The organism is Alkalibacterium iburiense (assembly GCF_039521845.1).
Classification (GTDB): domain Bacteria; phylum Bacillota; class Bacilli; order Lactobacillales; family Carnobacteriaceae_A; genus Alkalibacterium; species Alkalibacterium iburiense.
The window spans coordinates 1-47,436 of sequence record NZ_BAAACW010000055.1 but is presented as its reverse complement, the minus strand read 5'-3'; the positions used below and the strand labels follow the sequence as shown (position 1 = coordinate 47,436).

51 protein-coding genes and 2 pseudogenes are annotated in these 47,436 nt (G+C 39.7%); 37 read left to right on the top strand and 16 right to left on the bottom strand.

The window, feature by feature from the left end; all coding sequences use genetic code 11:
* The first annotated feature begins 386 nt into the window (after nt 1-386).
* The 3 genes from zwf to ABDZ53_RS04700 all read left to right on the top strand — a co-directional run bounded on the left by zwf (nt 387) and on the right by ABDZ53_RS04700 (nt 2,552).
* The gene (gene zwf / locus ABDZ53_RS04710; protein ID WP_343754433.1) at nt 387-1,817 is read left to right on the top strand and encodes a glucose-6-phosphate dehydrogenase; all 1,431 of its coding nucleotides are present in this window, start codon (nt 387-389) and stop codon (nt 1,815-1,817) included.
* Nucleotides 1,818-1,927: 110 nt separating this feature from the next.
* Nucleotides 1,928-2,239 carry a type II toxin-antitoxin system RelB/DinJ family antitoxin gene (locus tag ABDZ53_RS04705; protein WP_343754432.1) on the top strand — a complete coding sequence of 104 codons (312 nt, stop codon included), beginning with the start codon at nt 1,928-1,930 and terminating at the stop codon, nt 2,237-2,239.
* Nucleotides 2,232-2,552 (top strand): type II toxin-antitoxin system RelE/ParE family toxin, encoded by a 321-nt coding sequence (locus ABDZ53_RS04700; protein WP_343754431.1) that lies wholly within the window; start codon nt 2,232-2,234, stop codon nt 2,550-2,552. Before ABDZ53_RS04705 ends, ABDZ53_RS04700 begins: the two co-directional genes overlap by 8 nt.
* Nucleotides 2,553-2,630: 78 nt before the next feature.
* Here the strand turns inward: ABDZ53_RS04700 and yghU are convergent, their stop codons facing one another.
* Both yghU and ABDZ53_RS04690 read right to left on the bottom strand, forming a co-directional pair.
* A complete protein-coding gene (yghU, locus tag ABDZ53_RS04695; RefSeq protein WP_343754430.1) occupies nt 2,631-3,416 on the bottom strand; it encodes a glutathione-dependent disulfide-bond oxidoreductase in 786 nt (261 codons plus the stop codon).
* Nucleotides 3,417-3,794: 378 nt separating this feature from the next.
* Nucleotides 3,795-3,932 (bottom strand): ribbon-helix-helix domain-containing protein, encoded by a 138-nt coding sequence (locus tag ABDZ53_RS04690; protein WP_176759613.1) that lies wholly within the window; start codon nt 3,930-3,932, stop codon nt 3,795-3,797.
* 76 nt (nt 3,933-4,008) lie between these two features.
* On the opposite strand from ABDZ53_RS04690, the pseudogene tnpB reads away from it, so the two are divergent.
* Nucleotides 4,009-5,088 (top strand): annotated as a pseudogene (tnpB, locus tag ABDZ53_RS04685) (IS200/IS605 family element RNA-guided endonuclease TnpB).
* A gap of 189 nt (nt 5,089-5,277) precedes the next feature.
* On the opposite strand, the gene ABDZ53_RS04680 reads toward tnpB, so the two are convergent.
* Complete coding sequence (locus tag ABDZ53_RS04680; RefSeq protein WP_343754429.1) at nt 5,278-6,138, bottom strand: DNA-3-methyladenine glycosylase family protein; 861 nt, start codon at nt 6,136-6,138, stop codon at nt 5,278-5,280.
* Nucleotides 6,139-6,229: 91 nt separating this feature from the next.
* Between ABDZ53_RS04680 and ABDZ53_RS04675 the strand changes: the two genes are divergently transcribed.
* The 6 genes from ABDZ53_RS04675 (at nt 6,230) to ABDZ53_RS04650 (ending at nt 11,488) form a co-directional block, all read left to right on the top strand.
* Nucleotides 6,230-6,544 carry a MazG nucleotide pyrophosphohydrolase domain-containing protein gene (locus ABDZ53_RS04675; RefSeq protein ID WP_343754428.1) on the top strand — a complete coding sequence of 105 codons (315 nt, stop codon included), beginning with the start codon at nt 6,230-6,232 and terminating at the stop codon, nt 6,542-6,544.
* Between the two features lie 88 nt (nt 6,545-6,632).
* Nucleotides 6,633-7,766, top strand: a complete 1,134-nt coding sequence (locus ABDZ53_RS04670) for a Fic family protein (RefSeq protein ID WP_343754427.1) — start codon at nt 6,633-6,635, stop codon at nt 7,764-7,766.
* A gap of 161 nt (nt 7,767-7,927) precedes the next feature.
* Nucleotides 7,928-8,860: an immunoglobulin-like domain-containing protein gene (locus ABDZ53_RS04665; RefSeq protein WP_343754426.1), complete on the top strand. Its 933-nt coding sequence runs from the start codon at nt 7,928-7,930 to the stop codon at nt 8,858-8,860.
* A gap of 160 nt (nt 8,861-9,020) precedes the next feature.
* Entirely contained in the window at nt 9,021-9,569 is a 549-nt protein-coding gene (locus ABDZ53_RS04660) for a biotin transporter BioY (protein ID WP_343754425.1), read from the top strand.
* A 186-nt stretch (nt 9,570-9,755) separates the two neighbouring features.
* Nucleotides 9,756-10,622: a pyridoxal 5'-phosphate synthase lyase subunit PdxS gene (pdxS, locus tag ABDZ53_RS04655; protein ID WP_343754424.1), complete on the top strand. Its 867-nt coding sequence runs from the start codon at nt 9,756-9,758 to the stop codon at nt 10,620-10,622.
* Nucleotides 10,623-10,693: 71 nt separating this feature from the next.
* Nucleotides 10,694-11,488, top strand: coding sequence for an MBL fold metallo-hydrolase (locus tag ABDZ53_RS04650; protein ID WP_343754423.1), 795 nt, complete (start codon nt 10,694-10,696; stop codon nt 11,486-11,488).
* A gap of 48 nt (nt 11,489-11,536) precedes the next feature.
* On the opposite strand, the gene ABDZ53_RS04645 is transcribed toward ABDZ53_RS04650, so the two are convergent.
* Nucleotides 11,537-12,676 carry a YhfM domain-containing protein gene (locus tag ABDZ53_RS04645; protein ID WP_343754422.1) on the bottom strand — a complete coding sequence of 380 codons (1,140 nt, stop codon included), beginning with the start codon at nt 12,674-12,676 and terminating at the stop codon, nt 11,537-11,539.
* A gap of 24 nt (nt 12,677-12,700) precedes the next feature.
* Here ABDZ53_RS04645 and ABDZ53_RS04640 point away from each other — a divergent pair, with 24 nt between their 5' ends.
* Entirely contained in the window at nt 12,701-12,907 is a 207-nt protein-coding gene (locus tag ABDZ53_RS04640; RefSeq protein ID WP_343754421.1) for a hypothetical protein, read from the top strand.
* Nucleotides 12,908-13,261: 354 nt separating this feature from the next.
* Here the strand turns inward: ABDZ53_RS04640 and ABDZ53_RS04635 are convergent, their stop codons facing one another.
* From ABDZ53_RS04635 to ABDZ53_RS04615, 5 genes are all read right to left on the bottom strand, one after another.
* Nucleotides 13,262-14,188 carry a nuclease-related domain-containing protein gene (locus ABDZ53_RS04635; protein ID WP_343754420.1) on the bottom strand — a complete coding sequence of 309 codons (927 nt, stop codon included), beginning with the start codon at nt 14,186-14,188 and terminating at the stop codon, nt 13,262-13,264.
* Nucleotides 14,189-14,291: 103 nt separating this feature from the next.
* Nucleotides 14,292-14,738, bottom strand: coding sequence for an aminoacyl-tRNA deacylase (locus ABDZ53_RS04630; protein WP_343754419.1), 447 nt, complete (start codon nt 14,736-14,738; stop codon nt 14,292-14,294).
* A gap of 15 nt (nt 14,739-14,753) precedes the next feature.
* Complete coding sequence (locus ABDZ53_RS04625; RefSeq protein WP_343754418.1) at nt 14,754-16,370, bottom strand: hypothetical protein; 1,617 nt, start codon at nt 16,368-16,370, stop codon at nt 14,754-14,756.
* Nucleotides 16,367-17,068, bottom strand: a complete 702-nt coding sequence (locus ABDZ53_RS04620; protein ID WP_343754417.1) for an ABC transporter ATP-binding protein — start codon at nt 17,066-17,068, stop codon at nt 16,367-16,369. The genes ABDZ53_RS04625 and ABDZ53_RS04620 overlap by 4 nt, the downstream gene beginning before the upstream one ends.
* 127 nt (nt 17,069-17,195) lie before the next feature.
* Nucleotides 17,196-17,513, bottom strand: coding sequence for a hypothetical protein (locus ABDZ53_RS04615; RefSeq protein WP_343754416.1), 318 nt, complete (start codon nt 17,511-17,513; stop codon nt 17,196-17,198).
* Nucleotides 17,514-17,702: 189 nt separating this feature from the next.
* Here ABDZ53_RS04615 and ABDZ53_RS04610 point away from each other — a divergent pair, with 189 nt between their 5' ends.
* Nucleotides 17,703-18,686 carry a ring-cleaving dioxygenase gene (locus ABDZ53_RS04610; RefSeq protein WP_343754415.1) on the top strand — a complete coding sequence of 328 codons (984 nt, stop codon included), beginning with the start codon at nt 17,703-17,705 and terminating at the stop codon, nt 18,684-18,686.
* Nucleotides 18,687-18,730: 44 nt separating this feature from the next.
* Here the strand turns inward: ABDZ53_RS04610 and ABDZ53_RS04605 are convergent, their stop codons facing one another.
* Complete coding sequence (locus ABDZ53_RS04605) at nt 18,731-20,059, bottom strand: sodium-dependent transporter (RefSeq protein WP_343754414.1); 1,329 nt, start codon at nt 20,057-20,059, stop codon at nt 18,731-18,733.
* A gap of 423 nt (nt 20,060-20,482) precedes the next feature.
* Between ABDZ53_RS04605 and ABDZ53_RS04600 the strand changes: the two genes are divergently transcribed.
* From ABDZ53_RS04600 to ABDZ53_RS12900, 7 genes and pseudogenes are all read left to right on the top strand, one after another.
* A complete protein-coding gene (locus ABDZ53_RS04600; protein ID WP_343754413.1) occupies nt 20,483-21,313 on the top strand; it encodes a phosphate acyltransferase in 831 nt (276 codons plus the stop codon).
* A gap of 17 nt (nt 21,314-21,330) precedes the next feature.
* Entirely contained in the window at nt 21,331-22,401 is a 1,071-nt protein-coding gene (gene buk, locus ABDZ53_RS04595) for a butyrate kinase (RefSeq protein WP_343754412.1), read from the top strand.
* A gap of 30 nt (nt 22,402-22,431) precedes the next feature.
* Entirely contained in the window at nt 22,432-23,847 is a 1,416-nt protein-coding gene (gene lpdA, locus ABDZ53_RS04590; protein WP_343754411.1) for a dihydrolipoyl dehydrogenase, read from the top strand.
* A 65-nt stretch (nt 23,848-23,912) separates the two neighbouring features.
* Nucleotides 23,913-24,911, top strand: coding sequence for a thiamine pyrophosphate-dependent dehydrogenase E1 component subunit alpha (locus tag ABDZ53_RS04585; protein WP_343754435.1), 999 nt, complete (start codon nt 23,913-23,915; stop codon nt 24,909-24,911).
* Between the two features lie 18 nt (nt 24,912-24,929).
* Complete coding sequence (locus ABDZ53_RS04580) at nt 24,930-25,916, top strand: alpha-ketoacid dehydrogenase subunit beta (RefSeq protein WP_343754410.1); 987 nt, start codon at nt 24,930-24,932, stop codon at nt 25,914-25,916.
* A gap of 14 nt (nt 25,917-25,930) precedes the next feature.
* Nucleotides 25,931-26,462: pseudogene (locus tag ABDZ53_RS12905) on the top strand (biotin/lipoyl-containing protein); the annotation flags it as partial.
* Nucleotides 26,453-27,262 (top strand): dihydrolipoamide acetyltransferase family protein, encoded by an 810-nt coding sequence (locus ABDZ53_RS12900; RefSeq protein WP_425541676.1) that lies wholly within the window; start codon nt 26,453-26,455, stop codon nt 27,260-27,262. The pseudogene ABDZ53_RS12905 and the gene ABDZ53_RS12900, both read left to right, overlap by 10 nt.
* A 5-nt stretch (nt 27,263-27,267) precedes the next feature.
* Here the strand turns inward: ABDZ53_RS12900 and ABDZ53_RS04570 are convergent, their stop codons facing one another.
* Nucleotides 27,268-28,164 (bottom strand): LysR family transcriptional regulator, encoded by an 897-nt coding sequence (locus ABDZ53_RS04570; protein WP_425541675.1) that lies wholly within the window; start codon nt 28,162-28,164, stop codon nt 27,268-27,270.
* Nucleotides 28,165-28,296: 132 nt separating this feature from the next.
* Here ABDZ53_RS04570 and ABDZ53_RS04565 point away from each other — a divergent pair, with 132 nt between their 5' ends.
* The 3 genes from ABDZ53_RS04565 to ABDZ53_RS04555 all read left to right on the top strand — a co-directional run bounded on the left by ABDZ53_RS04565 (nt 28,297) and on the right by ABDZ53_RS04555 (nt 30,971).
* Complete coding sequence (locus ABDZ53_RS04565) at nt 28,297-29,400, top strand: Leu/Phe/Val dehydrogenase (RefSeq protein ID WP_343754408.1); 1,104 nt, start codon at nt 28,297-28,299, stop codon at nt 29,398-29,400.
* 471 nt (nt 29,401-29,871) lie between these two features.
* Nucleotides 29,872-30,417, top strand: a complete 546-nt coding sequence (locus ABDZ53_RS04560; RefSeq protein ID WP_343754407.1) for an STM3941 family protein — start codon at nt 29,872-29,874, stop codon at nt 30,415-30,417.
* Nucleotides 30,417-30,971: an STM3941 family protein gene (locus ABDZ53_RS04555; RefSeq protein WP_343754406.1), complete on the top strand. Its 555-nt coding sequence runs from the start codon at nt 30,417-30,419 to the stop codon at nt 30,969-30,971. Before ABDZ53_RS04560 ends, ABDZ53_RS04555 begins: the two co-directional genes overlap by 1 nt.
* A gap of 47 nt (nt 30,972-31,018) precedes the next feature.
* Here the strand turns inward: ABDZ53_RS04555 and ABDZ53_RS04550 are convergent, their stop codons facing one another.
* Complete coding sequence (locus ABDZ53_RS04550; RefSeq protein WP_343754405.1) at nt 31,019-31,234, bottom strand: helix-turn-helix domain-containing protein; 216 nt, start codon at nt 31,232-31,234, stop codon at nt 31,019-31,021.
* 15 nt (nt 31,235-31,249) lie between these two features.
* Nucleotides 31,250-31,774 carry a hypothetical protein gene (locus ABDZ53_RS04545; RefSeq protein WP_343754404.1) on the bottom strand — a complete coding sequence of 175 codons (525 nt, stop codon included), beginning with the start codon at nt 31,772-31,774 and terminating at the stop codon, nt 31,250-31,252.
* Between the two features lie 166 nt (nt 31,775-31,940).
* Between ABDZ53_RS04545 and ABDZ53_RS04540 the strand changes: the two genes are divergently transcribed.
* Both ABDZ53_RS04540 and ABDZ53_RS04535 read left to right on the top strand, forming a co-directional pair.
* Nucleotides 31,941-32,471, top strand: coding sequence for an RNA polymerase sigma factor (locus ABDZ53_RS04540; protein ID WP_343754403.1), 531 nt, complete (start codon nt 31,941-31,943; stop codon nt 32,469-32,471).
* Entirely contained in the window at nt 32,468-33,769 is a 1,302-nt protein-coding gene (locus tag ABDZ53_RS04535) for a hypothetical protein (RefSeq protein WP_343754402.1), read from the top strand. Before ABDZ53_RS04540 ends, ABDZ53_RS04535 begins: the two co-directional genes overlap by 4 nt.
* Before the next feature lie 14 nt (nt 33,770-33,783).
* Here ABDZ53_RS04535 and ABDZ53_RS04530 read toward each other — a convergent pair whose 3' ends face one another.
* Nucleotides 33,784-34,464, bottom strand: a complete 681-nt coding sequence (locus ABDZ53_RS04530; protein ID WP_343754401.1) for a TetR/AcrR family transcriptional regulator — start codon at nt 34,462-34,464, stop codon at nt 33,784-33,786.
* Between the two features lie 79 nt (nt 34,465-34,543).
* Between ABDZ53_RS04530 and ABDZ53_RS04525 the strand changes: the two genes are divergently transcribed.
* The 9 genes from ABDZ53_RS04525 (at nt 34,544) to ABDZ53_RS04485 (ending at nt 41,947) form a co-directional block, all read left to right on the top strand.
* Complete coding sequence (locus tag ABDZ53_RS04525) at nt 34,544-35,113, top strand: NADPH-dependent FMN reductase (RefSeq protein WP_343754400.1); 570 nt, start codon at nt 34,544-34,546, stop codon at nt 35,111-35,113.
* A gap of 422 nt (nt 35,114-35,535) precedes the next feature.
* Entirely contained in the window at nt 35,536-35,814 is a 279-nt protein-coding gene (locus tag ABDZ53_RS04520; RefSeq protein WP_343754399.1) for a hypothetical protein, read from the top strand.
* 106 nt (nt 35,815-35,920) lie between these two features.
* Nucleotides 35,921-36,367 carry a hypothetical protein gene (locus tag ABDZ53_RS04515; RefSeq protein WP_343754398.1) on the top strand — a complete coding sequence of 149 codons (447 nt, stop codon included), beginning with the start codon at nt 35,921-35,923 and terminating at the stop codon, nt 36,365-36,367.
* 92 nt (nt 36,368-36,459) lie between these two features.
* A complete protein-coding gene (locus ABDZ53_RS04510; protein ID WP_343754397.1) occupies nt 36,460-37,176 on the top strand; it encodes a CBS domain-containing protein in 717 nt (238 codons plus the stop codon).
* A gap of 87 nt (nt 37,177-37,263) precedes the next feature.
* Nucleotides 37,264-38,025: an ion transporter gene (locus ABDZ53_RS04505; RefSeq protein WP_343754396.1), complete on the top strand. Its 762-nt coding sequence runs from the start codon at nt 37,264-37,266 to the stop codon at nt 38,023-38,025.
* Entirely contained in the window at nt 38,022-38,450 is a 429-nt protein-coding gene (locus ABDZ53_RS04500; protein ID WP_343754395.1) for an ester cyclase, read from the top strand. Before ABDZ53_RS04505 ends, ABDZ53_RS04500 begins: the two co-directional genes overlap by 4 nt.
* Nucleotides 38,451-38,466: 16 nt before the next feature.
* On the top strand, nt 38,467-39,189 hold the full coding sequence (gene pgeF, locus ABDZ53_RS04495; RefSeq protein WP_343754394.1) for a peptidoglycan editing factor PgeF: 723 nt from the start codon (nt 38,467-38,469) through the stop codon (nt 39,187-39,189).
* A gap of 150 nt (nt 39,190-39,339) precedes the next feature.
* Nucleotides 39,340-40,329 carry a metallophosphoesterase gene (locus ABDZ53_RS04490; protein ID WP_343754393.1) on the top strand — a complete coding sequence of 330 codons (990 nt, stop codon included), beginning with the start codon at nt 39,340-39,342 and terminating at the stop codon, nt 40,327-40,329.
* Nucleotides 40,330-40,486: 157 nt separating this feature from the next.
* Nucleotides 40,487-41,947, top strand: coding sequence for a sodium/glutamate symporter (locus ABDZ53_RS04485; protein ID WP_343754392.1), 1,461 nt, complete (start codon nt 40,487-40,489; stop codon nt 41,945-41,947).
* A gap of 83 nt (nt 41,948-42,030) precedes the next feature.
* On the opposite strand, the gene ABDZ53_RS04480 is transcribed toward ABDZ53_RS04485, so the two are convergent.
* Entirely contained in the window at nt 42,031-42,654 is a 624-nt protein-coding gene (locus ABDZ53_RS04480; RefSeq protein WP_343754391.1) for a GNAT family N-acetyltransferase, read from the bottom strand.
* Between the two features lie 113 nt (nt 42,655-42,767).
* Between ABDZ53_RS04480 and ABDZ53_RS04475 the strand changes: the two genes are divergently transcribed.
* From ABDZ53_RS04475 to ABDZ53_RS04460, 4 genes are all read left to right on the top strand, one after another.
* On the top strand, nt 42,768-43,337 hold the full coding sequence (locus ABDZ53_RS04475) for a GNAT family N-acetyltransferase (protein WP_343754390.1): 570 nt from the start codon (nt 42,768-42,770) through the stop codon (nt 43,335-43,337).
* A gap of 62 nt (nt 43,338-43,399) precedes the next feature.
* On the top strand, nt 43,400-44,755 hold the full coding sequence (locus tag ABDZ53_RS04470; RefSeq protein ID WP_343754389.1) for an APC family permease: 1,356 nt from the start codon (nt 43,400-43,402) through the stop codon (nt 44,753-44,755).
* Nucleotides 44,756-44,758: 3 nt separating this feature from the next.
* On the top strand, nt 44,759-45,397 hold the full coding sequence (locus ABDZ53_RS04465) for a copper homeostasis protein CutC (RefSeq protein WP_343754388.1): 639 nt from the start codon (nt 44,759-44,761) through the stop codon (nt 45,395-45,397).
* Between the two features lie 160 nt (nt 45,398-45,557).
* Nucleotides 45,558-46,769, top strand: coding sequence for an acetyl-CoA C-acetyltransferase (locus ABDZ53_RS04460; RefSeq protein ID WP_343754387.1), 1,212 nt, complete (start codon nt 45,558-45,560; stop codon nt 46,767-46,769).
* A gap of 86 nt (nt 46,770-46,855) precedes the next feature.
* Here ABDZ53_RS04460 and ABDZ53_RS04455 read toward each other — a convergent pair.
* Nucleotides 46,856-47,436, bottom strand: a 581-nt coding sequence (locus ABDZ53_RS04455) for a hypothetical protein (protein WP_343754386.1), incomplete at its 5' end; no start/stop codon positions are given.

Below are 47,436 nucleotides of genomic sequence, written 5' to 3'. Positions count from 1 at the left end.
CGTGATAAATATACTCTTTGGATAGCCGGGTCAATTCAGCTGCTTGTTCTTTAGTCGGCTTTAATTTTACTTTGAGCACTTTAACACAGGACTTTGTCTGTTCTTTTTTCACTCGCTTCACCTCTATCACAAATACAAACGTGTGTTCTTTTTGTTAACTTTAGTATATCACTCCGTCAACGGAAAGGCTAGAGAAATATACACTTATTTTTAAAAGAAAAAGAAGACAAAACAATCAGACATTTATCTCAATGTACGCTCTCATCCCACGATTAAAACCGTGGGCTTTCACGCTTGATAGTTCTGTAAAAAGTGTATCACTAGCAAATAACCCCCTCATTCCTTAAAATAAAGTTACTATAGAAATTAGGAGAGGAACGTGTACTATGTCTAAAGAACAAACAGGGGGCATCATTGTTTTGTTTGGTGGGACAGGGGATTTGGCAGAATCCATGATATTTCCTGCTCTTCACCAGTTATTTAAACAAGAAAAATTCTCGGATCATTTTGCTTTAGTTGGTGTGTCGCGTAAGGACATGTCGGATCAAGAATACCGAGACTATGCTCGAGAAGCAGTAGTGAATGAAGAGGAAGAGAATAATATAAATGAGGAGTTTTTCAAGCACCTATTCTACCAATCAGCTGATAATACGGAATTGGATGATTTTGAAAAGCTGTCTGAAACGATTCAAAAAGCTGCTGATGAGTTCGATACAGACTCTTCATATATTTACTATTATTCACTTCCACCAAGCTTATATGATGAAACAACCACAAACTTGAAGAAATCTGGCATTTTAGATTTAGAGGGCAGCCACCGAGTAGCCGTAGAAAAACCCTTTGGAGAAAGTTTAGAATCATCAAAAGACTATTATGAACTATTTGAAAAAGCCTTTAAACCAGAAGAAATCTACCTGGTGGACCACTTTTTAGGTATGGATTCTCTACAAAATATTTTAGCGACACGATACTATAATCCCTTTCTTGAAGCGATTTGGAATCGTGACTACATTGAGCATGTTCAAATTTCTTTACCAGAAGACTTTTCGATTGGTGCACGTGGGTCATTTTACGATGAAAATGGAGCATTGTTAGATATGTTCCAAAACCATATTTTACAGATTTTATCCTTCGTAGCAATGGACTTGCCAGATGAAATGGAAGAAGATAAAATAAACAAGAAAAAGTTGGACTTATTCAAACACATCCCTGAATTTAAAGCAGAAGATGTAAAAGAAAAAGTCGCGCGTGGTCAATATGATTCCTACCGGGAAGAGGAAGATGTACCGGAAGACAGTTTAACGGAAAGCTACATTGCTATTGAGCTTGAAATAGATAAAGAACGCTGGCGTGATGTTCCTTTTTATGTGAGAACAGGAAAATCACTTGCTGAAAATCATATGACTGTCGATGTTCTTTTAAAAATGCCTTATGATGTATCAGTCAGTGAACAACCACGGCTCACTTTTTCTATCCAACCGCAAGTTGGCTTATCCATCTTGATGAATCAAAATCATTCCGGTAAAGCTGAAGAAGTAGTGAAAACGGTACTTGGCCCGGATAAAGAGACAATGGAAAGTGTTTATATTCCAGAACCTTACGAGAATGTGTTAGCCGATATTTTGAAAGGAAGTAAGAGACATTTATCTACTTTCGAACAAGTTAAAGAACAGTGGCGCATCACTGACTCTATTAAAAATGGAATGGAAAACCTTCCCGATCCGTCATTTCCAAATTACGAAACTGGTTCTAAAGGACCCAAAGAAGCGGACGAGTTACTCGAGAAAAATAATCACAGCTGGATTTATAGAGAATAACGAACATAAGAGATTAACTGTCAAGAGACAATGGTTTCTATATACAAAAACGTCTAATGGGTGTACAATAGACACATAATAACAAATACTCATTAGATAGGGATGATTATATGTCTAAGATCGAAGAAAAATCAAGAGTTTCTTTTAGAACGGATGCAAAATTGAAAGAAGAAGCGACCAAAGTGTTATCAGATATGCAGCTGGATTTAACAACGGCATTTAACTTATTTTTAGATCAAGTGGTAAAACAAAATAAATTGCCATTTGAAATTACTAATGAAACAGCAGAGGAAATTGAATTAAAAGAAATAAGAGAAAAAATTTTAAAAGGCGTTGCAGATGCAGAAGCAAAAAGAGGAATAGACGCGAGTGATTATTTAAATAAATTATTAAAGAAAAAAGAACGCATTGAAGATGAGTAAGTATCGGGTAATATTAACTCAGAATGTATTAAATGATTTAGAAGATATATCCTCCTATATTGAAAATATACTGCATAGTCCATTAGCTGCTTTGAATTTGAAAATTAAGTTGACGAAAGCAGCTCTTTCCTTAGATGAAAAACCCTATCGAGGGTCAAAATATTCTAATTCTTTAAAATATATAAAAAACAAAGAGATCCGAAAATTGGTAATAGAAAACTATTTGATTTTCTATTATGTGGATGAATATGAAAAGGAAGTAAATGTTGTCACGATACACCATCGATTAAAAGGAAAAGTAGAGAAGCTTTAATATGTTTCTGAAATAATAGACTAAGATAAGAGCCGAGGTAACTGATTATTCAGTCAACTCGGCTCTTTTAGTATTGTCTTATTTAATATCCTTATACTCTACTTCTAAAGCGCGCTTAACAGCTGGTCGTTCGCCGACTCTGTCTGCCCATTCTTTTAAGTGAGTGTACTCTTCAGCTTTTAAGAAGGTCGCTGCATCGCCATATAATTCTCCTTGAACGAGACGCCCGTACCAAGGCCAGATGGCCATATCAGCAATTGTATACTCATCCCCATTAATATAGTCTTTATCAGCTAAATGTCTATCGAGTAAATCGAGTTGACGCTTAGTTTCCATAGTAAAGCGATTGATTGGGTATTCTTGTTTCGTTGGAGCATAACTGTAAAAGTGACCGAACCCACCGCCTACATAGGGAGCTGCTCCCGTTTGCCAAAACAGCCAATTCATCATTTCTGTTTTTTCAGCCAATGTCTTAGGGATGAATGAGTCAAATTTTTCCGCTAGATAAAGCAAGATATTGACGGATTCAAACACTCGGATGGGTTTATCTTTAGAATAGTCCATCATGGCTGGAATTTTAGAGTTTGGATTGATTTTGACAAAGTCGCTTCCGAACTGGTCGCCTTCACCAATATGAATTTTATATAAATCATACTCCGCTGATTTCTTACCAGCTTCCTTTAATTCTTCCAGCATAATCGCTACTTTTTGTCCATTTGGTGTACCTAAGGAATACACCTGTAAAGAGTTTTCCCCGACTGGGAGAGTCTGTTCAAAGCGACTTCCCGCTACAGGCTGGTTGCCAAAAGCATTTTCTTCATCTTTGTTCCATTCCCAAACTTTAGGGACTTCATAGTCTGACATAGTATCCGCTCCTTTAATCTTTATATATTCAGTATACTGTTTATCTGTTTTTAAACAAGAATATCATTTGTTAGAGAATGAAAATGACTATGAGAAAATATAATATTATCTTTAATTGCAGTTGTGGTTTTAGTCACAGACGACAAAAAATAACCGTCCAACTTTAGCAGGGTTGACGGTTATTTTAACGTTAAATTTCTGCTACCGCTTCGACGGCTTGCAAAGAAGTCCTTGTTAGCGCAAGGGCTTCTTTTTCTACTTTCATTAAACCATACTGAATTTAACGTAATTCGGAAAGAAGTCTCCCACTTCTAAACGTATGGGTGCGAAGCACCAGTGAAAGTGGGAGATGAATTTTGGTCAAGCGATAGCTTGAATTTATTTTTCAAGACCTTTTCTTATTAGTTCGAGGATAGCTGCTGTTCTTGTCGGCAGTCCATTTTCTTTTTGATAGGCGTCTACTTTTTCTAAAATGATTTTTGGCATGCGTATTTCTACGCGTTCTTTGTCAGACATATGTTCACCCCCGACATGATTGTACGGTGTTTTTACGGTATAATCAAGTAGAAAACTAAAAGAGGAGGTGACAAATATGTTGAAAGCATACAAGTACAGATTATACCCAACCGAACAACAAAAAGAGTATTTTGCCAACTGCTTCGGCTGTGCCCGCTTCATTTACAACCAAATGCTCAGCGACAAAATCGACCACTACAAAAAAACCAAGCAGATACTCAAAAATACACCAGCTCAGTACAAAAAAGAATTTCCTTTTTTGAAAGAAGTCGACAGTCTAGCCTTGGCGAATGCCCAACAGAATCTGGAAAGAGCCTATAAAAACTTTTACCGAGACAAGTCCGTCGGTTTCCCGAAGTTCAAATCCAAGCACAAGTCGAAATCGAGCTACACCACGAATAATCAAGGTGGAAATATTCGAATCGAAGAGGGAAAAATCAAACTGCCTAAAGTCGGTTTAGTAAAATTGAAGCAACACAGAAAGTTTGATGGAAGCATCAAGTCGTGCACTGTCTCCATGAACTAGTCGGGGAAATATTTTATTTCCATCCTTGTAAAATCAGAAGACAAAGAAGTGAAAGCTACCGAAAGAAAAATCGGGATTGATTTAGGCATTTCTGATTTTGCCATCACGACCAACGATTTAGGTGAGACAGAGAAACACAAAAACCCAGAGCATTTGTATAAAGCAGAAAAGAAACTCAAAAAAGCTCAGCGTTCGTTGTCCCGCAAACAAAAAGGCGGGAAGAACCGGAACAAATCTCGATTGGTGGTTGCGAAGAAACATGAGAAAATCGCCAATCAGCGAAAAGACTTTTTGCACAAACTAACGAAGAAAATTACGGACGAAAACCAAATCATCGTAATCGAAACGTTGTCTAGCAAGAATCTGATGAAGAACCACAAACTGGCAAAAAGTATCGGCGATGCCGGATGGTATGAATTTGTCCGCCAGTTGGAATACAAAGCGGAACAAAAAGGACGTACAATCATCAAAGCGGATAAGTTCTATCCATCTTGCCAGATTTGTTCTGCCTGCGGACACCGAGACGGTAAGAAGCTGCTCAACATTCGGGAGTGGGAATGCCCACACTGTGGGGAATACCTCGACAGAGACATCAATGCCAGCAAGAATCTCTTGGCATTAGCCAAGTAAAAGACAACCAATGAGGCAGGGACTGCCTTTTGAGCCTACCCATATCCGATTCCCCTGTCTGCATGAATTTTGTGCAAACAAGAATGGAGTTCGTAGGAAGCCCCCACTTCAAAATCCAAAGGATTTAAGTGGCGGGTAGTTCACATAATCAAGCAAGATAGTTGCTGCTAAGATTAATCCGAGTGCCCATTACTGATCAAACCAGTAGGCAAGATACTTGTAATCTCCCCATTTATCATAGACACTTTCAAATTCTTTTTTAGAAGGGATTTCGCCACCGAAATACTTTTCCAACACATGCTTTCTATATTCTGAATCTATAGGCAAAGAGTCATATTTTCCAAGCAACATAGAAAGCGTATTAAAGGCATAAGGTCCCACACCTTTAATCGTTTTTAATTCAGTACTATTTTCATGTGACTGTTTAAAGGATTCGAGATCAAAAGTATGATCAAGAGCTTTAGTCGCTGCATCCACTAGATAAGCACTTCTATATCCTACACGTATATGCTCTTTTAAATAGGTTTCTCCAGCTTCTAAAATACAGTCTGGTGTTGGGAAAGTGTTCCAGCTTTTCTGACTGTCTGTTTTAACGGGTTCGCCTAAATGAGTTACCAGATTATGAGACATAGCGATTGTTTGAGACCACCTTGTATTCGTCGTCAGTATCACTTTCACGACATCTTCAAAAAGTGTAGGGGATCGCAGCAAGCGTCCTTTCCGACCTTTTGACAGATGATGAAGTTCTCCAAGCTCTTGGCTCAACGCATAAAAATCGTCAAAGTCTTCTTCCAACCGAAAGATCCACGCTATCTGTTCCTTTATCTCATGCCAGTCTTTTTCATGCAAAGATAAGGTCGTTTCATTTTCTACTATTAAATACTTGTCGGTATAGGACACAGAGACGAGAATGTTTTTTTCATTGCTTAAGTGTAAGGGTCTGTAATAGACTTGGGCTTCTGCATCCCAATAATTAGGAGACAGCATCCACCATCCATGACTTTTGACCGCACTTTCAAAATGAAACGGTTCACGCAGAGGGATCTTCATAGAGCAGGTTCCTTTCATTAAGAATATATACATACAGTATGGCATACCGTACAATGATAAGTAAAATGAATAGAAAATAGGAGGCATAGACTTGAGCGACTTAACAATTAAAGAACTACAGGATTATTTGAAAGGGAAGTATAAAGAAGGGCGAACATCCTCAGGGCTTTTCATAAAACTAGTTGAAGAAATAGGAGAAGTAGCGGAAGTCTTGAATCAGTTAGAAGGACGAAAAAAGCAGACGGACTCCTCATCTTTAGAGAATGAATTAGTGGATGTGCTTCATTATACCTTGGCCATCGCAAGTATCAATAACATAGACTTAACGAGAGCTATCATTGAAAAGGATAAAAAAGCAGCAGTGAAATACAATCAGACACCTACCCTAGAGGAGTTTATATCCTAACCCATAAATTTCATTTGATTATTTTCGTTGTTTATCATCAAATAAAACGATACAATGTATTTAAGAAGAATGACTGGAGGGTAATACAATGGCTGCAATTCAAGGAATAGATTATCTACCACCAAGGGTGACAATTAGTCAAGCATTAGAACTATATAAAAAAGTAGCAAAAATAAAATCCTCAATAGGGAAACTTAATTCAGATTTAGAACACTCTGTCGTTAATGCTCAATTAATACAAATGTTAAGTCTTAAAGAATCCGTACAATCTACTAGAATTGAAGGAACTCAAGTTACCTTTGCAGATATGATTGAAGAAGCAACTAAAAAAAATAAAAGTAACGAAGTAGTTGAAGTGAACAATTACATGGAGGCATTATCTGAGGGTATTGAACTGATAAAGAATGGTATGCCTATATCATCCCGTTTGATTAAAAACCTTCATAAGATATTGATGGGAAAAAATACGCGAGGCACGACTTCATCCTCTGGTGAATATAGATCTATTCAAAATTTTATTGGTCCTACAGACAAATTAGAAGATGCCGTTTATATACCGGTTGGTGCGAACGAAATTGGTGATTATATGTCGAACTTAGAGTATTACATTAATTCTGAGAGGCATCGTTCATTTGAAAAAGATATAAATGATGATAATGACATTCTTCTTGACGAAACATCTGATCCACTAATCAAAACGGCTATAATGCATGCACAATTTGAATCTATTCACCCTTTTCTAGATGGAAATGGTCGAATGGGTAGAATCCTTATAGTTCTGAACTCAATGCAAGATGGATTAATTGACAAACCAGTCTTCTTTGTCAGTGAGGAGTTAGAAAAAGAAAGAATTAGATATTATAATCTTTTAAATGGAGTAAGAGGGAATAAGCCCGATTGGTATTCCTGGATAACCTTTTTCCTGGATGCCTCTCAAAGAATGGTTGAAAACATGTTAGATAAATTAGATAGTATTACTAATCTGGCATCTACCGGTCTAGGTGTAATTGATAATAATAGAAATGTTATAAATCGTATATGGCTGACTACTTTTAATAAACCTTATGTGACAGTCAGTGAAGTGGCTGAAATGTTAAATATAGCCGTATCAACTTCAAGAAATGGATTAAATAAATTAGTAGAGTTGAAATTAATAGATGTGGATAACAGCAAAAGAAAAAATAAAGTATATGTTAATTACGATTTATTAAGGCTTCTATAAAGACATGTCAAGAAGTAGACTTAAAATTACAATAGGCATATTATCACAATATGAAGGGATTAAGTTCTCCTTTTATTCTAAATAACTACCAATTATATCACAGCTCGCAATCGTCATAGTTAATATAAGACATACGTAACGAGTGAAAGGGGTAGGAGACAATGAAAAAACTAGTGACACTGATAGTACTGCCGTTCATTCTTTTAGGATGTGAAGCGCCTGATGACTCAGAGCTAAATGGAGTAGCGCCGGATAACGATGTGGATTCCCCAAGTGGCGCGACAACAGATGTTGCATATGATTCGGAACAGCCTATCTTAAATGCTGATGAAGTGGACTGGTTAGCTATTGACGTGCCGGATGATACGGTTTATACGACTGAAACATCCTTTATGTATCGGCTCACTCTTGAGCAGGAAGATGTACGGAAATTAGCTGATCCCATTATCGAACGACGAGAAGATAACGAATGGATAGATGTTACACCCGAAGAAGGGAACCCTAACTTTGCCTATCATGAAATGGAAACTATGGCGGATGTTGGTATGTCCGTCAGTCTGGTTGGTTTTGGACAGCAAGATGAAGCAGTGGAACATGAAGTGGGAGAGTACCGGGCCATTGAAGTCTTCTTTCATGGCGAGGGAGAAGAACAAGAAATAGTCCAAGTAGCCATTCCTTTCGAAGTTGTTGAAGAGGTCATTCCAGATCAAATCAGTCAACCTGATTTCGTAGAAATAGAACCAAGTGAGCTGACGGTTCCTTCTGAAACAGAATCCGTCACTTTTACCGTCAGGAATCACCATGAGGAGCATGAACTGTTTGGGGGAGAGTACTACCGTTTAGAATTTCGGGACGGTGAAACGTGGGAAGAAATCACTCCGGTAGAAGCCTTTATAGATATCGGATATAGCCTTGAACCAGGGGGCTCTCATGAGTTTACACATCAAACCCTAGCAGAAGATGACCATACGTTAGAAGAAGGCCATTACCGTATTCGAAAAGAATTTTATTTAGTCACTGGCACGGAAAACATCATTAGTGATGATGCGGAACAAGTAGAAATCGCTTTTGAATTTGAAGTGAGAAATGAATAAGGCAAACCTTAAAAGATAAATAACAGGGTAGGCTAAAAAGGCTGGGTTCAAACCTGGCCTTTTTTCATAGGTCAAATTGTGTTGTCATGTTAAAACCTGCTTGCACCATAGCTTGAAGCAGACTATACTTTGAATATCAAAAGTTTATGGAGTGGAAGAGTTGAAACAATTAACTGCAAGAGATATGACTCAAATAAGTATCAGCACAGCCATGCTTTCCTTGTCTGCACTCATCGCGATTCCTATTGGACCAGTCCCTGTGACTTTACAAGTCTTTTTCTTTTTATTAATCCCCGCCTTACTTGGACCGTATAAAGGCACCTTGGCATTGAGCTTATACGTGTTGATTGGTTTAATAGGCTTCCCAGTTTTTGCAGGAGGAAGCGGGGGCTTTCAAAGCTTTCTGTCTCCGTCTTTTGGTTACCTTATAGGCCAAGTGGCTTTAGCTCCATTGGCTGGCTATCTCAGCAGACAAAAGACAGGAACATCTACACATATCTTGACCGCTTATATGGCAGGGATTATTTTATTGTTATATGTTATAGGAATCAGCTACCAGTACTGGATAATGAATACCCTCTTGAATACGTCGATACAACTTCAAACGATTATTAGAGGAAACCTATTTGTATTTTTACCCTTGGATTTGGTCAAAGCCGCAGGTGCAGCTCTCATTTATAATAGGCTGCATGTCATTATTACTGTATAAGATTCAAAATGAGGGGAGATTAAATATAGAAAGCGAAATGTTTTCCTATCACTGGGCATACTGGAAGAAGATGAAGCTATTATTGATTGCAATAATGATTTTGACTCTACTTGTACTGATGATATAAAATAGGTACAATTTAGATGGGGTTAAACAGAAGTAATAAAATAAAAAGGGGTTAAAATAATGGTAAAAGTAGACAAAGAATCAATCTCGAACCAATTTTTAGGTGGAGTAATAATGGATGTTACTACTCCAGAACAAGCTAAATTAGCTGAAGAAGCTGGAGCAGTCGCTGTTATGGCACTCGAACGAATACCAGCAGATATTCGGGTAGCTGGCGGAATCAGTCGAATGAGTGATCCTCAAATGATAAAATCGATCAAAGAAGCGGTCTCTATACCAGTCATGGCCAAAGTTCGTATCGGCCATTTTGTAGAAGCACAAATTTTAGAAGCAATCGACATCGACTTTATTGATGAAAGCGAAGTTTTGTCACCAGCAGATACCATTTACCATATCGACAAAACAAAGTTCAACACGCCATTTGTCTGTGGTGCACGTAACCTAGGAGAGGCGCTTAGACGTATCGAAGAAGGGGCCTCGATGATTAGGACAAAAGGGGAAGCAGGTACTGGTGATGTTGTTCAGGCTGTTAGTCACATGCGTATGATTCAATCAGAGATTCGACGCATTGCTGGTTTGTCTGAAGATGAATGTTTTAATACCGCAAAAGAGTTAGCCGTTTCGTATGATTTAATAAAGACCGTCCGAGATAAAGGAAAACTTCCGGTTGTTAATTTCAGTGCAGGCGGAGTAGCGACTCCTGCAGATGCTGCTTTAATGAGACAGTTAGGAGCAGAAGGCGTCTTTGTAGGTAGTGGCATTTTCGCTTCTGGAAATCCTGAAAAAAGAGCGAAAGCCATTGTTCGTGCAGTGGAGAATTATGATAATCCAGATATTTTGGCTGTAGTCAGTGAAAATTTAGGAGAAGCAATGGTTGGCATTAACGAAAACGAAATTAAAACTATTATGTCAGAACGAGGACACTAGTAGAGAAAAAGTCAGAGCATCCTTATGAAGGAACTCTGACTTTTTCTCCACTTAGGAAAGGAGGAGCATAGGTGCTTCATTTTCAAAAAGAAGGTCTAACCGTCTTTCAGAGTTCGATATACAAGACAACAGCAGCAGTTATTGAAACAGAAAAAGCCATTGTATTATCGGATCCCAATTGGTTACCAGATGAAGTCAAAGAGATTAAAGAGTTCATACTTGAACGAATTAAACATAAACAGCTAATAATTATTTATACCCATAGCGATTTCGATCACATTATAGGAGCAGGCGCTTTTCCGGAAGCAACTGTGATAGCATCAGAAGCATTCAAAGAGAATGCTCAAAAAGATGAGTGTGTTGAACAGTGCAAGTCTTTTGATCAGAAATATTATATCATGCGCGATTACCTCCATACGTATCCATCCGTTGATATAGTGATTCAAAAAGATGGTCAGCAAGTAAAAATAGGTGATTTAACTTTAACTTTTTACCTCTCCCCAGGACATACACCGGACGGTTTATTCACCATTGTCGAACCCTATGGGGTGTTTTTAGCGGGTGATTATTTATCAGATGTCGAGATTCCATTCATTTATAGTGGCTATCAAGACTATCTGAAAACACTTGGTCAAGCGAAGCATTTACTGGAGAATTGTGAGGTCAATGTCTTAGTTCCTGGTCATGGAAATGTGACGATCTCAAAAAATGATATGTGGGAGAGACTAAACTTTTCAATGAAGTATGTAAAGGAACTGCCAGATAATCCTCAGTTAGAAGACGAATGCAGAAAGAAGTTCTCTTTTTATGATGGGATGCATGAGAGTCATGTAGCCAATATAAAGCAGGCGCGGAAGGAAAATTAGAAAAGCAGCACCAAACACTTGAATCTACTCTCGTGTTTGGCGCTGTTTTTATTTTATAAGGTTATTAATTTCCTCTAAAGTTAGATCTTCAAAGGGATCCGTAAGGGGGAAATTTTCAGTTATCAGTTCGAGAGTGATTTCCACTTCCCAGTCATCTTCTAAAGTATGGCTTTCCACTCTATCACTCGTATTAAAATCCGGATTAAAGGGAGAGGCTAAACTTTTTAGAGAGCCGTCTTCCAATACTTCAATCATGGTAGGTTCGGAAAAACGCCAGTATTCGCCGTCTTTATCTTGCATGGAAATAAAGACGATGACTTCTTTTTCAGGATCGGGCCTGGCAATAAAAGGATCTTGCGATTGAATAATGCCCATATCGTCTCCGGTTTCAGGATGTCTGATCCATGTCACGAGATAATCCGGCTGACCGATTAATAGGCTTTCTTCTTCAATGTCTCCTTTTAAAGCGTCCTCTACTTCAAAGGGGAAGTAGGCCATGCTGTCGTCACCCCAGCTCTCAGGCACCTCTGCAGGGTGGGAGTCACTATAGCTTCCTCTGACAATATATTCTGAATAACTTATCCGTGCTTCTATATCGGTATCTACATAAGGTTCTATTCTGTGGGTGATGCCAAATGAGCTGCCCTCTACCCAGTCAGCGTAAACTTGTTCTGTCAAAATGGCCTTGTCAGGCAAGAGAGAAAGATAGCGGTCAATGACTTCTTCATCAAAGTTATAAATGTAATGGGTGTCATAAGTATCCATTATAGTCCCAACTGAGTCACCAGGAGCTAGCCACAGATGAAGCGATTCCGTTGACCCATCGGCGTATTCCAGCATCATGCCATAGTAAGGCTCTGCCATATCCACAATTCCAGGCTGTCTGACTGAACCGGTAATCAGCTCATCCATAATAAATTGGAGGTCATCCTCATCGGTTATTTCCACGACATAATCGGTGTTAATAAAACCAAAATGGTTGGAATGAGAAATCCCTGCCCATACGGGTTCCGTTCGCTCGACCTCACGCAAGTAATGCACTTCTCCACTTTCCGTACTCTTATAAAGGCTTTCCTTTTGCTCTTCGATAGGAAGGGGCAGGCTGGATGGGTTAGGTTGGGCCGATTGAGACTCAGTTGAACAAGCCGTCAATAATAATAGGGTACAAGCAAGCAGGATGGTTTTCATCCTCATTCCTCCTCATAGGATTTAATGTTTAGACTATTATACTCGAAAGAGATTACAAAAAGATATATTATTTGTTCACTTTTATTAAAATTCAGTGAGATCAAAGAAGGCATGCTGGCCGACTTGTGCATCCTTGATAGAAACATCTTAGAAGGCAGCGGATACGACTTATTAAACACTAAAGTCCAAGCCACTTACTTCAACGGCCAGCTCGTATACGAAAATCAATAAGGAAACCACCTGCCCGCAGGTGGTTTTTCCACTTTAAAGAGCTTTTTAGAGACTTTAATGACACTTACTCAAAGGAATACAGGAGTAAGTGTCACTCAAACGCCGATTAATGACACTTACTCAACGAATTATCGGACTAAGTGTCATTTAAACGCTGATTAATGACACTTACTCAACGAAATACCGTACTAAGTGTCACTCAAAGGCAGATTAATGACACTTACTCAACGAATTACCGTACTAAGTGTCACTCAAACGCCGATTAATGACACTTACTCAACGAATTACCGTACTAAGTGTCACTCAAACGCTGATTAATGACACTTACTCAACGGATTACCGGACTAAGTGTCATTAATCATCTTTTCTTAAATAATAAGAAGTTTTTCCTGACTTTTCTAACTTGAAATGACTTTTTAATAGCTTCCAAAGTCTTCTTTCACCAACTTCCATTCCGCACCATTCATAAAGACTGTTTCGAGTCAATTTTTCATGAGGAAATAAAGTCTGAAATTCAGTAATATGAGCTAATATCAAGTCATTTAAAGAACACGTTCGGCCACACGACGTACAGAGACTGTTTTTAGAATTATTCCTTAAGGCGAATGACCCGCAATTGTAGCAGATCAAGCCTTTCTTTAGCTGTTCAAAATGATAAGTAGGTAACTTTCTCTCAAAAGTCGCTTCTTTTTTGCTTTCTTCCAATAGTTTCTCAACGAGCCTTTGCTGACTCTTTCTAATCGTATCAGAACGCTGATTCAGTAGTTTAAAATGAGAGGAAAGCTGACCAGGAAATAAAAACGGATCCTCAACAGGGGCCTCGTATAAAGTAAACTCCGGATTAACAAATACTACAAAAGGCTGAATCGGTGTAGTACAGCTTAATTCTTTTAACATGTGACTAAAATGATTATGCGTTCGAGTTAACTGAACAGAAGGATTCAAAAATTGACTTCCAGACAAAGATCGAAATTTATCCCCACTCTGAACATAACTCCCCTGATAATTCTTCACCTCATACATATAAATACTTTGAGCACTTATAAATAAAAAATCAATTTGAATAGGACTATCTTGATAAGAAGCCCTAAAATTATAAAACAGTATCCCTTCACCCTCATACAAGCTCTCAAACATCTTTAAAAACGCCTTTTCACCCTCATCTCCCTTTCTCAGCCGCACTAACTTTTGCCTATTTTCATTATCCAGTTTCATTCGATCATTTAAATAGGACAAGAATGAAAAAACATCTACACTTTCACTCAAAATAAACGTCTCCACCTTTACACCTCCACACTATATATACTACCCAATAAAAGTTAAAATCATTTTTTAGATAAAAAAGAGCCCAAACGATAGGTTCGGGCCGATTCACTCTATTCATCTAAGTGTCTTTTATCACATCTGCGTAGAAGACGGGGATCATGTCACTCAAATCATTCGGGTTGATTTCAACAGAGATAGACACTTTTCCAGCGCTGAAAATGATGGATTCAAAATCCTTTGCGGCTTCATGTAACACCGTTTGGAACTCTTTCTTCATTCCAATAGGGGAACAGCCGCCATGTACGTAACCAGTCAATGGCAGCAGCTCTTTTTCTTTAATCATGCGGATGCTTTTTTCGTTGACCGCTTTCGCAGCTTTTTTTAAATCCAGTTCCTCATTCACCGGAACCATGAACACATAATGCTCGCCGGCTTTGCTGACTGTAACAAGAGTTTTAAAAATCTTATGCGTTTCTTTCTTCTTTTCTTCCGAATAATCATGTTCAATATAGTGTATGCCTTGCTGTTCAAGCAGGCGCATGACATTCGTCTTGACTTGACTCATTCCAATCCTCCTCTATCATAATCGTAATTTAAATTGCGTGGGCGCCAGTTTATAAACAGCTAGTAATCCAATCGGCAGATAAATTATCATAAAGAGAGCCAGTATCGGGATGATCACCGGTAATAGGGCTACATCCGAATAGATAACAACGAAAAACAAGGACAGAAAAACAAAGTTAATCGTTGTGTATACCGGACTTTTGGTTTTCATTGATTCCGTATATGGCTGCAAGAGATAGTAAAGAATCAAATAATTTAAACTGAAAAAGACCATCAGTAAGACTTGGAAACCAAGTGTCAGTAATAGAGCCCATAATGCAATGTTCTCTGATAAGACAAACAATAGAGTCGTTGCACTCATTAACACAAGCAAAACAGGCGTATTTAATTTCAATGCTTTGATGAACCGTATTTTAATTGACTCCATCACAATGTCCGGATTGCGGTAAAAACGGTACTTCATCAACTTGCGGTCGAGGTTATAAAAGCAAAACTTCGAAAACTCTTCACCATAATAGAAATACTGGCTAGCGATGAAGCTAATAAAGCTAATCACGTATAGAAAGGTTTGCGAGTCTGGAATAGACTCTCCGACAACAACATACAAAATGAGAAGAGTGAGGACGCCAAAAAAAGTAAACAGGAAACGCCTGCGAATATGTTTTTTAAGGTGATGCCTGGTTCTTTCAAAGAAGTGGGCATTTAAATAGTCGATGCCAACTTTACTTTCCAATGCTTCTTTATTACGAATCCCTTTATAATCGGTTTCTTCCATGGTGACACCCGTTGCATTAATAGTCTCAACGGCATTCATATGTGTTTTTAATGTCTCAAAACTTAGTGCTTGATAAGCAATAGGATTTAGAACATTGCCATGCTTCCAACCCAAAACACCTAAAACGCATAAAAGTGCGCTGAATAATATAAACCATACGGAAGGTATCAGAGTCACTGGAAGATAGAGATCAAAGTGAATGATAACAACTGACACACTCCAACTAATTACAGATGCCAGGATCATTACCCATGTCCAAAACTCTTTCTTTGGATTCAAGCCCCATTTGTAAAATTGAATCGCTGCAGCCTGAGAAAACAAACGAATGCCAGCTACACAAATAAAGAGCAGGGGAGCATACCAAACGGGAATGTCTTGTAGGTAGAAAAACACCCCACCGACGAGACTGTTGAACACAATATACTGGATGTACTCAAACATAAACTGTGCCAAATAATAAGCTTTTGGTGGGATTCTAAATAATTTGATTGCTACTAAATCCTGTTGGCTTGCTGTGTTGATAAAAAGTGTCTTACTTGCCGTGCCAGAGACCATAACATTAAATAAAAGCAGACTGATAAAAATAGTCGGCTGAGTTAGAGAGGTCCTATCTGAAAGGAAAAGAATCACTAGACTTATAATATATAAAAAGCTGAAAAAAAGAATTTTCTTTATCAGGTTCTGAAGTACAGTAAAAACAAGCAAGAGAATCGATAAAGACTTTTTGGCTTGTGTGCCTTTATATAAACTGTCCGGAATGTGCTTCCCTAAAAAAGGAAACTTCTGGAAATAGTAAATAGCTTTGTTGTAATTCAAGCGAAACTGCATATTGAAAATGGTCAAAAATAAAGCCGTCATGAAGCACTCGACTCCTCACTCAAGGCTTTTATGATTTGTTTTTCGAATTGTTCTTCCGATCTAAAGTCCTCCATGGAAGAGAGGAGACCGCCTTTTAGAAGAACTAATTCATCACACATGTCCTCAGCTAACTGAAGCATATGGGTCGATAAAATAATAATCGATTCTGATTTCAAATTCATAAATAATTGCTTTAACTCAATCCCGCTGACGACATCTACTGCCGTTAACGGCTCGTCTAGTAGAATGATTTTTGGTTGTGTGATAATCACCGTTAAAAGAGACAACTTACTCTGCATCCCACTCGAATACGTTTTTATAATGCGATGACGGCTTTCTTCATCAATACTGACAATATTCAAGTATTCATCCACACTTAACTGATTCTCCTGTTTATGTAAATCCAAGAAAAAGGAAACAAATTCATAACCTGTTAAAAACTCAGGTAAGTAATTATCTGTAAAGACCATACCGATATCTTCCGGCTCAACGGCCCTTTCTTCACCTTCTATATGTAAAGTGAATGTCCCTGAATCTTTTTTCATTTCTTCATACAAAATATTAAATAAAGTCGTTTTGCCTGCACCGTTACGACCGAGCAAACCATAAATGTTTCCCTGTTCGAAAGTATAAGAGCAGCCTTTTAACACGGCCTGGTTGCCAAAACTTTTTTGAATATCCCTTAATTCTAATTTCAATCGATTCACCTAATTTCCTTTTTATACTACCCACTATACCATTTTAAAATCTTGCATTAAACAATAAAAAAAGAAGAAGCCGAACCGACTTCTCGGCTCAGCTTCTTCTTATACCCACATGACGTTATTACTCGTCCCCACCGTCATCTGTATCCGTATCTGTATCGGTATCTCCACCATCATCCGTGTCTCCGCCTTCATCTGTGCCGTCGTCTAAGTCGACATCCACATCCAGGTCAGCATCGTCATCTGTTTGTTCCTCTGTCTGCGGGTCAGTCCCCGTATCGGTGTCGTTGGTATCGCCACCATCTCCCCAGAAGAATAAAGCGAGAACGACAATTAATACGACAATAATAAGTCCGATAATAATCCCGCTGGCGACGCCTGAACCGGAGCCTCTTCTATCATCTCTAGGCTGATTGCGGTTGTTTGGATCTTGTGCCATTTTGACCACTCCTTTTCTCTTTATAAATAAAAATTACCACACTTCTCATATTAATGTAAAACAAAAGGCTCAAACAGTTCACTTACATAAAGTAATTAAATTCAGTTGACAGAGTAAAAGATGTGCGATATAATTATCTCGAATTCGAAATAAAAGAAATGAGCAGGAATGACTTAGGAGGAAAAATATATGAAAGAATTAAAAGGGATACACCACGTCACAGCTATTACAAGCAGTGCAGAAAAAAATTATGACTTTTTCACTTACACTTTAGGCATGCGCTTAGTTAAAAAAACAGTAAACCAAGATGATATTCAAACCTATCACTTATTTTTTGCAGATGATAAAGGAAGCGCCGGAACGGATATGACGTTTTTCGACTTCCCAGGCATCTCTAAAGGCGAACACGGGAATGACGAAATTTATAGAACCAGTTTCCGAGTCCCATCTGATAAAGCTTTAGACTATTGGGTGAAGCGATTTGATCGTTTAGAAGTGAAACACCAAGGGATTCAAGAGCAGTTTGGTAGAAAAGTGTTGCCTTTCGTAGACTTTGATGATCAGCAGTACCAGTTGATTTCAGATGAAAATGACTCAGGTGTTGAATCGGGTACGCCATGGCAAAATGGCCCTATTCCTTTAGAGTTTGCTATTACTGGACTAGGTCCAATCTTTTTCCGATACTCTAATTTGGAGTATATACAAGCAGTCGTGGAACAAGTTTACGGCTTCAAGAAGATAGCGCAAGAAGGGTCTCTTCATTTATTTGAAATGGGAGAGGGCGGAAACGGTGCGCGAGTCATTATAGACCACAACACGGTTTTACCGTCACACAAGCAAGGCTATGGAACGGTACACCACGTGGCTTTCCGTGTGGATGACAGAAAAGCAATTGATCAATGGACAGAACACTACAAAAAATTCCAATTGCCTAATTCAGGTTTTGTGGAACGCTTCTATTTCCAGTCTCTTTATGGACGTATCACACCGGGTATCTTAATCGAGTTAGCGACAGATGGTCCAGGCTTTATGGAAGACGAGCCGTATGAAACGCTTGGAGAAAAATTATCTCTTCCTCCCTTTTTAGAAGAACAAAGAGAGTCCATTGAAAGCCAAGTCCGTTATATCGATACAGTGAGAAGTACGAAAACGATAGAAAAAGAATACGAATAATCACAAACAGGAAGAATCGTTATCCAAACGACTCTTCCTGTTTTTTACCAGTTTAACACTCCAAAAGCAAGGATGATTAAAATCGCAACTGGTGCGATAAATTTAAGTAGAAATATAAGAACAGGGCCCCAAGAGGCTTCTTTTATATCACTGTGTTCAAATATCTCTTCTTTCTTCCATGTCCATCCTACAAAAATGACGGCAATTAAGGCACTGATTGGCAGCATGACGTTGCCTGTGAACATATCAACGAAATCCAAGAAGCTTTCTCCGAAGATAGTGATATCTACAGCTCCCTGACTCAATGAAGAAGGGATACCGATTAAAAAGATAATCAGACCAGCCGCAACAGCGACTTTTTTGCGTGACCATCTGAACTTTCGTATAAAGTAGGACGTTGACACTTCCAATAATGAAATCGACGAAGAAAGAGCAGCGAGTGTCAGGAGAACAAAGAAAGCGACTCCAATCACGACACCTATACCGCCTAGCGCTTCGAAAATGGTCGGGAGAACGATAAAGACTAAGCCGGCGCCTTCTGCTGGATCGAGTCCAAATGCAAAAACAGCTGGGAAAATGACCAGTCCGGAAATAAGAGCAAATAACGTATCGAATACAATAACAATGGCTGCATTGGATGTCAGACGAATAGACGGGCTTAAATAACTGCCGTAAGTCAGCATGATGCCCATACCTAAACTTAATGAAAAGAAGGCTTGACCCATGGCGGCTAAATAGACATTGGGGTTAGCAAAAGCTTCCCAGTCAGGCTGGAACATAAAACGAAGGGCTTCTTCGGCACCACCAAGTGTGAGACTGTAAGCGGCTAGGCCAAGAAGTAAGAGACTTAAGATAGGCATCATCCACTTACTGGATAATTCAATCCCTTTTTGAACCCCTATAAAGACAATGGAAATAGTGATAGCCATGAATATGAACTGCCACACAATTGGAGAAACGGGACTACTGATAAATTCCTGGAAAAAACGTTCAGAGTTTCCTGCAATCCCTCCAGTTAGATACTCTGCTGTATAACGTAAAGACCACCCACCGATAACACCGTAAAAGGTCAGTATCAAAAAAGCAGCGAGGACACCTATGCCGCCAGCTATGAACCATTTTGTCCGCGGTGCAATCTTCTTGAAGGATTCAACCGCATCGGCCTGAGCCCGACGTCCAATGGAGAATTCGATAAGCATGATCGGAAAACCGAGCAACAGGACGCTGATCAGATAGATAATTAAAAAGGTGGACCCGCCGTTAACCCCCATAGCATAAGAAAAGCGCCAGATATTACCTAATCCGACAGCTGATCCGATGGTAGCTAATATAAACCCCCAGCGGGACGCCCACTGTTCCCTTTGTTCTGTCATAATACTCTACACTCCTTTATCTTAAGTAAATAAGTCGTATTCATTTATGAAAAAGCTCTTTCTTTCCTCCTTTCCGATTGTGAATAGAATAGGATGTCTCCATTTCAAGTCGATGAGAATGAGTTGATTCACAAGCTTTCATGGTCAAAGTGTAGTCTAAAAAAGGAAGAAGAACAAGTGAAATTTTGTAAATACATAATGGCAAAAAAGTAAGTAATAAGGAGAAACAAAAGATTAAGCGATACTGGAAGCGTTTACTTATAAAGAAAAATAATTGACTCATAAAAAAGTTTGATATAATGATAGAACAAAGAGAAGATATAAGATTTTTTTATAGGCCTATATATTTTAAGTAATTGCTATATTTGAGAATTACGTTACACTTAAATTAAGCGTTTACATCACAAGCGAGGAGATGACGCCATGTTAACGGTGGCAGTGGCTGGGGGATCCCGTCCTGAACTATTAGAATTAGTGCAACATGCGCGGGCTGAGTTAAATGAAGAGCTCGTATTTAAAGTGTTTGATACAGACTCGAATATAGACGATCAGGGATTATGGGAGTATACCCCGTGTCAGACGGAAGAAGAAAGTGTTCAAAAAACTATTGCATGCGTGGTGCGAAAAGAAGCCGATATCATTTTAAAGGGAGGAGTCAAAACGCACACCCTTTTAAAAGAAGTGTTAAAAAAAGAACATGGCCTAAAGAATAAGGAGTTGTTGTCTCATGTGGCTTTAGTCAATCTTCCCGCACTCGGTCGGCAAATCCTTCTGACAGACTCAGGAATGAATATTGAACCCTCAGAAGACCAGCTTGAATCCATTATTGAAAACGTGATGGAGGTTGGAAAGAAAATAGGGTTAACCCGTCCTAAAATAGCCTTGCTGAGCGCAGCGGAAAACTTTAATCCAAAAATGCCGTCCTCTGTGATGGCACAGGCTCTAACAGAAACGTTTAAAGACCAGAAAGAAGCCATTGTCCACGGCCCCCTTTCACTTGATTTAGCTTTATCCAAAGAAGCGGTGAAACAAAAGCGCTATGAAGGGCCCATTGAAGGGGATGCTGATATACTGGTTGTGCCGTCAATTGATACGGGCAATGCTTTATACAAATCCTTTATCCTATTTGGACAGGCGACAATGGGAGGCACGATTGTCGGTACGAAGGTGCCCATCGTTTTGACTTCTAGAAGTGACGCAGTCAAAAGTAAGCTGCATGCCCTTAAATTTGCCATCATGCAGGCCAATCAGTAATGGAACGGAGGGGTTCAATGAAGCACAAAATATTAGTTATCAATCCAGGATCGACTTCCACAAAGGTGGCGTTATTTAACAGAAATGACTTGCTAGCAGAGGACACAATCAGACATACCCATGACGAACTATCCCAATTTACACGCATCAGTGACCAGAATAGGTTTCGAAGACAAGTGATAGAAGAATTTTTGGACAAACACGACTGTTCACTCACTGAACTGACGGCAGTGGTGGGAAGAGGGGGCCTTTTAAAACCGATTCCCGGTGGCACATACTTAGTCAATGACCGGATGCTGAGTGATTTGACCCATGAACGCTACAATACCCATGCCTCGAATCTTGGGGCGATACTGGCTCATAATCTGGCAGAACTGGCTGGTGTTCAAGCTTATATTGTCGATCCGGTGGTTGTGGATGAAATGCAGCCCATTGCCAAATTATCGGGATTAATAGGCATTGAGAGACGAAGTGTTAGCCATGCTCTCAATCAGAAAGCGGTGGCTCGCACCTGCTTAGAGAATGAAGGGAAAAAATATAAAGAAAGTAACGTTATTGTGGTCCACTTAGGTGGAGGGATCAGTATTGGGGCTCATTCGAAGGGGCAGATGATTGATGTCGTCAATGGATTAGACGGAGAAGGGCCTTATACACCGGAAAGAACAGGCTCCCTTCCTTTATATCCATTTGCTAAAAAAATAATAGAAGAGCGTCTCAATTTAGAAGAAGTTAAAAAAATTCTGGCAGGTAAAGGCGGCATACAGTCTTATTTAAATGAAATTGATTTGAGAAAAGTCGTTGAACGAATAGAAATTGGGGAGGAAGAGGCCCGTTTATATTTAGATGGCATGTGCTATCAAATTGGAAAATCAATTGGTGAAATGGCTGTTGTTTTAAAAGGTCAGATAGACAGCATTATTTTGACAGGGGGCGGAGCCCATTCCGAGTATATCACCACGCGTATAAAAGAAGCTGTTGAGTGGATGGGCAAGGTGGTGGTACGTCCGGGAGAAATGGAAATGCAGGCACTGAGTGCGGGTGTCGTCCGTGTCCTGGACGGGATAGAGGAAGCGAGAACCTATCAGTAAACACATTTAAATGAAGTGAGGATGGATACGATGGCAATTGAAACAGACCTTCTCATACTAGGAGGAGGAACAGGAGGCTATGTGGCGGCGATTCGAGCGGCGCAACGAGGCATGGATGTGGTGTTGGTTGAAAAAGACAAGCTTGGCGGAACCTGTCTCCACAGGGGATGTATTCCCACAAAGGCTTTACTGAAGAGTGCAGAAGTGATGGATACTTTAAACAAAGTAGAAGAGTTTGGCTTCGAGTTGAGCGGCCCTATTTCTATTCATTATGAGTCTATACTTAAGAGAAAAGAGACCATTGTCAATCAGCTTTATCAAGGGGTTCAAGGCTTAGTCAAAAAGAATAAAATAAAAGTGGTACATGGCAAGGGTGCTGTACTGGGGCCTTCGATTTTCTCTCCGGTTTCAGGAGCCGTGGCTGTCACTTATAACGACCCTGAGAAAGAAGAAGACATTTATATCCCTAAGAAATTAATTATTGCAACCGGTTCAAGTCCAAGCAGTTTGCCGCATCTGCCTATAGATGAAACGCATATTTTATCATCAGATGGGATGCTGAAACTCGATTCCTTACCTGAATCCATAGCGATTATTGGAGGAGGCGTTATCGGATCAGAATGGGCTTCTCTTTTAAACAGTTTAGGAGTGAACGTGACGGTATACGAAGCGCTAGACCGGCTGGTTGTCAATGAAAGCAAGAAAGTATCCCAAACCCTTCAGAAAGCTTTCGAGAAGAGAGGGATTACGGTTCACGTCTCTCACTTAATTGAACAAACTGAAGTGACGGATGAGGGGGTTACCCTTTCTGTTAAAGGGATGGATGAGCCTGCACGTTATGATAAAGTCATGGTTGCCATAGGGAGAAAGCCCAATGTGGAAGGGTTGGGGCTTCAAAACACATCTGTTAAATATGATGCAAAAGGAATTCAGGTAAATGAACATTACCAGACGACTGAAAGCCATATTTATGCCATTGGCGATTGTATAAACACTCTGCAGCTGGCCCATGTGGCATCAAAAGAAGGCGAACTAGCCGTGGAACACATGGTAAACGAAACAAGTGAGCCTTTAAATTATGTGAACGTCCCGCGTTGTACGTATACATCACCAGAAATCGCCAGTGTCGGGTATACAAAAGAAACCCTGCCGAAAGATAAAAAAGTAACGATCGGCACCTTTAACTTTGCCTCTAACGGAAAAGCCCTCATCGGAGGAGATGCCAGTGGGTTTGTTGAAGTGATAAAAGATGAGGAAACAGACGATTTACTTGGTGTTTCCATCATTGGTCCCCATGCAACGGATTTAATTTCTGAGGTGTCTACTGCGATTTATTTAGATGCGACGCCGATGGAAATAGGTGAAGCGATTCACCCGCATCCGACGTTATCGGAGGCTATTCAGGAAGCTTCTCTGGATACGGAAAAATGGGCGGTTCATAAATAAAGCTTAGGATGAGAGTCCCTTCATGCATGAAGGAACATCAAGCACGTTAAAAAGAAAGTGAGTGAATAAAGGTGAAAAAATTAGCAGAATCTGGATTAAGTAAAGAAGAAGTAATTGAAGCCTATAGACACGTGTTAAGAGGGAGACGGTTAGATGAACGTTTGTGGCAGTTAACGCGTATTGGAAAAGCGTCCTTCAATATTTCTGGACAGGGACATGAAGTGGCTCAAGTCGCTATGGCCTTGGCTTTTCAACCTGAAAAAGACTATTTTCTGCCTTACTACCGCGATATGACAGCCTGTCTAGTCTGGGGAATGACGCCCAAAGATATTTTAATGGGGTCTTTTGGAAAAGAAGATGATCCGTCTTCTCATGGGCGACAAATGCCTAACCATTATGGTTCAAAAGAGCATAACATAGTCTCTCATTCCTCTACAGTCAGTACCCAGTTCCCGCTGGCAACAGGTGTCGCTTATGGTGCGCTTCTGGGCAAAAAAGATTACGTCACGTTAACAGCGACCGGTGAAGGGTCAGCGAATCAAGGGGAAGTCCATGAAGCCATGAACTTCGCAGGCGTGAAGAAACTGCCTCTTATCTTTGTCGTTGAGAACAACGGCTATGCCATTTCTGTAGGCATTGACGAACAGTACGCCAACGAAACAATGGCTCAACGCGGAGAAGCTTATGGCTTTACCGGCATACAAGTAAACGGCAATGATTTTGCAGAAACATATCTAGCCTTCAAGAAAGTAGTGGATGACGCACGAAACGGAAAGGGACCTGCTTTAATTGAAATGATGGTCTCTCGTTTGACCTCACACTCCGCGGATGATGACCACACCATTTACCGTTCGAAAGAAGAGCTGGAAGAAATGAAAGAAAATGATGCGCTCTTATTTTTTGAAAAGCAGCTGATTGAAGAAGGGTACTTGACACGCGAACAGATGACAGAGATTGATACGGAATTAAAAGCTGAAATCAATCAGGCAACAGATGAAGCAGAAGCGATGCCGGATCCAAAACCAGAGAGTCTTTTGGAACACGTTTATGCGGATAAAGAGTAAGGGAAGGATGAGAGAATTATGCCAGTTATGACTTACTTAGAAGCCATTAATAAAGGAATAGAAGAAGAAATGGCTCGGGATGATAAAGTCGTTATTTTCGGAGAAGATGTGGGGGGCGTTAAAGGGGGCGTGTTCGGTGTCACTAAAGGGTTAGCCGAAAAATTCGGAGATGACCGCTGTTTTAACACCCCATTGACGGAAGCTGAAATTGGGGGCTTAGCCGTCGGTTTAGGTTTGGTGGGCTACAGAGCCATTGGAGAGTTTCAGTTTGCGGATTATATCTTACCGGCTGTGAACCAGTTGATTTCTGAAGCCTCACGGATGCGTTACCGAACTAAGGGAGACTGGACTGTCCCGATTGTCTACCGTGCCCCATATGGAGGCGGCGTGCGTGGCGGCTTGTATCACTCCCAGTCAACAGAAAAAGTGTTATTCGGACAGCCGGGCTTACGTATTGTGACCCCTTCTTCCCCTTACGATGCTAAAGGACTGATTAAAGCAGCGATCCGTTCAGATGACCCCGTGCTGTTTTATGAGCATAAACGCTTGTATCGTCTGCTTAAAGCGGAGGTTCCAGAAGAGGATTACGTTGTGCCTTTAGATAAAGCCAATGTGATTCGAGAAGGAGAAGACCTCACCGTTATCGGTTACGGCATGGTGCTGAATCATGCACTGAAAGCGGCTGAAACGTTAAGCAAAGAAGGCTACGAAACAGAAGTGGTTGATGTGCGGTCTCTTTATCCATTAGATAAAGAAACACTAGTGAAAGCAGCTAAAAAAACAGGGAAAGTCTTGCTCGTAACGGAAGATAACAAAGAGGGTAGTGTGATGAGTGAGATTTCGGCTATTATTGCGGAAGAGGCTTTATTTGATTTAGACTCTCCCATTAAAAGACTGGCCGGACCTGATTCACCTAGTATGCCTTATGCTTTGTCTCTTGAAAGAGAGTTTTTAGTGGATGAGGAAAAAGTACTGCATGCGATGCGCGAATTGGCAGAATTTTAAAGGAGGAACGCTTAATGGCTATTAAACAAATTGCGATGCCTCATTTGGGGGAAAGTGTAACAGAAGCGTCTATAGCGACTTGGCTTGTTCAAGTAGGCGATCAGGTGAATAAATACGATCCGATTGCAGAGGCGGTATCGGATAAAGTGACAACTGAAATACCGTCTAATTACTCAGGAACGGTGAAAGAATTTCTCATTGAAACGGATACGGATGTAGAAATAGGCACACCGATTCTATCGATTGAAGTAGAGGGTGAGGCTGACGAAACGGAAGCAGCGGAGGATTCTCCTTCAGATGAAGGGGAACGTTCAGAAGAGTTTATGGATCATATCAATACAGAGATAGATAAGGAAGCGGAAGAAGGAACAGTTGAAGTCGATACCCGGCCGGAAAACACTCCCAGCCCGTCCACTGATGACGACTCTCCTCGAGCCCGTTATTCACCAGCTGTTGTTCGGATAGCTCAAGAGCGCGGGATAGACCTGTCAAAGATGAAAGGGACAGGGAAGCATGGGCGTATCACACGTAAAGATGTGTTGAATGTGGATGTCGCTTCTTTGAAAGAGAAACCAGAGGAGAAGCCCGTTTCCAGAGAATTAGCTGTTATTGAATCGGATTCTTCAAAAGAAGCAAGTTCTAAAGGAGCTGACACAGTTGTTCCGGCAGACGGTGTTAGAAAAGCGATTGCTAAGAAAATGGTTCAAAGTGTCAATGAAATTCCACATGCCTGGATGATGGTAGAGGCTGATGTGACTAACCTGGTCACGCTACGCAATCTGGTTAAGGAGACTTTTAAAGAAAGGGAAGGCGTGTCCTTGTCTTACTTCCCATTCTTTGTGAAAGCTGTGGTCCAAGCGATTAAAAAACACCCGGTTATCAATACGACATGGGATAATGGAAACATTATTTACCATAAAGATATCAATATATCGATTGCAGTGGCGACAGAAGAGCATTTATATGTACCGGTTGTCCAGAAGGCAGATGAGTATTCTATTGTCGGCCTGACAAAAGAAATTAATAGACTGGCTACAGGTGCAAGAGAAGGGCGCTTAACGAGTAAAGAGATGCAGGGGGGAACAATGACCGTCAACAACACTGGTTCATTCGGTTCTGTTCAATCAATGGGCATCATCAATCACCCTCAGGCGGCTATCTTACAAGTCGAAAGCATTCGGAAGCAGCTTGTCCCAACAGATGACGGTGGGTTCAAAGCGGCAGATATGGTGAACTTGTGCTTATCAATTGACCACCGCATTTTGGATGGCTTGCAGGCCGGACGCTTCTTGAATGATGTGAAAGAAAACTTGAAACGATTTAATGATGAAGCGGATGTCTTTTAATAGACTTAGTTCTTTTTGATTTCTCTCATTAAATCATTGACAGCTTTGGTGGGAGTGGTGCCTCTCTTGAGTGCTATGCCTATTGGAAAATAGTCATGTTTATCTTTGAGAGGCACCCACTTCAAGCCGTCCAGTGCTCCAATCTGTTTGTATTCAATAGGAAGCAGACAGATGGAATCCAGCTTCTGCAAGCTGTATAATAAGACTTGTAAATCATCGTGAACCATCGCAATATCCGGTTCGAAACCTAAATGACGGCTGCGCTCAAACAGCATTTGTCCAAGCATAAAGTGTTCACTTAAAGTAGAAAAGCGCTGGCCTTTCAAGTCTTCGAAACGTAACTCTTTCTTATTCGAAAGAGGGTTGTTTTCCGGTAAGACGACGTGAACATTGTACCCTTTAGTGGATGTATTCAAAGGTTCAATGGTAAGGCACTGGGACTGTGTATTTGGGAAAGAAACCAGGCCAATATCGAGTTCGTTTTCAGCTAACATGGCTTGAATTTTTCGAGACCCATTTTGTATGATAACCAATTCGACGTTCTGGTGAGTGGCGATAAAATTGGAAATCTGCTGCATATACTGAACAGCAAATAAAATAGTTAAACCTAAACGAATGGTTTCTTTGGAGTCTGATTTCATTTTTTGTATTTTATTGACTAATTCATCAAATTCTTTAACTATTTCTCCACCCTTTTTATACAGAAGTTTTCCGGAACGTGTAAGCCTGAATGTTTTATCATGCGTATCAAATAATTCAGTATTCAGTTCTGCTTCAAGCTTTTTAATGGTAAAGGAAAGAGTCGGCTGAGTGACAAACAAGTTCCGGGCTGCCTGAGACATGTTCCTTGTGTTAGCGATTTCAATAAAGTATTTCAGCTGCTTAATATCTATTTTAACCACTCCGTTCAATCATGACTTAATCATTAATTTCAGTATACAATAAAAAGAGAATGAGAGGAGGCTTTACTCTAAAATAAGAAAGATCTTATTATTTAATGCCCCTATCATTTATATACAGAAAGGACAATCAGTATGGATATTTTTAAAGAGTTAGGGAAGTATGATTACGAACAAATCGTATTTATGAATGACGAGGAGACAGGCTTAAGAGCCATCACCTGTATTCACGATACAACCTTAGGACCTGGACTGGGTGGCACCCGCTACTGGGCTTATGAAAAAGAAGAAGATGCCATAAAAGATGCTTTGAGATTGGCTCGAGGCATGACATATAAAAATGCAGCCAGCGGCTTACCAATCGGGGGAGCTAAAACAGTTATTTTAAAAGATCCGAATAATGACGTCAATGAAGAAGCTTTATTTAGAGCTTTTGGACGTTTTGTGGAAGGGTTAAATGGCCGATATATTACAGCCGCAGACGTGGGAACAGATACGGAAAAAATGGACTATATTTACCAAGAAACCAATTATGTGGTGGGAGCAGGTTTAAAGCCTGGTTCTTCTGGCAATCCTTCGCCATCCACTGCTCACGGAGTCTATATGGGTATGAAGGCAGCTGTGAAAAAGGCTTACGGAACGGATTCCCTTGAAGAACGGACGATTATACTGGAAGGCTTTGGAAAAGTGGGGCATGTGTTAGCTGAAAAAGCTCTCGCTGAGGGAGCGAAGATTTACGCAACAGATGTCTTTGAAGGACCTAGAGAAAAAGCCGCCGCGTTGGGTTGCGAAGTGGTTCAGCCGGATGAACTTTTTGATGTCAAAGCTGACATTTATGCCCCATGCGCTTTAGGTGGAACCATCAATGATGCCTCTTTAGAAAAAATGGAAGCCGCAGGAATTAAGGTAATTGCCGGAGCGGCGAATAATCAGCTTGAAGAGCCTCGACATGGAGACAGAGTGCATGAGATGGGACTAGTGTATGCACCGGATTATATTATTAACTCTGGTGGGGTTATCCAAGTGGCTGATGAATTCAACGGCGGCTACGATGCCGAACGAGCTAAAAAATCAGTTGAAAATATATACAACCAGATTGAAAAAGTGTTTGATATTTCAGAAAGAGATGGCATACCGACATACCTAGCAGCGGATAAATTAGCTGAAGAACGCATCCAAGCTGTGAGAAAAACGAAAAAGGTGTATGTCCGGGACCATAAATCCATTCTTAATAGATAAAACAACTCAAACCAATTCATTGAATAGTACCATGAAAAGAGAGAGACATGAAAGAGTCTGTCTCTTTTTTCATGCCAATAGAAGTCATAAAAGTTTCACCCTCATGCGACTCTATTTTATTTTTTGGTATGAGGATCAATCAGCCTTTCACTATCATACCGCCACTTTTTGAAACCTGATATGATGAGGAAAGACTGTTTCCCTATCATTCCATTTTATTTTAGACAGTCAACTGATGAGGTTAGGCCCTTTCCCTATCATTCCAAAGTTTATTTAACATTTGTATGATGTCGTACGGACTTTTATAAATCGCCCAATTCAAAGGATGATCAAAAGTGCCTAGTTCTTACTTAGTCGACTGATACAGTGATCATTTTTATTATCATTTTCTTGCCTAGCTTATGATATAAGGTGAAAATTGCATTCTTTTTATCTATACTGAGAGAAAGAATACAAAAGGAGACACATAAGATGGAAACGATAAAAATTGATGTACCTAAAAAGCAGCTGCTTTTATTGTTGGGGTTAAGTGCGTTGATGACTATAGTAAGTGCTTGGGTAGCTTATATTGGTTGGGAAGGAACCTATGAACTAGCCCTTCTGGGGTCGTGGACCTCTCCTTTAGCGCTTATATCAGGAGTGATTGGTTTCGTGTTTTTTGGATTCTCCGTTTATTTCTGGCTGATGCGCTATTTTTCTCCGAAGCCGGCATTAGAGATTACAGATCAAGGAGTCATAGACAACAGTACGGCTATTGCCACGAAAACGATGATCCCTTTTTCAAATATTGAAAAAGCGTCAGTACAGTCTTTTCAAGGGAACGATTATCTGGCGATTGATGTGAAAGATGAAGAGGCTGTTTTGAATAGTGTTTCCGCATTAAAAAGAACAACTATGAAGACGAATAAAAATCAGTTTGGTACGAGCTTAGTGATTATTACTTTAAAGGGGCAGTCAGTCGCTGACCTAGAGAGGTATGCTCAAGTCATTAATGAAAGAGCAGGAAGGGGAGCCTAATGGAAGTGTTAACTTATTATTATCCTAAAAAAGGATTAACGCAATCCCTCATTGCCGGCGGAATAGCTCTCACTATGTGTATCGCCCTCATGTATGTCGGTATCACACTTGGCCTTGAACATTATATATTAGGACCAGCTACTCCAATAGCCAGTCTAGTGGTGGGAAGCCTAGGCATTCTTTATTTCGGGTACTTATTTATTCAACTCATTTACAGAGCGGTCACAGATAAACCGATTTTAGAAATTACACAAGAAGGTGTGAGAGATAACAGCTCACTTCTATCTTCTCATATGGTGATTCCTTATGAGAATATGAGGAAGGTAGTGATAGAACATCAGCTAGGAAGACGAATCATATCAATCAAATTAAAAGACGAGAAGCAACTGCTACAGTCAGCTTCGCTTCTGAAGAAAATGATACTCCTATTTAGAAGGCACATTCTTAGAATCGGATGGGTAGACATAGAAGTACACGGACAGAACCGCGAGGAATATGACAAAATAGTCAAGAGTATCAACCAGCACAGACGACGATTGAAACTTATTCCATAACTATACGTAAAAGAAGCATTCTTCACTCATCAGAAGAATGCTTCTTTCTATTCACTCTCATCTGTTTCGTATTCCAACAAATCACCTGGCTGACAATTCAAGGCTTCACATAGAGCTTCTAAAGTAGAAAAACGGATCGCAACGGCTTTACCTGTTTTTAGTTTTGACAAATTCACATTTGTTATGCCGACTTCATCTGCTAAATCCTTTAAAAGAATCTTCCGATCAGCCATCACACGGTCTAACCTGACAATAATAGGCATGCGAAAGGCCTCCTTCTAAATAGTATCATCTGACAACTCCTGCAGTTCAATACCATAATTAAATATTTCCGCTACTGCATACAAAATCAATCCGATAACAAAGGAGCTGCCAAGAGCAATATTAAAATAATGGCCATCGGCTAGTAGGGTGACAAACAAGGAATATAATAGAGGGGTACTGATATCTGAAATAATAAGTACTAGACTGATTTTTTTGAGATTGTAAGCAAACGTCGAGTTAAAAGGAGAATGGCCTGCTTCCAACTGGTCGAGTAATGAACTACCTTTAAATAAGACATAGGCAAATAAACCAATAATGTATGGAGAAACAATAAGTGCGGCGGTTGAAAATATTTCTTCTTCTATATAACTCTGTGAGACAAATAGACTGAAGCCATCTATTTCAAAATTAAAAGAACCAGTATCAGTAAAAAGAACAAGATAAAAACCTAAAACAACAATACCAATACCCACTGTAGCAAGCCCTTTAAATAAACCGGATAAAAGCTTGCATATGAATCGAAAATGTTTTACATTCATTTAAATTCACTCCTTTTTTAATCTTAAGTAGAGTATAATAGAAAAAACAACGAAACACAACAATTTATTATCGATAAACGATAATAAATTGACTTAAAGAAAATTTACATAAATCACCAATAAATTATTCTTTTAAACCGTCATAGTAAGTGAAGGGAGGAAAGCAATGAATAACAAAGAATTGATCGATCAATTAACCCTTTTCCGGAAAGGGAATGAAGAAGCCTTTAATAAAATATATCAGGAGCTCAAGACACCTGTTTACACCATCATTTACCGCATGACTTATGACATCCCCTTGTCTGAAGACATTATGCAGGAAGTTTTTTTCAAGTTGTCTCAAACGCCTCCTCCCTCCACGATAAAAAAGCCTCGCGCCTGGATTTTTAAGATCACACGGAATTTGGCGATTGACTACAAACGGAAATACCGAGAATCGATTGAGTACGATGAAGAAGCCGTTTCTCATGGTTACTCTATCGAAGGGGATGCTGCGATAAGACTGGATGTTGAAAAAGCAATCAGGGAACTAGATGAACGGGAAAGAGAGCTTGTTACCTTGCGTTTAAATGCAGAGATGAAGTTTAAAGATATGGCGGAATTAGTAGACGAACCATTAGGTACTGTTTTGTGGCGGTACCGCAAAGCCATTAAACAAGTAAAAGAAAGTTTAGAAGGAAGGAGTGGCTACCAATGAAAAAAGGATGGATTGTCTTATGTGTAAGTATCCTTTGTCTTCTTTTATTTCCGGGTCAGGTCTTTTCTCAAAGAGACACTGAAGAAATTGACCCAGGTGTTCGAGTAGAAGGCATGGAGACGGACGACGGAACCATGTGGTGGCGTTACGCTTACTGGGATACAACTGCTGGATTTCCAGATTACGTAGGGTATGTCGAATATACAGAAGAAGCGCACTTTGAGGTGGGACTGACGGAAAATACCGAAGAAAATAGAACAACCATATTAGAGAAGGTCCCCTATTCAGCTGAAGAGATAGTCTTTATGGATGCAACGTATTCGAGAGAAGAGCAAAAAGCCTTTCAAAACCAATTGAGCCAAAGCTATATGACTGGAGAGAATCTAGAATATGATATTTGGGGCGTCAGCTGGGACAAAGAAGCCGTAGCCCTATTTGCAGAAGAAGAACACTTAGAAGAATACAGAGAGTACTTTGAAAGGGAGTATGGAGAGCGCTTAGTTGTCCATCCACAATCTGAGTTCAAGCTGGATCCAGTAGATTGGGTCGGATATTACCTGTCTTTACTCCCGCCGGAACCAGATTATGGAACAGAAGAGTACGTTACTCACCATTTTGGTGAAGACGACGGAACGATTGACTGGCGTTATCAGTACTGGGCCATAACGGAAAATTGGCCAGACAATATAAGTTTTGTCCGCCTGCATTCAGACCAGACAACGTGGGAGATAGGACTCGTCGAAAACACCCATGAAGCCAGACAAGACATACTGGATTTAGTCCCCCATTCTGCTGAACAGATTGATTTTTTAGACGCCAAGTATTCGCTAAACGAACTGAATCAAGTACAAGAAGAAATCACAGAAGAATTCTTTATGGCAGGAGACCATCCGGTTTATTCGTCAGGGATACAGTCTGATCGCATCATCGTCACAGTGGGTGAAGAGCATTTGGAAGAATACACAGATTTATTTAACGAAAGATACGGAGACAGAGTGCAGGTGGAAGTCGGAGTACAAGCAGAAACAACCGAAGAAGCTCTTTTTGAAAACACGGCGACTGATACGCATACCAGCTGGGTAGTCGGACTGGTTTTACTTGGAATGGGGGCTGTCACTGCTCTCTTTATCTGGCAAAAAAACCAGACAGTAAAAAAGAAACAAACGAATACGGGCCATACATGGGATGACAGGCATCCACTATCAAACATAGAAGTGAGAAACCTCATTCAAGACACACAGTATGAACCGAATGAAAAAGTCTACCGCACGATTAAAGAAAGAACCTTAAAAAAATAAAAATTCTAGGGCTCTTAAGATAGAGTCCTAGAATTTTTCTGTGCGATGCCATTTAAAATATAGGGTAATAAAGGTCTAATGTATTCTTCAGGCTGTTCCTTTTTGTGGAATCGATTATAATCTGAGCTTAATCCCGTTACGGTATGAGTTAAAAGGGAAGCCAATTTAAAGCTGAGGAGAGGGTCAGTGATTAACTCCTGACTCGTTAGGGCTTCTTGAAAGATGTTATTTAATTCGAGCTGAACAATCGAATCAATGGTCTCAGTTTCTTCCTGTCTTTCCCGGTGACGTTCAATAGACTGTTCAAAGTTAACCAGTGAGAAGAAAATCTGTTTAAATGTCTCTTCTAATGTCATTTCCTGCTCCTTAGAAGAACAATTTAAATTTAAGGATAATTTTTCAGAAACGACTTGTTCGAGCAAATCGTATTTATCTAAAAAATGGTTGTAGAAAGTCGCCCGATTAATCATGGCATCTTCGGTAATGTCTTTCACACTGATATCGTTAAAATCCTTTTTATTGGATAAGGCAATAAAGGAATCCATAATTAATTTTCTGGTTCGTAACACACGTGGATCTGTATACACTTGTTTCATCGTTGTCATACTTCCTTTTTCGCAAGCTAAATCGACATTTTTTAGTTTCTGTTGTTTAAGTAACATATCCACTATACTGTTGGTTTCTTTTTTAGTCAACCTCCTATAGAATAATAAATGTAGTCAACTTACTAAAAGTTAGTAATTAGACACAATCAAAATTCAGGAGGAATATATAATGGTAAAAATTGGAATTGTTACTGGAAGTACACGTGACGCCCGTTTAAACGGACAAGTAGCGGAGTATGTTTTACAAAAAGCACAAAACTTAAATATTGAAGGGGCAGAATTCGAGATCGTAGACATCAAAGATTACGACCTACCAATCTTCAACGAAGCAATGCCACCAGCAATGGCTAACAAACAGTATGAAGGAGAAGAAAACCAAAGATGGTCTGAGAAAATTGATTCTTTAGACGGTTACATCTATATTACTCCAGAATACAATAAAGCTGTTTCACCAGCATTAAAAAATGCACTAGACTATTTAGGATCAGAGTGGTCTGATAAAGCAGCTGGAATCGTAGGGTACGGTTCAACTTTAGGAGTGGCCGCAACATTAAACCTACGTACTATCTTATCTAACATGAACGTTGCGACAGTTGGACCATTCGGCGCTTTCAACTTATTTACAGACTTCGAAGAAATGACAACATTCCGTCCAGCAGAAGTACATAACGCAACTATCCAAGCCGTTATTGAAACTACAGTTAACTGGTCTAAAGGATTAAAATCAATCCGCGGATAATATACATCATACTGAAAAGAAGAGCCTTCCAGCTCTTCTTTTTTTGAAGATTAGAACATATCAGCAATTTTTTTACTTCCTTACAGTTTGTTGAGTTGTTTATAGATTATATCCAAATAGAGTGACTAGAGGTTTATAATAACGAAGTCATTAAAGAAGAAGCCGTGACAGATACAGCGTCTTTCTCACTCTCTCTAGAAAAAGGGTACGTAAAACTAGAAATTTGGGGGAAAATCAAAGAGAAAGAAAACGAGCTGCTCGTTATTTCTAATCCTATATATATCGATTAATTATTCAGCAGGTAGAGTTTTGGTTCCTCTATCTGCTTTTTTGTGAGCTGTCATGTCATAATTTTAAAATGAAGAGTCACTCATAACAATTATATGGTAGGATAAATATACGACAGAACCAAGGAGTAGAATATGAAAGATACACTGACGAAAAAATTACTTATCGGATTGGGCGTAAGTATAGCCATTATGCTCTTAGGCTATTTTCTATGGGAAGATCAGAAACCTGTTCCAGATGCAGCGCAATTATCGGTTGAAGAAATTGTTGAAATACAAGCTCAAACAGAAACCAGTACACTATCGTCAATTGGAGCTCTGTTTTTAAATGTCGGCTTTGTAGGTGCGGTGGTTTCTCTGGGAACGATAGTTATACGCCAAATTATCGCATTCTTCAAAAAGGGACGCTCTTAGACTCATTACAGTCTTCTTACAAAATGAATTTTTCAGCAATTTCAATTTCAAATCCTTCTTAAATTAGGTACACTAAAGGTAATCTAAAGAAGAAGGAGCGATGTTAATGGAACAAACAGTTTATACTAACTATTGGCTCAATCGTGTAACGAAACTGAAAAAAGAACATGGCAGTTACAAAACCGAGGAAGAAGCAATTAAGGGTATTAAAGCCTGGTGGGAACTACACAAAGAAGATTATCCCCAAGCTGAATACAGAAGAACGAATTCTGGAGCTTTAGAGATTAAATACAATGGCGACAACTACGTGTATCGTATTGAAAAACGGACACTAGATGGGAAATTGCCAAGCAAAAGGTATAGATTAAGAAAACCCGGTGAAATTGAAGCCTTACGTTCCAAACATCAACTTCATGATGAAGCCTATTTATTTGATGAATTAGCCGAACCTTACCGCGATAGACTGGTATTAACGATGGCTGATGGCAAAAAAGTGCAGGATTATGTGTATGATAATGAAGGAAGACCCATAAAAAAGCTCAGAGATAGTTAAAAATAGTGAAAACTCCAATTCAGATGCTTGGAGTTTTCTACTTCATAATAAGAAATATGAGTAAGGAAATGAACAAGGAGAAGAGAGATAAAATGGATAACAATTTTCAGGAATTTTTGCATGCCTTTAACGAGCTCCATCAAGCAGTGGCTGAAAAAGTAAATAAAGCCCCGGATACCCATTTTGGAGAGTTGTTAGGCACAGCAAGCAAACAAAAAGACAAAGTGATTGAAACCTACTACTCTCAAATTAATTTTTATAGAGAGTTAAGAAACCTTTTAACTCATCATACGATAAAAAATGAGGCCATTGCTCAGCCGAGTGATTACTTAATAGAAGAAATGAAACAGGTCACTCAAAAAATAAAATACAATAAAGTAGCTAAAGACCTCTTTTTGAGAAAAGTCTATTCAATTGACGAGGAGGACAAACTGGTGGATGTCTTGAACTTCGTCAAAAATGAACACTATACTCAATTTCCTGTCTTCAAAGGGAATAAACTGGTAGGAATTATCACGTCCATAGGTATAACGAAATTTTTAGCTGATCATATTGATGAAGACTTAACTTCCATTAAGGAAACACGTATTAAAGATGTTCTTGAAGTGGAAGAAGAACAAGATTTTTTCGAAGTGATCCCTCAGGATACGTCTATTTTTGACATAGAAGAGCTTTTTATGAACCGAATCAAAGAAGGACGAACGAATTATGTCTTGCTTATAGCTAAAAATAATCAGGTCAAGAAAAGAGAAGATTTGGTAGGCATTATCACTCCATGGGATATGCCAAAGGTGGTTGCCAACAAGTAATTCGTTTAAAGGACTTCCATAGGGGAGTCTATTCTATTTAATTGACTATGATATAATAAATAAAAATGAAAAATAAAGAGGATGGCCATGCGCAAACACTTATACTCCGTATTGGATGTCAAAGATGATACAAGCTATTTAAGTAAGGTATATAATATAGGGAATATCTTTCTCACGCTGATTAGCATTCTTCCCTTACTGTCTCATCAGCAAACACAGACTTTAGTAATGATTGAAACCGTAGCTATTGTATTCTTTGTCATAGATTATATATTAAGGTTCATCACGGCGGACATCAAATTTGAACATAAAAAGCCAGTTGTCGCTTTTTTAACCTATCCCTTTACGCCATATGCCATTATAGACATGTTGGCTATTTTGCCCTTTTTAACTGTCTTGAATCAGTCTCTACGGTTGTTCCGATTGTTTCGACTGTCCCGATCATTTAGAATCTTTCGGACATTTCGGGTATTTCGTTATTCAAAAAGTTTCGCTTTACTAAAGCGAACGGTTGTGAAGCAGAAAGACTCTCTCATATTAGTTGGAGGTCTCACACTCGCCTATATTTTTATAGCTGCTTTACTAGTGTTTAACATCGAGCCGGAGACTTTCCCAACGTTTCTAGAAGCGTTATACTGGTCAACAGCATCGGTCACAACGGTAGCCTATGGAGCCACTTATCCGATATCATTAACCGGTCAGCTTTTTTCTATGTTATCCTATATTGTTGGAGTAATCATTATTGCTCTTCCAACAAGTGTCATCACAGCAGGCTATATAAAAGAGATAGAAAATGAAAAAGAAAACAAATTGAATAATAATGAAATGTTTAAGGAGGAAGTAGAGTGACAGTAAGGTCAAATAAAGAGGTGTATCACTTATGGGTGGATGCATGGAACGGCGATAGTCGAAAAGTAAAAGACATTGCAGCTGAACAGTGTACAATCCATCAAATTAGAACAGACGAAGAGTCCGTGACAGATAAAGCAGGAGCAGAGGCTTTAAAAGGCATCATTGATAAAGCTAAAGTCCTGTTTGACCGCGTCTCGATGACAGTGGATGTCGGGCCGATTGTAGAAGGGGAATACGTCTCTGCTCGATGGACATATAGTGGAAACTACTTAGGCGGCATGCCAGGAGCTCAAGCTGAGGTAGGGAAAAGAGTAGCCTTTAGTGGAAATGATATGTTACGTATTAAAGAAGGAATGATTACAGATTACTGGGTAACCTCAGATGGCATTCACTTACTCGAACAATTGGAAATCGTAAGTTAATGCAAGGAGAAAATAGATGTATTCAAAACGACTTCAAGCACATGGGTTAATAAACAAAGTAGCGGGATCGGCATACAATTTTCGTTCTCAAAAAATAGGTCAGACAGTTAAGAACGATGTGAATAGGCTAGTGAATGAGTTGGGTATTCATCCGACAGAATTGTATTCTGCCCAGCAAAAGCATACAGCTCATATTGAGTATGCGGATGGCACGAATGGCGAACCCTTTTTATATGGGAGAACCTTTAAAGACACAGATGGATTGATAACAGATAAAAAGAATATGGCGCTGCTCATAAAATTTGCGGACTGTACGCCAGTAGTCTTATTCGATCCAGTGAGAGAAGTTCAGGCCAGTGTGCATTCAGGTTGGAGAGGGACCTGCCAACGCATTTCACTTCGAGCCATTGAAAAAATGGAAAAAGAATTTCACTGTCAAAGGGAAAACATACTCGTTTACTTAGGTCCATCGATTGATCAAGAGAATTATGAAGTCGGTTCAGAAGTTTATGATGCCTTTGATTCCTTTTCCAATAGAGATTCCTTTTTTAAGCCCCGTGGAAATAAATATGTGCTGGATATGTTAAAAGCCAATTTGTCTCTTATATCAGAGGCAGGGATACCAGCAGAGAACATCGAGATGGAAATATCATCCACTTACAGCGATTCCCGCCTGCATTCGGCAAGAAAAGAAGGTCCAGACTATCAGTTAAATGCTCTGATAACACTGATGAAATAAGAACCTTTACCCCATTTAATAAAGAAAAGCACAGGTGCTTCATCACTTGTGTATTTTTTTGTCTCCAGGAGAAACAGCCTATTGCTTTATTCAAATGGGGCGATAACGTATACTAAATGTAAGCAACCGCTTTTAGAGGAGGGAAGGCTCATGTTCACGGATAAGCGTCTGACCGAGGCCTATGACAAGGCGAAAACACTATACTTTGATGATTATTCCCGCTTTGTATTCATGAGTGATGCGCATAGAGGAGACGGGAGTGTTTCAGATGAATTCTTAAGAAATCGTAATCTCTTTATGCATGCCATTAATGAATATTATGAAAATAACTATACGTTCATTGAAGTAGGAGACGGAGAAGAGCTTTTAGAATATTCCAATCTCAACCACATCAAAAATGCTCATGCCGATATTTATGAAGGAATCAAAAAGCTGTATGATGAAGGCAGATATATTCGAATTTACGGAAATCATGATATATACCTTGATAATCCGAAATTTATCGAAAAGTATTTACATACTAATTATGATGAATATACGGAAGAATATTTTGATTTCCTTAAAGGGATTGAACCTTTAGAGGCAGTTGTTTTGAGGCACCGCAAAACAAGTCAGGAATTGTTTGTCCTGCACGGACATCAAGGAGACGCACCTAATGATCAGTTCTGGTTCTTTACAATGGTTTCCTTAAAGTTTTTCTGGCGGTTCCTGCATCGATTCGGTATTAGGAACCCCACTAGTCCGGTAAAAAATGTATCCAAACGTCACCGTATTGAACGAAACTACAGCAAGTGGATACTCAAACACAGAAGGGCCCTGCTTTGCGGGCATACGCACCGGTTTAAGTTTCCGAAAAACAATGACGTCCCCTACTTTAACACAGGATGTGGCATCTACCCGGCCAGTATAACGGCCATTGAGCTCACGGAAGGCATGATTCGGTTAGTGCGCTGGAAAGAAAAGGTGGATGAACAGGGCGTTTTGCATATTAAACGAGAAACAATGCGTGGACCTGAACCGATAGAGTCCTTTGACATTCGTAAGCCTAAAGAAGTGATTGAATATCTAGCCAAATTAAAAATCCAGCGGACGAAGAAAGAAAGAGAAACACGTGCGGCCTTTAGAGAAGAAGAAATTTAAGACTTAAACTATTCCCTCTTATCCAGTTGTTGGATAGGAGGTTTTTTTGTTTAAAAGCTTCACATAACGTAAAAAGAGTCCTCCGTTTTGTTTTCATAAAAAAAAAGGTATATAATAGAAAAATCAGAAACTGTGTATTTATGAAGGGAGAATGTATATGTCAGCACAGATGATAGGTTTTAGTTTTCTTATAATCGGGGTCTTCCTGCTTCTTGGGAAATTGATTCGATTTAAAACCAAATGGTTACGTCGATTATTTTTACCTAGTTCTATCATTGGAGGTTTTCTAGCCTTAATAGTGGGGCCTCAAGTATTGGGTCGAATCACCTCAACAGTATTAAATGAAGGGTCCTTTTTTTATAACGGACTGATTCCTGAATTTATATTAGATGCATGGTCTCCTTTGCCAGGTATGTTTATTAATATTGTGTTTGCGGCCTTATTTTTAGGTCAAACGGTTCCCAGCGTGAAAAAGATATGGAATAATGCGGGTCCGCAAATTGTTATGGGACACACCGTTTCTTTTGGCCAGTATGCTATCGGCGTATTGTTGACCTACTTTGTTTTAACTCCTGTGTTTGGGACCAACCCACTCGCGGCAGGTTTGATTGAAATAGCCTTTGTAGGAGGACACGGAACAGCAGCTGGATTAGGCCCTACTTTTAATGAACTCGGCTTTCCAGAAGGGGCTGATTTGGCTTTAGGCTTAGCCACGATCGGTATCTTATTTGGAGTCATTGTAGGGATCGCGATTATTAACATCGCACACCGAAGAGGAATAGCCAAGTATGTCGATGGCAAAAAAGAAATGACAGAAGAAGAAAAAGAACAAATCAGTGACACATACGGATATGAAATGGAACAAGAAGTGAGAGAGCCTAAAGCGATTGAGCCGCTTGCGTTTCATTTATCTCTAGTTGGAGTAGCCATACTCATTGGGTATGTGATTCAACAGGGTCTGATTTTATTAGAAGCCAGTACTTGGGGAGCGTGGACAGGGGTTCACTTACTCTCTTATATTCCGCTTTTCCCACTCGCTATGATTGGCGGGATGGTTGTACAAAAAGTATTTGAAAAGCGGGGGATTGAGAACTATATCGATCCCAATTTAGTGAACAAGATTTCAGGTTTAGCTTTAGATGTCCTGCTCGTGTCGGCATTAGCGACGTTGTCACTCGATGTTATCGGAGACAATATCATCCCGTTTGTGTTAATCGCTGTAACCGGAGCGGCATGGACGACCTTTGCTTTCTTATACCTAGGCCCTAAAATGCTTCCTGACCATTGGTTCGAAAGAGGGTTGGGGGATTACGGTCAGCAAACAGGTATGGCAGCGACTGGGTTATTACTAATGAAAGTCGCGGATCCTGATCAACAAACACCAGCATTAGAAGGGTTCGGATACAAACAAATTCTATTTGAACCATTTGTTGGAGGAGGCCTTGTCACATCGGCTTCTCTCCCATTGATTTTTGAATTTGGACCACTCGTTTTCTTAGCTATCACTGGAAGTATTACTATCATCTTTTTAGTTTTCGGGTTAGTTTACTTTAATCCTAAGAGAGCAAAAGCAAGAGAAAATACTAGAACATTCCAAGCACGTAAAAGTAGTGAGTAGTAAATGAAAAAATCAGTGAATCGATAGAGGTGTACTAAACAGCTCAAACGATTCACTGATTTTTTAATGTCTCTTTCATTAAACTAGTGGACTACTTTTCCAGAGTATAAGAAAAAGTGTACTCTTTGCTTATAAAGGGGCATGTATCTGGAAACGACCGCTTGTCTTTTGAGTTGTTTTGTCTCATAAAACGAGTAGTTTAGTCGACTGTCCGTGAATAAAAAGAAAGTTTTGGCTTCTTGTTCTTTAAGATAGTCTATAAAAAAATCAAATAGCTGGCTCCCGATCTTTTCATGCTGGTAATCGGGATGAACAGCTAAGACAATGAGTTTCCCGTTATAAGGTTCCTTGGCTTGTTTGTAAAGAGCGTCATCTGTTTGACTGTTTCGTCTAAAGGAGAGCGCAATTTCCTTTCCTTCGTTTGTAAATAAAAGTAAAAAGTAATGGAAGTAGAGTTTCCAGTTTAATAAGGTGGATGTTAAAGGCACGTCCTCACCTTTGCCGACAACTAATCCGACAATCTTACCGTCTACTTCAGCCACTTGCGTATAGGTATGTTCTGCCAGGCAAGCATACATAAAAACATAAGACATCCGGTGAGCATTCCATTTGCCAGCGACCTTATCATATTGGAATGCCGCTCTCAATAAGTCAGCTACTTTGGAATAATCTTTTTTATTTAAGGATCTATACTGAATAGGAGGCATCGAATCCCTCTTTCTCACATTGATTCTCTCATTATATCATGCGGGCGTATGGAATGATGAAAAAGTTGATTCATGTTAAGATGAACCAGGAAAATTTTAAAAGGAGTTTTTGAATGAAGTTAGAAGTGATGCAACACAGAGATAGTAAAGAGTTAAGTGAAAGGGTTGTTAATGCCTTTTATGGAGAGGATACTCATTTATCCAAGGAGACCCTTGAAACATTAATTAGACTGCTTTGGCTGGAAGAAAGTGAGGCCTTTAATATGACTGTTTATGTTTTAAAGGAAGAGGAAGAAGTCATTGGTGCCTTTTCATTGACACACGGAGGGAAAACAAAAATATCAGTGTCACTTGTTGCGAAACTAGCTGCTGCAGTCAAGCATATTTGCTTAAAAGAGATGTATCAGTTTGCAAAGGAAAGTTTAGAAACGAGTCGTAAACCGCATCAGGACGAACTCTATATTGGATTTTTAGCAGTAAAAGAAAGCTGGCGAGGAAATCGCATCGGTCATCAACTGATGGAAAATATCTTAAGGATGAGTAAAGAGAGAAAAGGAATTTCAACAGTGAGTTTATATGTCTTAAAAACGAATGACAGAGCGAAGCACCTGTATGAAAAATTTGGCTTTAAAAGAGATTCTCGTCATGAAATAAAGGATTATTATTTTATGGTTCAAAATTGAAATGAGGTCTGGTATATTATAGTGGATAATAAAAAGTTTAAGATATGAAGGATGAAAGCAGTATGCAGGAGGAGCAACGTTACGGACTGGGTACAACCATATCGATGATTGTCGGTATATGTATCGGGTCCGGTATTTTTTTTAAAGCAGATGATATATTAATAGAAACCGGTGGAAACGTGTGGTTAGGTGTGCTTGTATTTATTATAGGAGCCTTTTGTGTCATCTTCGGAAGTATGACCCTGTCTCAATTAGCCAGTCGTACAAAAAAGCGTGGCGGGGTAATTTCTTACTATGAAGAATTTATTTCTTCAAAAGCAGCGAGCGCCTTTGGCTGGTTTCAGCTCTTTGTTTATTTCCCAACGATTACAGCGGTAGTCAGCTGGGTGAGTGGGATTTACACAGTCTCCCTATTTGGGTTATCCTCTTCTTTAGAGTTTCAAACCGCTATTGGCTTTGGGTATTTGAGCTTTTTCTTTTTAATGAATTATGTGTCATACAAAATGGGTGGGCGTTTCCAAAATGTGACCACCGTAGTGAAGATGATCCCGTTGATCGGAATTGGCTTAGCAGGCCTCTTCTGGACACAAAGCAGTCCTTCGATACCAAGTGGGGTTGCTTTGGTAGAAACCAGCCAAGTCGGGTGGGGCTGGTTAGCGGCTTTGGCTCCTATTGCCTTTTCTTTTGATGGATGGATTGTATCGACTTCCATTACGCAAGAAGTTAAAAACCATCGCCGCAATATGCCCATCGCATTAGCCATCGGACCGCTCATTGTATTAGCCGTTTACCTCACCTTCTTCCTGGGAATGGTATCGGTAGTCGGATCGGAATACATTTTAACGATGGGAGACGAAGCCATCAATCAAGTAGGCTATTCTCTATTTGGAGCAAGCGGCGAACGAATTTTACTAGCCTTTGTCTTAATTGCTATATTGGGAGTCGTTAACGGAATAAGTCTAGGCTACATTCGTTTACCTCATACCTTAGCCAGCAAAGGCATGATTCCTTCCAGTCAAACATTTATGAAGGTAAAGGATAAAACGGGCTTATCTCCCCAATCAGCTGTTTTCGCTTATGTGATTACCGTCTTTTGGTTAGGTGTGCACTATTTGACACAGCGGTTTGATATTCTTCGCGGGGGAGATATCAGTGAAATTGCGATTGTCTTTAGCTATTTAGCTTATACGCTGCTTTATATAAAAGTCATTCAACTGAAAAGAAGGCAAGTGATAACCAGTCGCTTTCTCGGTTATGTGGCTCCTGTTTTAGGTTTAGCCGGATCCTTAATTATTTTGGTAGGAGGGCTGTTTTCTAATCCTCTTTACAGTCCTCTATTCTTATTGTTTTCTTTTATGGTGTGTGTGATAGGATATGTATATGGAAGAAGCCAACAAATACGAGTAAAAGAGGGATAAGCCATGCTTTTAGAATTTTGTGCTGAGAATTTCGATCGTGTTCCAGAAGCGATTGAAAAAGGGATTCATCGAATTGAATTGTGTGACCGTTTGGACGTAGGGGGAACGACGCCCCACTCAGAAGTCCAGCGCGAAACAGTGAATTACGCTCATATGCGCGGTGTACAAGTCGTCTCTATGATCCGCCCTAGAGGGGGAGATTTTGTCTACAGTGATGAAGAAAAAGAAACCATGATAAAACAAGCGCATGAGGCAGTAGACAATGGAGTGGATGGTCTGGTGTTTGGCTGTCTAACAGAAGAGGGGCAGTTAGACCAGTCTATCTTAAATGAACTCATTGCCATTGCTCAAAAAGCAAACAGAGAAGTCGTTTTCCATATGGCCTTTGACCACATTCCGGAAGAAAGTCAGAAAGAAGTGCTCGAATGGCTTGTTGACAAAGGAGTCACCCGAATTCTCACAAGAGGTGGGAAAGAAGGATCGGCTTTAGACAACAGTGAGTCCATTAATCGCACCATCCGATGGGCCAATGATAGAATACAAATACTGCCTGGAGGCGGTGTAACTCATGACAACTTGCCAGAGTTGTCTCGCACATTAAATACCAACCAGTTCCACGGGACTAAAGTTGTCCCCTTATAAAAGAGAGAAGTCCTTACTCACAGGGTGAGTAGGGGCTTTTTGAAAGTTTAAATTTATTCAAAGATTTCCCTGTTTCCTTTACTTCACGTGATTATTCTATAAAATGGAAGATAGCTTGTACAATGATGGATATAAATAAGTGAGGGAAAGGGAGACGTCAATGAATAAAGTTTATATTGCTGGGGCCAAACGTACACCAATCGGAAATTTTTTAGGTGCATTAAAAGACGTTTCAGCTTCTGATTTAGGAAGTTACGCTATTAAAGGTGTTTTAGAAGAAAGCGGCATAAATAAAGAGGATATTGATGAAGTATTATTAGGAAATGTTTTACCTGCTGGACAAGGGCAGGGAGTTGCCCGTCAAGCATCAATCAAAGCGGGTATTGGCACCACTGTTCCTGCTTATGCGATTAATATGGTATGTGGAAGCGGCTTGAAAACAGTCATGAACGCTTATTTAGGTATAAGAGGCGGCGAATATAAAGCAGTAGTGGCTGGGGGAACAGAGTCCATGAGTCAGGCGCCTTATATGATTCCCTGGAAAAATCGTATAGGACAAAAAATGGGCGGCTATAAAATAGGCGACCACATGCTGGATGATGCTCTCACGGATGCTTTTGAAGGCTATCACATGGGAGTAACCGCTGAAAATATTGTTGAACAATATGGTATTACCCGTGAAGATCAAGATAGTTTTGCGATCCAGTCTCAAAAGAGAGCGATTGAAGCCGTAGATAACGGATCGTTTAAAGATGAAATTGTGCCTGTAGAGACAAAAAACCGTAGAGAAACCATCACTGTAGATACCGATGAATACCCTAATCGACGCACAACAGAGGAAAAATTAAATCAGTTGCGTGCTGTATTTAAAAAAGACGGATCAGTAACAGCTGGTAATGCCTCGGGTATTAATGATGGGGCTAGCGCCACTTTGTTAGTAAGTGAAGCGTACGCTGAAGAAAATGGGCTCACCCCTCTGGTAGAAGTGGTAGCTATAGGTCAAGGAGGAGTCGATCCTTCGGTTATGGGGTTAGGACCTACTCCAGCTATTAAGCAAGCCATTGAACGAGCTGGTATCTCCTTTGAAGACATTGATGTCTTTGAATTGAATGAAGCTTTTGCTTCTCAAAGTTTAGGCGTACTGAAAGAAATATCAGATGAATTTGGTGTGAGTAAAGACTACATGCTTGAACGAACCAATTTAAACGGGGGAGCTATTGCGTTAGGCCACCCGGTCGGAGCAAGCGGCAACCGAATCTTGGTCACATTGATTCACATCATGAAAAAACAGGGGTTAACCTACGGCTTAGCTTCTTTATGTATTGGTGGAGGCATGGGAGTCGCTGTCTTAGTCAAAAACACAGACAAATAAGATTCTCCAAAAGCTACACACTATTAAATCAAATAAAAATAAGGAAGGCGTCCGAATGAACTCATGGACGCCTTCCTTATTTTGCGTTATAAGAACGTAAATAACAAACCAGCACCAATCACACCCGTTAAAAACCCTTCTAATTTACCTTGGCGTTCAGAAGGCAATTCATTTTTTATAACGTTTAAGGTCATTGCTCCTGCTACAAAAGCCTCAATACTTCCGATGAAGAAATCTGAAAAGTCCGTAAATACCCCTAAAAAGTAGCCGGCTAGGATACTGAAAGAAAGAATCCATCGTCCGTATTTGTCATAAACATGTTCGTGATGATGGCGCAAGGTCCAATCATTCGTTATAAAATGTAGAGCAAAGGCAATAAAATAAATCAGAATAGAGGCTTCCATTTCTTCTCGGGAAGTCAACAGATACCCAATCATTGCATTATAAAATGCAAAGAAAACCATGTGTGCTTTATAAATGGCAGAATTGATTAAATTCGGATTATCAATTTCCTCTTTTTCATAGGCTCGAGCAATGAGTCTGTCTAGTGCATAAAAGACAATCAACCCGGTTAAAGCAATTAAATAAAGTAAATACTTTGACACTCCCACAGCTAAAGCAGTGGGATTCTTAAGTGCTTTGTCGAACGCAGGCCATTTCTGTTTTG

Coding starts and splice junctions, on each gene's coding strand:
- zwf (WP_343754433.1), top strand. CDS start 387: ATGTCTAAAGAACAAACAGGGGGCATCATTGTTTTGTTTGGTGGGACA.
- ABDZ53_RS04705 (WP_343754432.1), top strand. CDS start 1,928: ATGTCTAAGATCGAAGAAAAATCAAGAGTTTCTTTTAGAACGGATGCA.
- ABDZ53_RS04700 (WP_343754431.1), top strand. CDS start 2,232: ATGAGTAAGTATCGGGTAATATTAACTCAGAATGTATTAAATGATTTA.
- yghU (WP_343754430.1), bottom strand. CDS start 3,416: ATGTCAGACTATGAAGTCCCTAAAGTTTGGGAATGGAACAAAGATGAA.
- ABDZ53_RS04690 (WP_176759613.1), bottom strand. CDS start 3,932: ATGTCTGACAAAGAACGCGTAGAAATACGCATGCCAAAAATCATTTTA.
- ABDZ53_RS04680 (WP_343754429.1), bottom strand. CDS start 6,138: ATGAAGATCCCTCTGCGTGAACCGTTTCATTTTGAAAGTGCGGTCAAA.
- ABDZ53_RS04670 (WP_343754427.1), top strand. CDS start 6,633: ATGGCTGCAATTCAAGGAATAGATTATCTACCACCAAGGGTGACAATT.
- ABDZ53_RS04665 (WP_343754426.1), top strand. CDS start 7,928: ATGAAAAAACTAGTGACACTGATAGTACTGCCGTTCATTCTTTTAGGA.
- pdxS (WP_343754424.1), top strand. CDS start 9,756: ATGGTAAAAGTAGACAAAGAATCAATCTCGAACCAATTTTTAGGTGGA.
- ABDZ53_RS04645 (WP_343754422.1), bottom strand. CDS start 12,676: ATGAAAACCATCCTGCTTGCTTGTACCCTATTATTATTGACGGCTTGT.
- ABDZ53_RS04640 (WP_343754421.1), top strand. CDS start 12,701: ATGTTTAGACTATTATACTCGAAAGAGATTACAAAAAGATATATTATT.
- ABDZ53_RS04630 (WP_343754419.1), bottom strand. CDS start 14,738: ATGAGTCAAGTCAAGACGAATGTCATGCGCCTGCTTGAACAGCAAGGC.
- ABDZ53_RS04625 (WP_343754418.1), bottom strand. CDS start 16,370: ATGACGGCTTTATTTTTGACCATTTTCAATATGCAGTTTCGCTTGAAT.
- ABDZ53_RS04615 (WP_343754416.1), bottom strand. CDS start 17,513: ATGGCACAAGATCCAAACAACCGCAATCAGCCTAGAGATGATAGAAGA.
- ABDZ53_RS04610 (WP_343754415.1), top strand. CDS start 17,703: ATGAAAGAATTAAAAGGGATACACCACGTCACAGCTATTACAAGCAGT.
- ABDZ53_RS04605 (WP_343754414.1), bottom strand. CDS start 20,059: ATGACAGAACAAAGGGAACAGTGGGCGTCCCGCTGGGGGTTTATATTA.
- ABDZ53_RS04600 (WP_343754413.1), top strand. CDS start 20,483: ATGTTAACGGTGGCAGTGGCTGGGGGATCCCGTCCTGAACTATTAGAA.
- buk (WP_343754412.1), top strand. CDS start 21,331: ATGAAGCACAAAATATTAGTTATCAATCCAGGATCGACTTCCACAAAG.
- lpdA (WP_343754411.1), top strand. CDS start 22,432: ATGGCAATTGAAACAGACCTTCTCATACTAGGAGGAGGAACAGGAGGC.
- ABDZ53_RS04580 (WP_343754410.1), top strand. CDS start 24,930: ATGCCAGTTATGACTTACTTAGAAGCCATTAATAAAGGAATAGAAGAA.
- ABDZ53_RS04565 (WP_343754408.1), top strand. CDS start 28,297: ATGGATATTTTTAAAGAGTTAGGGAAGTATGATTACGAACAAATCGTA.
- ABDZ53_RS04560 (WP_343754407.1), top strand. CDS start 29,872: ATGGAAACGATAAAAATTGATGTACCTAAAAAGCAGCTGCTTTTATTG.
- ABDZ53_RS04555 (WP_343754406.1), top strand. CDS start 30,417: ATGGAAGTGTTAACTTATTATTATCCTAAAAAAGGATTAACGCAATCC.
- ABDZ53_RS04550 (WP_343754405.1), bottom strand. CDS start 31,234: ATGCCTATTATTGTCAGGTTAGACCGTGTGATGGCTGATCGGAAGATT.
- ABDZ53_RS04545 (WP_343754404.1), bottom strand. CDS start 31,774: ATGAATGTAAAACATTTTCGATTCATATGCAAGCTTTTATCCGGTTTA.
- ABDZ53_RS04540 (WP_343754403.1), top strand. CDS start 31,941: ATGAATAACAAAGAATTGATCGATCAATTAACCCTTTTCCGGAAAGGG.
- ABDZ53_RS04535 (WP_343754402.1), top strand. CDS start 32,468: ATGAAAAAAGGATGGATTGTCTTATGTGTAAGTATCCTTTGTCTTCTT.
- ABDZ53_RS04525 (WP_343754400.1), top strand. CDS start 34,544: ATGGTAAAAATTGGAATTGTTACTGGAAGTACACGTGACGCCCGTTTA.
- ABDZ53_RS04520 (WP_343754399.1), top strand. CDS start 35,536: ATGAAAGATACACTGACGAAAAAATTACTTATCGGATTGGGCGTAAGT.
- ABDZ53_RS04515 (WP_343754398.1), top strand. CDS start 35,921: ATGGAACAAACAGTTTATACTAACTATTGGCTCAATCGTGTAACGAAA.
- ABDZ53_RS04510 (WP_343754397.1), top strand. CDS start 36,460: ATGGATAACAATTTTCAGGAATTTTTGCATGCCTTTAACGAGCTCCAT.
- ABDZ53_RS04505 (WP_343754396.1), top strand. CDS start 37,264: ATGCGCAAACACTTATACTCCGTATTGGATGTCAAAGATGATACAAGC.
- pgeF (WP_343754394.1), top strand. CDS start 38,467: ATGTATTCAAAACGACTTCAAGCACATGGGTTAATAAACAAAGTAGCG.
- ABDZ53_RS04490 (WP_343754393.1), top strand. CDS start 39,340: ATGTTCACGGATAAGCGTCTGACCGAGGCCTATGACAAGGCGAAAACA.
- ABDZ53_RS04485 (WP_343754392.1), top strand. CDS start 40,487: ATGTCAGCACAGATGATAGGTTTTAGTTTTCTTATAATCGGGGTCTTC.
- ABDZ53_RS04480 (WP_343754391.1), bottom strand. CDS start 42,654: ATGCCTCCTATTCAGTATAGATCCTTAAATAAAAAAGATTATTCCAAA.
- ABDZ53_RS04475 (WP_343754390.1), top strand. CDS start 42,768: ATGAAGTTAGAAGTGATGCAACACAGAGATAGTAAAGAGTTAAGTGAA.
- ABDZ53_RS04470 (WP_343754389.1), top strand. CDS start 43,400: ATGCAGGAGGAGCAACGTTACGGACTGGGTACAACCATATCGATGATT.
- ABDZ53_RS04465 (WP_343754388.1), top strand. CDS start 44,759: ATGCTTTTAGAATTTTGTGCTGAGAATTTCGATCGTGTTCCAGAAGCG.
- ABDZ53_RS04460 (WP_343754387.1), top strand. CDS start 45,558: ATGAATAAAGTTTATATTGCTGGGGCCAAACGTACACCAATCGGAAAT.